50 protein-coding genes, 2 tRNA genes and 1 pseudogene (2 of these 53 running past the window's edge) are annotated in these 57,181 nt (G+C 71.7%); 43 read left to right on the top strand and 10 right to left on the bottom strand.

What is annotated here, in order from left to right; all coding sequences use genetic code 11:
• From rsfS to ACIBVL_RS04910, 3 genes are all read left to right on the top strand, one after another.
• Positions 1 to 418, top strand: partial view of a ribosome silencing factor gene (rsfS, locus tag ACIBVL_RS04920; RefSeq protein WP_399091771.1) — the 3' portion only. 29 nt of this gene lie to the left of the window's left edge; the window shows 418 of its 447 coding nt (coding positions 30-447); the start codon falls outside the window, past its left edge; its stop codon occupies positions 416 to 418.
• On the top strand, positions 415 to 1,086 hold the full coding sequence (locus ACIBVL_RS04915; protein ID WP_399091768.1) for a histidine phosphatase family protein: 672 nt from the start codon (positions 415 to 417) through the stop codon (positions 1,084 to 1,086). The genes rsfS and ACIBVL_RS04915 overlap by 4 nt, the downstream gene beginning before the upstream one ends.
• A gap of 101 nt (positions 1,087 to 1,187) precedes the next feature.
• Positions 1,188 to 1,260, top strand: a tRNA-Ala gene (locus tag ACIBVL_RS04910).
• A 90-nt stretch (positions 1,261 to 1,350) separates the two neighbouring features.
• Here ACIBVL_RS04910 and ACIBVL_RS04905 read toward each other — a convergent pair.
• The gene (locus ACIBVL_RS04905; RefSeq protein WP_399092070.1) at positions 1,351 to 2,184 is read right to left on the bottom strand and encodes a helix-turn-helix transcriptional regulator; all 834 of its coding nucleotides are present in this window, start codon (positions 2,182 to 2,184) and stop codon (positions 1,351 to 1,353) included.
• A 214-nt stretch (positions 2,185 to 2,398) separates the two neighbouring features.
• On the opposite strand from ACIBVL_RS04905, the gene ACIBVL_RS04900 reads away from it, so the two are divergent.
• The 4 genes from ACIBVL_RS04900 (at position 2,399) to ACIBVL_RS04885 (ending at position 4,497) form a co-directional block, all read left to right on the top strand.
• Positions 2,399 to 3,823: an MFS transporter gene (locus tag ACIBVL_RS04900; protein ID WP_399091765.1), complete on the top strand. Its 1,425-nt coding sequence runs from the start codon at positions 2,399 to 2,401 to the stop codon at positions 3,821 to 3,823.
• Positions 3,824 to 3,892: 69 nt separating this feature from the next.
• Entirely contained in the window at positions 3,893 to 4,066 is a 174-nt protein-coding gene (locus ACIBVL_RS04895; protein WP_399091762.1) for a hypothetical protein, read from the top strand.
• Between the two features lie 3 nt (positions 4,067 to 4,069).
• A complete protein-coding gene (locus tag ACIBVL_RS04890; protein ID WP_003976229.1) occupies positions 4,070 to 4,303 on the top strand; it encodes a hypothetical protein in 234 nt (77 codons plus the stop codon).
• Between the two features lie 121 nt (positions 4,304 to 4,424).
• Positions 4,425 to 4,497, top strand: a tRNA-Ala gene (locus ACIBVL_RS04885).
• A gap of 128 nt (positions 4,498 to 4,625) precedes the next feature.
• Here ACIBVL_RS04885 and ACIBVL_RS04880 read toward each other — a convergent pair.
• Together ACIBVL_RS04880 and ACIBVL_RS04875 are read right to left on the bottom strand one after the other, a co-directional pair.
• Positions 4,626 to 6,236 carry an NADH-ubiquinone oxidoreductase-F iron-sulfur binding region domain-containing protein gene (locus ACIBVL_RS04880; RefSeq protein WP_399091759.1) on the bottom strand — a complete coding sequence of 537 codons (1,611 nt, stop codon included), beginning with the start codon at positions 6,234 to 6,236 and terminating at the stop codon, positions 4,626 to 4,628.
• Positions 6,233 to 7,537: a cytochrome b/b6 domain-containing protein gene (locus tag ACIBVL_RS04875; protein WP_399091757.1), complete on the bottom strand. Its 1,305-nt coding sequence runs from the start codon at positions 7,535 to 7,537 to the stop codon at positions 6,233 to 6,235. The genes ACIBVL_RS04880 and ACIBVL_RS04875 overlap by 4 nt, the downstream gene beginning before the upstream one ends.
• 418 nt (positions 7,538 to 7,955) lie before the next feature.
• On the opposite strand from ACIBVL_RS04875, the gene leuS reads away from it, so the two are divergent.
• From leuS to ACIBVL_RS04825, 10 genes are all read left to right on the top strand, one after another.
• On the top strand, positions 7,956 to 10,829 hold the full coding sequence (leuS, locus tag ACIBVL_RS04870) for a leucine--tRNA ligase (protein ID WP_399091754.1): 2,874 nt from the start codon (positions 7,956 to 7,958) through the stop codon (positions 10,827 to 10,829).
• A 179-nt stretch (positions 10,830 to 11,008) separates the two neighbouring features.
• The gene (locus ACIBVL_RS04865; RefSeq protein WP_399091752.1) at positions 11,009 to 11,689 is read left to right on the top strand and encodes a hypothetical protein; all 681 of its coding nucleotides are present in this window, start codon (positions 11,009 to 11,011) and stop codon (positions 11,687 to 11,689) included.
• Positions 11,690 to 11,772: 83 nt separating this feature from the next.
• Positions 11,773 to 12,618, top strand: coding sequence for a DegV family protein (locus ACIBVL_RS04860; RefSeq protein ID WP_399091749.1), 846 nt, complete (start codon positions 11,773 to 11,775; stop codon positions 12,616 to 12,618).
• A gap of 124 nt (positions 12,619 to 12,742) precedes the next feature.
• On the top strand, positions 12,743 to 13,801 hold the full coding sequence (locus ACIBVL_RS04855) for a helix-hairpin-helix domain-containing protein (RefSeq protein ID WP_399091746.1): 1,059 nt from the start codon (positions 12,743 to 12,745) through the stop codon (positions 13,799 to 13,801).
• A gap of 74 nt (positions 13,802 to 13,875) precedes the next feature.
• Positions 13,876 to 16,407, top strand: coding sequence for a ComEC/Rec2 family competence protein (locus ACIBVL_RS04850; protein ID WP_399091743.1), 2,532 nt, complete (start codon positions 13,876 to 13,878; stop codon positions 16,405 to 16,407).
• A 4-nt stretch (positions 16,408 to 16,411) separates the two neighbouring features.
• Complete coding sequence (locus ACIBVL_RS04845) at positions 16,412 to 17,266, top strand: arylamine N-acetyltransferase (protein ID WP_399091740.1); 855 nt, start codon at positions 16,412 to 16,414, stop codon at positions 17,264 to 17,266.
• Between the two features lie 145 nt (positions 17,267 to 17,411).
• Positions 17,412 to 18,293, top strand: coding sequence for a YceI family protein (locus ACIBVL_RS04840; RefSeq protein ID WP_399091737.1), 882 nt, complete (start codon positions 17,412 to 17,414; stop codon positions 18,291 to 18,293).
• 57 nt (positions 18,294 to 18,350) lie between these two features.
• Complete coding sequence (locus ACIBVL_RS04835) at positions 18,351 to 18,596, top strand: hypothetical protein (protein ID WP_399091734.1); 246 nt, start codon at positions 18,351 to 18,353, stop codon at positions 18,594 to 18,596.
• A 185-nt stretch (positions 18,597 to 18,781) separates the two neighbouring features.
• Complete coding sequence (gene holA / locus ACIBVL_RS04830) at positions 18,782 to 19,768, top strand: DNA polymerase III subunit delta (RefSeq protein WP_399091731.1); 987 nt, start codon at positions 18,782 to 18,784, stop codon at positions 19,766 to 19,768.
• A gap of 77 nt (positions 19,769 to 19,845) precedes the next feature.
• A complete protein-coding gene (locus ACIBVL_RS04825) occupies positions 19,846 to 20,244 on the top strand; it encodes a nuclear transport factor 2 family protein (protein WP_399091728.1) in 399 nt (132 codons plus the stop codon).
• A 239-nt stretch (positions 20,245 to 20,483) separates the two neighbouring features.
• Here ACIBVL_RS04825 and rpsT read toward each other — a convergent pair whose 3' ends face one another.
• Positions 20,484 to 20,750 (bottom strand): 30S ribosomal protein S20, encoded by a 267-nt coding sequence (gene rpsT / locus ACIBVL_RS04820; RefSeq protein ID WP_399091725.1) that lies wholly within the window; start codon positions 20,748 to 20,750, stop codon positions 20,484 to 20,486.
• 188 nt (positions 20,751 to 20,938) lie between these two features.
• Between rpsT and lepA the strand changes: the two genes are divergently transcribed.
• From lepA to hemW, 4 genes are all read left to right on the top strand, one after another.
• Entirely contained in the window at positions 20,939 to 22,807 is a 1,869-nt protein-coding gene (gene lepA / locus ACIBVL_RS04815; RefSeq protein WP_399091722.1) for a translation elongation factor 4, read from the top strand.
• A gap of 235 nt (positions 22,808 to 23,042) precedes the next feature.
• The gene (locus ACIBVL_RS04810) at positions 23,043 to 24,920 is read left to right on the top strand and encodes an AMP-dependent synthetase/ligase (RefSeq protein ID WP_399091719.1); all 1,878 of its coding nucleotides are present in this window, start codon (positions 23,043 to 23,045) and stop codon (positions 24,918 to 24,920) included.
• A gap of 267 nt (positions 24,921 to 25,187) precedes the next feature.
• The gene (locus ACIBVL_RS04805; RefSeq protein ID WP_399091716.1) at positions 25,188 to 27,089 is read left to right on the top strand and encodes a SpoIIE family protein phosphatase; all 1,902 of its coding nucleotides are present in this window, start codon (positions 25,188 to 25,190) and stop codon (positions 27,087 to 27,089) included.
• A gap of 31 nt (positions 27,090 to 27,120) precedes the next feature.
• Positions 27,121 to 28,353, top strand: a complete 1,233-nt coding sequence (gene hemW / locus ACIBVL_RS04800; RefSeq protein WP_399091713.1) for a radical SAM family heme chaperone HemW — start codon at positions 27,121 to 27,123, stop codon at positions 28,351 to 28,353.
• Between the two features lie 157 nt (positions 28,354 to 28,510).
• Here hemW and ACIBVL_RS04795 read toward each other — a convergent pair whose 3' ends face one another.
• Together ACIBVL_RS04795 and ACIBVL_RS04790 are read right to left on the bottom strand one after the other, a co-directional pair.
• On the bottom strand, positions 28,511 to 29,326 hold the full coding sequence (locus ACIBVL_RS04795; protein ID WP_399091710.1) for a DUF3097 domain-containing protein: 816 nt from the start codon (positions 29,324 to 29,326) through the stop codon (positions 28,511 to 28,513).
• Positions 29,327 to 29,357: 31 nt separating this feature from the next.
• Positions 29,358 to 30,083: an MBL fold metallo-hydrolase gene (locus tag ACIBVL_RS04790; RefSeq protein WP_399091707.1), complete on the bottom strand. Its 726-nt coding sequence runs from the start codon at positions 30,081 to 30,083 to the stop codon at positions 29,358 to 29,360.
• A 158-nt stretch (positions 30,084 to 30,241) separates the two neighbouring features.
• Between ACIBVL_RS04790 and hrcA the strand changes: the two genes are divergently transcribed.
• The 9 genes from hrcA to ACIBVL_RS04745 all read left to right on the top strand — a co-directional run bounded on the left by hrcA (position 30,242) and on the right by ACIBVL_RS04745 (position 40,466).
• Positions 30,242 to 31,258: a heat-inducible transcriptional repressor HrcA gene (gene hrcA / locus ACIBVL_RS04785; RefSeq protein WP_399091704.1), complete on the top strand. Its 1,017-nt coding sequence runs from the start codon at positions 30,242 to 30,244 to the stop codon at positions 31,256 to 31,258.
• Positions 31,259 to 32,392, top strand: coding sequence for a molecular chaperone DnaJ (dnaJ, locus tag ACIBVL_RS04780; RefSeq protein ID WP_399091701.1), 1,134 nt, complete (start codon positions 31,259 to 31,261; stop codon positions 32,390 to 32,392).
• Between the two features lie 56 nt (positions 32,393 to 32,448).
• Positions 32,449 to 33,585, top strand: coding sequence for a nitronate monooxygenase (locus ACIBVL_RS04775; RefSeq protein WP_399091698.1), 1,137 nt, complete (start codon positions 32,449 to 32,451; stop codon positions 33,583 to 33,585).
• Complete coding sequence (locus ACIBVL_RS04770; RefSeq protein WP_399091695.1) at positions 33,582 to 34,328, top strand: 16S rRNA (uracil(1498)-N(3))-methyltransferase; 747 nt, start codon at positions 33,582 to 33,584, stop codon at positions 34,326 to 34,328. The genes ACIBVL_RS04775 and ACIBVL_RS04770 overlap by 4 nt, the downstream gene beginning before the upstream one ends.
• A gap of 70 nt (positions 34,329 to 34,398) precedes the next feature.
• Entirely contained in the window at positions 34,399 to 34,884 is a 486-nt protein-coding gene (locus ACIBVL_RS04765; RefSeq protein WP_399091692.1) for a hypothetical protein, read from the top strand.
• Between the two features lie 45 nt (positions 34,885 to 34,929).
• Positions 34,930 to 38,133, top strand: coding sequence for a S41 family peptidase (locus ACIBVL_RS04760; RefSeq protein ID WP_399091689.1), 3,204 nt, complete (start codon positions 34,930 to 34,932; stop codon positions 38,131 to 38,133).
• A 57-nt stretch (positions 38,134 to 38,190) separates the two neighbouring features.
• Positions 38,191 to 38,544, top strand: coding sequence for a histidine triad nucleotide-binding protein (locus ACIBVL_RS04755; protein WP_399091687.1), 354 nt, complete (start codon positions 38,191 to 38,193; stop codon positions 38,542 to 38,544).
• Between the two features lie 6 nt (positions 38,545 to 38,550).
• Positions 38,551 to 39,456 carry a ribonuclease Z gene (locus ACIBVL_RS04750; RefSeq protein WP_399091684.1) on the top strand — a complete coding sequence of 302 codons (906 nt, stop codon included), beginning with the start codon at positions 38,551 to 38,553 and terminating at the stop codon, positions 39,454 to 39,456.
• 20 nt (positions 39,457 to 39,476) lie between these two features.
• Positions 39,477 to 40,466 (top strand): adenosine deaminase, encoded by a 990-nt coding sequence (locus ACIBVL_RS04745; RefSeq protein WP_399091681.1) that lies wholly within the window; start codon positions 39,477 to 39,479, stop codon positions 40,464 to 40,466.
• Here the strand turns inward: ACIBVL_RS04745 and ACIBVL_RS04740 are convergent.
• The 3 genes and pseudogenes from ACIBVL_RS04740 to ACIBVL_RS04730 form a co-directional block, all read right to left on the bottom strand.
• Positions 40,467 to 40,922 (bottom strand): annotated as a pseudogene (locus ACIBVL_RS04740) (ABC transporter substrate-binding protein); the annotation flags it as partial.
• Between the two features lie 107 nt (positions 40,923 to 41,029).
• Positions 41,030 to 42,316 carry an MFS transporter gene (locus tag ACIBVL_RS04735; protein ID WP_399091678.1) on the bottom strand — a complete coding sequence of 429 codons (1,287 nt, stop codon included), beginning with the start codon at positions 42,314 to 42,316 and terminating at the stop codon, positions 41,030 to 41,032.
• 173 nt (positions 42,317 to 42,489) lie between these two features.
• Positions 42,490 to 43,293: an IclR family transcriptional regulator gene (locus ACIBVL_RS04730; protein WP_399091675.1), complete on the bottom strand. Its 804-nt coding sequence runs from the start codon at positions 43,291 to 43,293 to the stop codon at positions 42,490 to 42,492.
• A 102-nt stretch (positions 43,294 to 43,395) separates the two neighbouring features.
• Between ACIBVL_RS04730 and ACIBVL_RS04725 the strand changes: the two genes are divergently transcribed.
• From ACIBVL_RS04725 to ACIBVL_RS04690, 8 genes are all read left to right on the top strand, one after another.
• Positions 43,396 to 44,370, top strand: coding sequence for a 5-dehydro-4-deoxyglucarate dehydratase (locus ACIBVL_RS04725; protein WP_399091672.1), 975 nt, complete (start codon positions 43,396 to 43,398; stop codon positions 44,368 to 44,370).
• Complete coding sequence (locus ACIBVL_RS04720; protein ID WP_399091670.1) at positions 44,367 to 45,656, top strand: glucarate dehydratase family protein; 1,290 nt, start codon at positions 44,367 to 44,369, stop codon at positions 45,654 to 45,656. Before ACIBVL_RS04725 ends, ACIBVL_RS04720 begins: the two co-directional genes overlap by 4 nt.
• A gap of 174 nt (positions 45,657 to 45,830) precedes the next feature.
• Entirely contained in the window at positions 45,831 to 46,964 is a 1,134-nt protein-coding gene (locus ACIBVL_RS04715; protein WP_399091667.1) for a carbohydrate kinase family protein, read from the top strand.
• A gap of 125 nt (positions 46,965 to 47,089) precedes the next feature.
• Positions 47,090 to 48,163: a PhoH family protein gene (locus ACIBVL_RS04710; RefSeq protein ID WP_399091664.1), complete on the top strand. Its 1,074-nt coding sequence runs from the start codon at positions 47,090 to 47,092 to the stop codon at positions 48,161 to 48,163.
• A gap of 13 nt (positions 48,164 to 48,176) precedes the next feature.
• Positions 48,177 to 48,674 (top strand): rRNA maturation RNase YbeY, encoded by a 498-nt coding sequence (gene ybeY, locus ACIBVL_RS04705; protein ID WP_399091661.1) that lies wholly within the window; start codon positions 48,177 to 48,179, stop codon positions 48,672 to 48,674.
• Entirely contained in the window at positions 48,671 to 49,978 is a 1,308-nt protein-coding gene (locus tag ACIBVL_RS04700; protein WP_399091658.1) for a hemolysin family protein, read from the top strand. The genes ybeY and ACIBVL_RS04700 overlap by 4 nt, the downstream gene beginning before the upstream one ends.
• The gene (locus tag ACIBVL_RS04695) at positions 49,975 to 50,334 is read left to right on the top strand and encodes an MmcQ/YjbR family DNA-binding protein (protein WP_399091655.1); all 360 of its coding nucleotides are present in this window, start codon (positions 49,975 to 49,977) and stop codon (positions 50,332 to 50,334) included. Before ACIBVL_RS04700 ends, ACIBVL_RS04695 begins: the two co-directional genes overlap by 4 nt.
• Before the next feature lie 105 nt (positions 50,335 to 50,439).
• On the top strand, positions 50,440 to 51,822 hold the full coding sequence (locus ACIBVL_RS04690) for an SMI1/KNR4 family protein (protein ID WP_399091652.1): 1,383 nt from the start codon (positions 50,440 to 50,442) through the stop codon (positions 51,820 to 51,822).
• A 4-nt stretch (positions 51,823 to 51,826) separates the two neighbouring features.
• Here ACIBVL_RS04690 and ACIBVL_RS04685 read toward each other — a convergent pair whose 3' ends face one another.
• Entirely contained in the window at positions 51,827 to 53,248 is a 1,422-nt protein-coding gene (locus ACIBVL_RS04685; RefSeq protein WP_399091649.1) for an MFS transporter, read from the bottom strand.
• Between the two features lie 156 nt (positions 53,249 to 53,404).
• Between ACIBVL_RS04685 and ACIBVL_RS04680 the strand changes: the two genes are divergently transcribed.
• From ACIBVL_RS04680 to ACIBVL_RS04660, 5 genes are all read left to right on the top strand, one after another.
• A complete protein-coding gene (locus ACIBVL_RS04680) occupies positions 53,405 to 54,223 on the top strand; it encodes a helix-turn-helix transcriptional regulator (protein ID WP_399092067.1) in 819 nt (272 codons plus the stop codon).
• Between the two features lie 49 nt (positions 54,224 to 54,272).
• Positions 54,273 to 54,626: a cytidine deaminase gene (locus ACIBVL_RS04675; RefSeq protein WP_399091646.1), complete on the top strand. Its 354-nt coding sequence runs from the start codon at positions 54,273 to 54,275 to the stop codon at positions 54,624 to 54,626.
• A 198-nt stretch (positions 54,627 to 54,824) separates the two neighbouring features.
• Positions 54,825 to 55,301, top strand: coding sequence for a hypothetical protein (locus ACIBVL_RS04670; RefSeq protein WP_399091643.1), 477 nt, complete (start codon positions 54,825 to 54,827; stop codon positions 55,299 to 55,301).
• A gap of 172 nt (positions 55,302 to 55,473) precedes the next feature.
• Positions 55,474 to 56,814 (top strand): beta-xylosidase, encoded by a 1,341-nt coding sequence (locus ACIBVL_RS04665; protein ID WP_399091640.1) that lies wholly within the window; start codon positions 55,474 to 55,476, stop codon positions 56,812 to 56,814.
• Positions 56,815 to 56,912: 98 nt separating this feature from the next.
• Positions 56,913 to 57,181, top strand: partial view of a WxL protein peptidoglycan domain-containing protein gene (locus ACIBVL_RS04660; protein WP_399091637.1) — the 5' end (the start) only. It continues 730 nt past the right edge of the window; the window shows 269 of its 999 coding nt (coding positions 1-269); the start codon lies at positions 56,913 to 56,915; the stop codon falls past the right edge of the window.

Genomic DNA, 57,181 nt, shown 5'->3' with positions numbered 1-57,181 from the left:
CATCCACACCGCCGCCCAGGCGGCAGCCGACAAGCTCGCGCACGACATCATCGCCTACGACGTCAGCGATGTGCTGTCGATCACGGACGCCTTCCTGCTGGCCTCCGCGCCCAACGACCGCCAGGTCAAGTCGATCGTCGACGAGATCGAGGAGCGCCTCCACGAGAAACTCGGCGCCAAGCCGGTGCGCCGCGAGGGCGACCGCGACGCCCGCTGGATCCTGCTCGACTACGTCGACATCGTCGTCCACGTCCAGCACAGCGAGGAGCGCGTCTTCTACGCCCTTGAGCGGCTGTGGAAGGACTGCCCCGAGCTCGACCTGCCCGAGGACGCCCAGGCGACCCGCGGCAAGGCCGCGGAGTACGCCAAGCTGCGGGCCGAGGAGGACGAGACCGCCGGCTTCGGGGAGCTGCGGTGAGCGCCCCCGCGCAGGCCGTCGACCGCCGGCCGGGCCGGGGCCGCCGCGTCATCCTCTGGCGGCACGGCCAGACCGCCTGGAACGTGGAGCGCCGCTTCCAGGGCACCACGGACGTCGAGCTGACCGAGACCGGCGTGGCCCAGGCCCGCCGCGCCGCCCGGCTGCTCGCCTCCCTCCAGCCCGACGCAATCGTCGCCTCGGACCTCTCGCGCGCCGTGAACACCGCCGCCGAGCTGGCCGTGCTCACCGGCCTGGAGGTCACCCTCGACGAGGCTCTGCGGGAGACCTACGCGGGCGTGTGGCAGGGGCTGACCCACGAGGAGATCATCGCCCGGCACGGCGAGGAGTACTCGGCGTGGAAGCGCGGTGAACCGGTCCGCCGCGGCGGCGGCGAACTGGAGACCGAGGTCGCCGACCGCGCCGCTCCCGTCGTGCTGCGGCACGCCGAGAAGATCCCCGAGGACGGCACGCTCGTCGTCGTCAGCCACGGCGGCACCATCCGCACCACCATCGGCCGCCTCCTCGGCCTGGAGGCGCACAACTGGGAGAGCCTCGGCGGCCTCTCCAACTGCTGCTGGTCCGTCCTCGGCGAGGGCGCCCGCGGCTGGCGCCTCCTCGAGCACAACGCCGGCACCCTGCCGGAACCGGTGCTCGGCGACGACGACTGAGCGGTCCGAGGCGGGCCCACGACCCGGATTTCACTTTCCGGCAGGTCGCAGGCTAAAGTTCTTCTTGTTCGCCCCGCCGAGCGGGGCAACGAAGAACACCAGGGGCTATAGCTCAGTTGGTAGAGCGCCTGCATGGCATGCAGGAGGTCAGGAGTTCAATTCTCCTTAGCTCCACTGGTCGACACTCTGTTGAGTTGTCAAAGATCGGTTCGGAAGATCCCGTCCCCCAGGGGGCGGGATTTTTCATAGCCCTCCTGTCGGGTGTCAGGGCTCCTCCGGCGTGTAGACCACGATCCGGCACTCCGGCATCCCGTCGATCGACAACGACGTGGACGTCATCCGCAGCTCGCCCCCGGCCGGATTCCGGAAGATCTTCACCCGCCGCCCCGGCTCCGCCACGTCACCCGTCCTCCACAGCCGCGCGAAGAGGGGGCTCGCCGCGGACAGCTTGCGTATGAACCCCTCCCACGACGGCTCCCCGGCATGCAGCCCGTACGCCGCCCGCAGGGTCGCCACCATCACGGGAAGCTCCAACTCGCGGTGCAGCAGCGGGCAGTTTTCCTCCCGGGCCGTGAACAGCCGCCAGAGCGCGTTCAGCGGTGCCCGCGAGGCGATGTCCGCCGAGGTGAAGAACAGGTCCCGGTAGACGGCGTTGGCGGCGAGGATGTCGTACCGCGAGTTGTAGACGACCGCCGGGCGGGGCGCGAGGGCATCGATGATGCCCTGGATCTCCGCACCCACGTTCTGGATCAGGGCCTCCGGCGTCGCCGCGTAGGGCACCTCGGCCAGGTGGTACAGATGCTCCCGCTCCGGCGGGTCCAGCCGCAGCGTGCGCGCCACGGCGTCCAGGACCTGCGCCGACGCGTTGATCGGCCGGCCCTGCTCCAGCCAGGTGTACCAGGTCACCCCCACCCCCGAGAGCTGCGCGACCTCCTCGCGCCGCAGCCCCGGTGTACGGCGGCGCAACCCCGGGGGCATCCCGACGTCGGCCGGTGTCACCCGAGCCCGCCTGCTGCGCAGAAAAGCGGCCAGCTCGGGCCGGCGCCGGTGTGCCGCCCCCGTCGTACTCCCCGTCTCCGGCCTCGTCTGTGTTCCCATCGTCACGTCCCCCATGGTCGATGTCCCGACCGTCCCCTGACAGGTGCTGTCAGTACCAGCATCGGCAGGCACTCGGCACCCGTACCGGAGCGTCGTCAGGCTCAACGGCATGACGACGACATCCCGGACGAGCCCGGGTCCCGCCCCTGTTTCACGTCCTGCCCCCAGTAAAGCGCCCGGCACTGACAAACGGCCTCGGCGGCTGCTGGCGGTCGTGCTCGCGGCCCAGTTCATGGCCCTGCTCGACGTCTTCATCGTGAACGTCGCGGCCCCCACCATCGGTTCCGACCTGCACGCGTCCGGCGCCGACCTCCAACTGGTCGTGGCCGGCTACGCCATCACCTACTCCGTGCTGCTGATCACCGGCGCCCGGCTCGGCGACCGGTTCGGCCACGGCCGGGTCCACCTCGTCGGTCTTGCCCTCTTCACGTCCGCCTCGCTGGCCTGCGGGCTGGCCCGGGGCAGCACCGAGCTGATCGTCTTCCGGCTGGTGCAGGGGGCCGGGGCGGCGGTGATGATTCCGCAGGTGCTCAGCCTGATCCAGCGCGCCTTCACCGGCGAGGCCCGGGTGCGGGCGCTCGGCGCCTACTCGGCGGTCCTCGCCGTCGGCGCGGCGGCCGGGCAGGTGCTGGGCGGTGTCCTGGTCGACGCCGACCTGCTGGGCACCGGCTGGCGCCCGGTGTTCCTGGTGAACGTGCCGGTGGGTCTCGTCCTGCTGGCAGCCGGACGGCGCGTCCTGCCGCGCGACGGCGGATGGGTGCGGGATGGGGCGGGCGAAGGCGGTTGGGCGCGGGAAGAGGCGCGGGAGGGCGGAGAGGCGCGTGAAAGGGAGCGCGCTCTGGACGGGCCCGGACTGGTGCTGCTCGGCGCGGCCGTGTCCCTGGTCACGGTGCCGCTCGTGCTCGGGCAGGAGGAGGAATGGCCGCTGTGGTCCTGGCTGTCCCTGGCCGCCGGCGCGCTTCTCTTCGCCCTGTTCGGCGGTTACGAGTCCCGGCTGGCCCGGCGCGGCGGCGCTCCGCTGATCGCTCCCCGCGTGCTGCGCCACCCGGGCATGGGCCTCGCCGTCCTGCGCATCGCGGCCGTCATGGCGGTCAACGGCGGCTTCCTGTTCGTACTCACCCTGCATGTGCAGGGCGGCCTCGGCTACAGCGCGCTGCGGGCCGGTCTGACCTTCGCGCCGACCGCGGTCGTCTTCGGCGTGGTCGGCCTGACGTGGCGCCGGTGGCCCGTTTCCTGGCAACGGGCCCTGGTCCCGGCGGGGTTCACCCTCACCGCGGTGTCCGTGGCAGGCGTGGGGCTGGCCTTCGAGGGCGGCGACGGCGGAGGCGCATGGGTGTACGGGGCGTATCCTGGCGTGGGCGCCGGGCTCGCGCTCGCCTTCAGCCCCACGCTCACCCGGGCGCTGGCCGCCGTGCGGCCCGAGGACGCGGCGGACGCCAGCGGTCTGCTCGCCACGGTGACCCAGCTCGGCCAGCTGATCGGGGTGGCGGCCTTCGGCACACTGTTCCTCAACCGGCTTGAGTCACTTGGGGCCCCAGAGGCGTATACCTCTTCGAAAGCGCTTCTCACATGCATGTTCGCGCTCGCTGCGACAGCCGCGCTGGGTGCCGTGTCCGGACTGGTACTGAGGCGTCGCTGACCGTATCGGTCCGGTCGTGGCAGAATCAAACGGCCGGAAGGGGGCGCGGCCCGACGGGAGGGAGTAGCGATGCCTGCGAGCATCCTCGGAGAGGTCGGCCACCTCTTCGAAGCAGCGTTGACACGGAACAAGGCCACCCGGCTCAGCTGCCCCTCCTGTGGTTCCGCCTTCGTGGCCCAAGTCCTCGGGGACAACGGCGGAATTTCCTACGTGTGCACGGCCTGCGGCCACAGCTGGAGCTGATCGATGGGTGCACACAGGCGGAAGTGCGACTGGTGCGGCAGTGGCACCCCGATCGTCCGCGACATGGAACCGGTGAATCCCGACTACCAGTACTGGTGCGAGGAATGCGCGCGGGCGCTGATCATAAAGGGCGACCCGATCGAGACGTACCGCGAGCTGGAGGGCGAGCCGATCTACGGCCGGCTCCTCGAGGAGCACTGCACGCTCAAGCGGTTCTATTCGTTCGTCACCGCTTGACCTGAGACCTTTGCCGGGCACTCCGGGCAAATCGGGCAGGGGTGAAATCGATTTGGTTCTCCTGCGGGAGGACCGGTAATGTTGGCGTCGCCGCCGGGGAAACCCGGAAGCAACGCCGCAAGGGGCTATAGCTCAGTTGGTAGAGCGCCTGCATGGCATGCAGGAGGTCAGGAGTTCAATTCTCCTTAGCTCCACAGAAGTCGAGGGCGGACCATCCGGTTGGATGGTCCGCCCTCGATGCATGTCCGCGCGGATTCCCGAGGCCCGGGAAAGGCGACGGCGGGTCACCGACTTCGGTGGCCCGCCGTTGGCGCGTTCAGGTTCAGCGGCCGAGGGCGCGGCGGCCGCGGCCCTGGGAGAGGACCGGCAGATTGCGGGAGGGCGCCTGCGAGCGGGTGTCCTCCTCGAGGCGCAGGGCGAGGGCCGGGCAGCGGCGAACCGCGCGCAGCGCCTTCGCCTCGGCGTAGCGCGGCACCTTTGCCTGCGCCACCGTGGGGAAGCCGTCGGCGCCCAGCTGGAAGACCTCGGGGAGGATGTCCGCGCACAGACCGTGGCCGCGGCACAGCGTCCAGTCCACGAAGATCTTCTGACGGCTGTCGCCGGTCTCCTGGGGCGCTCCGCCGCTGGAGATGCCCGCCGGGAGCATGCCGTCCTCGAAGAGCGGGAGAACGCCCTCCACGGGCCGTCCGCAGCCGTTTCCGAGGACGTGCGCCGCGAGGTCGTCGGTGAAGGCCTTGATGGTGGACTCGAGGAACATCGCGGAGCCGTCGGGGTGCGAGCACGCGCCGCGCCGCTTGACGTTCTTGGCGACCTGCTTGAGGGCCTCCAGGGCGGCCGGGCCGCCGCCGTTGAGGATGTCCTCCATGCCGCGCGCGGCGGCCGGCAGGCCGAGGTAGCAGGGACCGCACTGTCCCGCGCTCTCCTCCGCCAGCCACTGCGCCACCCGCAGCGACTCGCCCAGCGGACAGGTCTCCTGACTGATCGGCAGGATCGCGCCGGCGCCGAGGGCGCCGCCCACCGCGTCCAGTGAGTTGCGGGAGACGATCGCCTCGTTGACCGTCGCCGCGTCGATCCACTTGCCGTGGTAGCCGCCGGTCAGCACGCCCTGGGGGACCGGCGGGGCGCCGGCGAGCTGAAGGACGTAGCGCAGCGGGACGCCGGTGGGGACCTCGATCACCATGGGGCGGGCGACCGCGCCGGAGACGGTCAGCATGACGGTGCCGGGCTCGTCGTAGAGGCCGGTGTTGCCGTAGCGCTCGGGGCCGATGCGGGCGGCGATCGCCAACTGGGCGAACGTCTCGGCGTTGGACAGCAGGGTCGGTGCACCGCCGACTCCGCTCTGGGAGGCGCTGGTCTTGCGGCCGGGCGGAATCGCCGGGCCGCCGTCGATGGAGCGGATCAGCGACGCGGCCGCGCCGGTGACCATGCGGATCGGGTTGCGCTGGACGAACGCCTTCAGCGCCGAGCGGCGGCCGTTGCTCAGACCGCGCTCGGCCAGCGCCGCCTCCATGGAGCGCTCCGTCGACTCCCGGGTGACCCCCACCACGAGCGTGCGGGCACCCAGCGCCTCCGCGACCAGCAGCGCGCCGTCCAGGATGAGGTGCGGGGCACGGTTGATCAGCACCGTGTCCTTGCGACAGGCGGGTTCGTCCTCGCTGCCGTTGACGACGACGACCGGCCGTACGCCCCGCTTGATCGCCGCGTCGGCGACCGAACGCAGCTTCTTGTGGAACGGGAAGCCGGCGCCCCCGCGGCCCTTGAGGTTGATGCGCTCGGAGAGCTGCGCCAGCTTCTCTCCGCCCATGGGTTCAAGCGGCCCATGCACCTTCAGGTGCATGGGCAGATCGAGTCTCTCGACAAGGTCGAAGCCCGACGTGAGCTGCGGAAGGCCGACCACGCGGACTTCTGGGACGTCGGGCAGGGCCTCGTTCACCTATAGCCTCCGGAAGGCGTGTTCCAAGGTTCGCCCGAACCCGGATTGTCGAAGGACGCTCCGGGGGATGGTTCACTGGCGGGACCGCTGTTGTACGTGTCATTCGAGTTGTACGTGCCGTACTGGGTGTTCGTCTCACCGGTGTCGTACACATCACGTCCGCCGTAGCCGCCGGTGCCCGAATTGCCATAGACCGGGATGTTGAATCCGGTGTCCTGGAGCGGGTCGTAGGCCGACGGGGGTGCCTCGCCGACGGGCGGCGGGGACGGGATCGGCCAGCTGCCCGAGGTGCTGCCGCCGCTGTCCATGCGCGGGATCGCCTCCGTGGCCTGCATGTCGAACGGCATGTTCATCCGCGCGGTCTGGTCGGCTGCGGCGTAAGACTGCTGCTGGCTCGGCGTGTTGACGGTGCGGTAGGCGGCCGCGAAGCCGTTCGCGGTCTCCGCGGGGGCCGGAGTGCCGAACAGCGGGGAGCCCGTCGTGTCGGGCCCGGACGACCGGGACGGCCGGCCCTCGTAGCCGGGCAGCGACCCGGTGTCACCGCCCCGCGGGCGCGGCCCGGACTCCGCCACCCGCGAGCGGGAGGCCTCCAGGCCGTCCATGCCGTAGCGGTCCTGGGTGCCCATCAGCATGGCGACCTGGTCGGCGACCCTGCGCTTGAACTGGCGCGGGGCGGCACGCAGAGCGAGCGCGGCCATGACGCCGACCAGGCACAGCTGGTAGGAGATCAGGAAGAACGGCTTCGCCGCGCGTCCCGCGTACAGGCCGTGGATCAGGGCCGCGCACAGCGCCGGGTAGGCCAGCATGTGCATGGCACGCCAGCGGGCGGCGACCTCGGCCGGGGCCGCGAACCGGTTCCGCAGCGCGCCGGTGATGCCCACGAAGATCATGAGCAGGCCGGCCGTGGAACCGAGGCCGATCAGACCGCCGATCCCGGTGACGCCCTGGGAGAACGGGATGATCGCGGCGAGCAGGACGGTGTGCTGCAGGGCGATCTTGACGGTGATGTGCACCAGCAGGAAGGCGATCGAGGCGACGGCGGTCACCCGGTGGATGGCCTGCGCGACGATCCTCTGGCGGGTGTTGAGGATCAGCCGGTCCTGGGCGACCAGGCCCCAGATGACCGAACAGGTGAGGCACACCAGCGAGAGCACACCCGCACCGAAGTTGAGGAACGCCTGGACTTGGTCACCGCCCGCGAGCACGACCACGGGTATGAGGACCAGGACGACAGCCGAGGCCACCCCATAGGCCGACCGGCCGGGCTTGGGGATCGAGCTGTTACTGAGAAGAGGGTTCATGGGGGCAACTCCGAGCAGTTTCGGGAAAGCGGTCCCGCTGCCGAACTCTAAGCGGCTCCATACCGATGGGTACGCGGTTTGAGTTATTGCGTTGTTATCAAGTGACAAGCTGGGCGGGACGATGTCCCCTTAGTGGCTGTTACGCGAAGTAATCCTTGACCTTTGTTCAACTTCGGCCGGGTGTGCCCGGTGTCCGTAGGTCATACGTAAGTCCGTCGCAGCTTGCTCAAGGCCTGCGGTACCCTAGCGCCATGCGTGCCGTACGCCTTCTGCTTAGCGAGCCGCGCTGATCAGTCCCGAACGCCGGTGGACCGGACGGTTCGGAATCGGCGCGGCGTCCCCTCCTGTGCGAGGGGATTTTTCGTTTCCAGGGAAGTCACAGCCGCTGGCAGAGACGATCGATGGAGCTTTGAGGATCATGAGCGAGACGAACCCCGCTGCCGCCGCCGAGGTGGCCGCGCCGCACCGCTACACGGCGGCCATGGCCGCCGAGATCGAGGCACGCTGGCAGGACTTCTGGGACGCCGAGGGCACGTACGCCGCTCCCAACCCCACGGGCGACCTGGCGGGCGACCCCGCTGTCGTCGGCCGGCCCAAGAAGTTCATCATGGACATGTTCCCGTACCCGTCCGGTGCGGGCCTGCACGTCGGCCACCCCCTGGGCTACATCGCGACCGACGTCTTCGCGCGCTTCCAGCGCATGACCGGCCACAACGTCCTGCACACCCTGGGCTTCGACGCCTTCGGCCTGCCCGCCGAGCAGTACGCCGTGCAGACCGGCACGCACCCGCGCGTGTCCACCGAGGCCAACATCGAGAACATGAAGGCCCAGCTGCGCCGGCTGGGGCTGGGCCACGACAAGCGCCGGTCCGTCGCCACGATCGACCCGGACTACTACAAGTGGACCCAGTGGATCTTCCTGCAGATCTTCAACTCCTGGTACGACGACGAGGCGAAGAAGGCCCGCCCGATCTCCGAGCTGATCGAGAGGTTCGAGTCCGGTGAGCGCGCGGTACCGGGGCACACGCGCGCGTGGAGCGAACTGACCGCCACCGAGCGCGCAGACGTCCTGGGCGGGTTCCGGCTGGCCTACGCCTCCGACGCGCCGGTCAACTGGTGCCCCGGCCTGGGTACCGTGCTGGCCAACGAGGAGGTCACCGCCGACGGCCGCTCCGAGCGCGGCAACTTCCCGGTCTTCAAGGCCAAGCTGCGCCAGTGGAACATGCGGATCACCGCCTACGCCGACCGGCTGCTGGAGGACCTGGACGCGCTGGACTGGCCCGAGGCCATCAAGCTGCAGCAGCGCAACTGGATCGGCCGCTCCGAGGGCGCCCGTGTCGACTTCCCCGTCGACGGCGAGCACATCACGGTCTTCACCACCCGCCCGGACACCCTGTTCGGCGCGACCTACATGGTCCTGGCGCCCGAGCACCCGCTGGTCGACAAGTTCGTCCCGGACGCCTGGCCCGAGGGCACCCACGAGGTGTGGACCGGCGGTCACGCGACTCCGGCCGAGGCCGTCGCCGCCTACCGCGCGCAGGCCGCCTCCAAGTCCGACGTCGAGCGGCAGGCCGAGGCCAAGGACAAGACCGGCGTCTTCACCGGCGCGTACGCCACCAACCCGGTCAACGGCGAGCGGGTCCCGGTCTTCATCGCCGACTATGTCCTGATGGGCTACGGCACCGGCGCGATCATGGCGGTACCGGCGGGCGACCAGCGCGACTTCGAGTTCGCCCGCGCCTTCGAGCTGCCGATCGTCTGCATCGTCGAGCCGACCGACGGCCGGGGCACCGACCCCGCCACGTGGGAGAACGCCTTCGCCTCGTACGACGCGAAGATCATCAACTCCTCGAACGACGCCGTCTCGCTGGACGGCCTGGGCGTCGTCGAGGCCAAGGCCCGCATCACCGAGTGGCTGGAGCGCGAGGGCATCGGCGAGGGCACCGTCAACTTCCGGCTGCGCGACTGGCTGTTCAGCCGTCAGCGCTACTGGGGCGAGCCCTTCCCGATCGTCTACGACGAGGACGGCATCGCCCACCCGCTGCCCGAGTCGATGCTGCCCCTGGAACTGCCGGAGGTCGAGGACTACTCGCCGCGCACCTTCGACCCGAACGACGCGAACACCTCGCCGGAGACCCCGCTGTCCCGCAACGAGGACTGGGTCGACGTCACCCTGGACCTGGGCGACGGGCCCAAGCGGTACCGCCGCGAGACCAACACCATGCCCAACTGGGCCGGTTCCTGCTGGTACGAGCTGCGCTACCTGGACCCGCACAACAGCGAGCGGCTGGTCGACCCGGAGATCGAGCAGTACTGGATGAGCCCGCGCGAGGGACGGCCGCACGGCGGTGTCGACCTGTACGTCGGCGGCGCCGAGCACGCCGTGCTGCACCTGCTGTACGCGCGCTTCTGGTCGAAGGTCCTGTTCGACCTGGGGCACGTCTCCTCCGCGGAGCCGTTCCACAAGCTGTTCAACCAGGGCATGATCCAGGCGTACGCCTACACCGACTCCCGCGGTGTGTACGTCCCGGCGGCCGAGGTCGAGGAGCGGGACGGGAAGTTCTTCTACCGGGACCAGCCCGTCAGGCGCGAGTACGGCAAGATGGGCAAGTCCCTGAAGAACGCCGTGACTCCCGACGAGATCTGCGACGAGTACGGTGCCGACACCCTGCGCCTGTACGAGATGGCGATGGGCCCGCTGGACGTCTCCCGCCCTTGGGACACGCGTGCCGTGGTGGGCCAGTACCGCCTGCTGCAGCGGCTGTGGCGCAACATCGTGGACGAGGCCACCGGTGAGGTGACCGTCGTCGACGCCGAGCCCGACGAGAACACCCTGCGGGCGCTGCACAAGGCGATCGACGGCGTGCGCCAGGACCTGGAGGGCCTGCGCTTCAACACGGCGATCGCCAAGATCACCGAGCTGAACAACCACCTGACCAAGGCGGGCGGCGCGCTGCCCCGCACGGTCGCCGAGGACCTGGTGCTGCTGGTCGCCCCGCTGGCCCCGCACATCGCCGAGGAGCTGTGGGCCCGGCTGGGCCACACCGACTCGGTCGTCCACCAGGACCTGCCGGTCGCCGACCCGGCGTACGTCGTGGACGAGAGCGTGACCTGTGTCGTGCAGATCAAGGGCAAGGTCAGGGCGCGTCTGGAGGTGTCCCCGGCCATCTCCGACGAGGAGCTGGAGAAGGTGGCCCTGGCCGACGAGAACGTGGTCAAGGCGCTGGACGGCGCGGGGATCCGCAAGGTGATCGTGCGGGCACCGAAGCTGGTGAACATCGTTCCGGCGTGAGGCACTGAGGCCTGAAGTCTGAGGCCTGAAGTCTGAGGCCTGAGGTCTGAGGCGTGAGGTCTGAGGCGTGCGGCCGTCCCCTAGGGGTTCGGTACGGGCAGGTTCGGGGTTCTCCTGGAACTCCGGGCCTGCCCGTCTCGTTTACGGTTTGAAGAGGGACGCAGACCGAGGAGGAGCTCGTGGAAGCAGTGATCGCAGTCGTGGCCCTGCTGTTCGTGCTTCTCGCCGTGCTCGGTGTCTACGCGACGGTGAAGGCCGTCGGCGCCGCCAAGCGCGGCGTGGACCGCACCATTCACCAGGCCCGCCGCACGGTCGAGGACCACACCCTGCGCGCCAGGTCCTTCGCCCAGCCCGGACCGGCCGGCGAGATCGCCCAGCTCCGGCTCAGGCTGCGCACATCGATGCGGGCCACCCAGGACGCGCTGCAGGCGGGCGTGACGGAGGACGAGTCGCTCCGGGAGTCCCTCGGTCTGTTCCAGCGGCTCAGCGCACACGGTCACGAACTGGACGGCGAGCTCAAGCGCCTCGAGGTCGAGCCGGACCGGGCGAAGCTCGCCGAGCGGCTGCCATCGCTGCGCGAGCGCACCGAGCGCATCACGGAATCGGCGGACTCCCTGCGCTGGGCGGCCCAGGACCGAGCCGGCCGCTTCGCCGAGGACGACCTGGACACCCTCAGCGCCCAGATCGACGTCGAAGCCGGTGCCCTGCGGCACTGGACCAGCTCGGACCCCGAGCAGACACCGGAGACACCTCGGTCGCATCCGGCACAGGAGCCGACCCGGCCCTCCATCACCCCGCCCGGGCCGCGTCCCACTTATCCCTGGCAGAAGAAGCCCCGCCACGAAGCGACCGGTACCTGAGCCCTATGTGATTCGGTCAAGGGCTGCCCAGGCCAGAGGGCCCGGGCTGCCGTCCGGGCGCTACGCCAGGTAACCTCCAGCTCATGTCCCGCCATGTCGCGATCGTCACGGATTCAACGGCCTACCTGCCGCAGCGGACGATGGAGCGCCACGGCATCACCGCGGTGCCCCTGACCGTCGTCCTCGGCGACCAGGCTCTGGAAGAGGGCACCGAGATCTCGACCCGCTCCCTGGCCCAGGCGCTGCAGAAGCGACGCCCCGTCACCACCTCGCGCCCCAGCCCCCGGGTCTTCGCCGAGACCTACCGCAGGGTCGCCGAGGCCGGCGCGACCGGGATCGTCTCCCTGCACCTGTCCGCCGAGTTGTCCGGCACGTACGACGCCGCGGTCCTCGCGGCACGGGAAGCGCCGGTGCCGGTGCGGGTGGTGGACACCGGGATGGTCGCGATGGCCCTCGGTTTCTGCGCGGTCTCCGCCGCCGAGGCGGCGGAGACCGGTGGAAGCATCGACGACGCGGTCACCGCCGCGGAGAAACGGGCCGACAGCACCTCCGCCTTCTTCTACGTCGACACCCTCGACTATCTGCGCCGTGGCGGCCGGATCGGCGCAGCCCAGGCCTTGTTGGGCTCGGCGCTCGCGGTGAAGCCGCTGCTCCAGCTGCATGAGGGGCGCATCGACCTCCTGGAGAAGGTGCGGACGGCGTCGAGGGCCATCGCCCGCCTGGAGGAACTGGTGGCCGACCGTGCGGGCAGTGCGCCGGTCGACATCGCCGTTCACCATCTCGCGGCTCCCGAGCGGGCGTCCGCGCTGGCGGACCGTCTCCGGGGGCGGGTCCCCGGGCTCGCGGATCTGCATGTGAGTGAGGTCGGCGCGGTGATCGGGGCCCACACGGGGCCGGGACTGCTGGGAGTTGTGGTGTCGCCGAGGTGAGGGGCGCCGTTGCCTCATGAGTTCCCTCACTCGTACGGGTGGTGGAGTTATCCACAACTGGGTGGTATTCCCCGGGAATTGAGCAAGATCATCGCGATTCGGTGAAGTGTCCCATCCTCGTGGCATGGCACTTCGATCACTCTCACGCACCCCGAACGCGACCAGCGGCCCCGGGCGGGGTCCTGGCTCCGACGGCCGCGTCCGCCCCCGCAGTTCACCCCGCGGAGGCCGCGCCGGACACCGCCACGCCTCTGCCCAGGAGCTCCGCCGGCGCGCGGAGTCGCTGTTCGCCGCCCGCGGCGGAGACCGGGGCGGGGAGAGCCCACAGGGCGCGGACGCTGTTCTTGCCGATGCGCGAGAGGGGCCGGAGGGGCCGGAGGGGCTTCCCGCCGGTGTGGTCGCGGAGGTGGGGTCCTCGGACTTCGACGAGGGGCGCGGCGGTGGCGGCCGGATGGCGGGGAACTGGCGGGAGCGGGCCGGGATGGCCCTGCGGGAGCGGATGCCGGTCTGGGTGCAGGCGCGCTGTGGGATGGAACGCAGAAGCGTGCTCGCTCTCACGGCGGTGCTGGTCGCCGCCGCTGTCTTCGCCGTGCAGCACTTCTGGACCGGCCGGACCCAGCCCGTGCGGCCGCCGGAGGTGGTGCGGGCGGCGGCTCCCTACGAGGCGGGAGCGGGGAAGGAAGCCGCCGAGCCGGCCGCCACGGCAGCCTCGGCCGGTACACGGGGTGCCGTGGGCACGGCCGGGACCGAGATCGTGGTGGACGTCAGCGGCAAGGTCCGCAAGCCCGGGATCCATCGGCTTCCGGCCGGTTCACGCGTGGTCGACGCGCTGAGCGCGGCCGGCGGGGTGCGGCCCGGCACGAACACCGACGGTCTCAACCGCGCCCGGTTCCTCGTGGACGGCGAACAGGTCGTCGTCGGAGGTCCCGCGCCCCCGGCGGCTGCGGGAGCGGCGGGGCAGGGCGGCGCCGGAGCGGCTGCCGGACCGTCGGCTCCCGTCTCCCTCAACACGGCCACCGTCGACCAACTCGACACCCTGCCCGGCGTCGGTCCCGTGCTCGCGCAGCACATCGTCGACTACCGCACAGCCCAGGGCGGTTTCCGTTCGGTGGACGAGCTGCGGGAGGTCAACGGCATCGGTGAGCGGCGTTATGCCGATCTGCGGAATCTCGTGCGGCCATGAGGGGCGGGGACGGAGGAGAGAGCGTCGCGGTCAGGGACGAGCAGGCCGGCCCGGGCTCTCATGACCGCCGCGCCGTGCATGCCGCTTCCGGCAAGCGGCTGGGTGAGGCCCATCCCCGGCAGGAAGGGCCGGTGGACCTGCGTCTGGTCCCGCCCGCACTCGCGGCCTGGGCCACGGCTGCGCTGACCTTGGACGCGGCGCCCGGGCTGGTCGGGGGTCTCGCGCTGGTCTGCCTGATCACGGGGATCGCACTGGTGGCGCGGTGGCGCGGGTGGCGCCCTCGGGGCTCGCGGCGCACCTGGCCACGGATCCCCGTGGCCGCCACGCTGCTCTGTGTCGCCGCGGCCGCGACCTCGGCCGGGCTGCACGGGGCCGATCTGAGGCGCGGGCCGGTTCCGGTGCTGGCGCGGGAGTACACGACCGTCACCGCCGAGGTCGAGATCACCTCCGATCCACGGTTCACCCGGCCCCGGGTCCGTGGGGACCACGTGACCCCGGACTCCGTCCTGATCGACGCGGAGGTGCGCAGGGTCGAGGAACCGGGAGGGGCGGCGGTCGCGACGCGGGCGCCGGTGCTGATGCTCGTGGACGTCCGCGGAGGTACCGGCATACGGCGTACGGCCGCGCGTGGGGCGGCCGAGTCGTGGCCGTCGGTCCTCCCCGCTCCGCCCACCGCCTCGTGGCCGGCGCTGCTGCCGTCCACGCGGGTACGGGTGACCGGGCGGCTGGTCCCCGCTCTGACGGGCGGGGACCGGATCGCGGCGGTGCTGCGGGTGAAGGGCCGTGGGGTGCCGGCGGTTGTACGGGAGCCGTCGGCGGCGCAGCGGCTGGCCGGTCGGCTGCGGGCGGGCTTGCGGGAGGCCACCGACGGGCTGCCGGCGGACGCCCGGGCGCTGTTGCCGGGGCTGGTCGTCGGGGACACCGCGCGGATCACACCCGAACTGGACGAGGCCTTCAAGGAGACGGATCTCGCCCACACGCTCGCGGTCTCCGGCAGCAACCTCACGATCATCCTGGCCCTGCTGCTCGGGCCGCCCGGTTTGGCCCAGTACGTCGAGCGTCGTGGCCTGGCGCCCCGCCTCGGCATCTCCCTGCGGACGACCGCGCTGCTCGGCGGAGCGCTCACGCTCGCCTTCGTCGTGGTGTGCCGGCCCGACCCGAGTGTGCTGCGGGCCGCGGCCTGCGGGGCCGTGGTGCTGCTGGCCCTCGCCACCGGCCGCCGCAGGTCGCTCGTCCCCGCGCTGGCGTCGGCGGTGCTGCTGCTGGTGCTGTACGACCCGTGGCTGGCCCGGAGTTACGGGTTCCTGCTGTCGGTGCTCGCCACGGGGGCCCTGCTGACGGTGGCGCCGCGCTGGAGTGCCGCGTTGCGCGGGCGCGGGGTGCCGCCGCGGCCGGCGGAGGCGTTGGCGGCCGCGGCGGCCGCGCAGGCGCTGTGCGCGCCGGTCGTCGCGGTGCTGTCGGCGCGGGTGAGTCTGGTGGCGGTGCCGTGCAACCTGCTGGTGGAGTTCGCGGTGGCGCCCGCCACGGTGCTGGGCTTCGCGGCGCTGGCGACGGCGCCCGTGGCGATGCCGGTGGCCAAGGCGCTTGCCTGGGGCGCGAGTTGGCCGGCCGGATGGATCGCGGAGGTCGCGCGGGCGGGGGCGGCGCTGCCCGGCGGGGGAGTGGACTGGCCCGGCAGTTGGGGCGGGGCGCTGCTGCTCGCCCTCGTCACGGCGGTGCTGGTGCTGCTCGGACGACGGCTGCTGAGCCGCCCGTGGCTGTGCGCGGTCGGCGGGGTGGTCTTCCTGCTGGCCGTGGTGCAGCCGCCGCCGCTGACCCGGGTGCTCACGGGCTGGCCGCCGCCGGGCTGGCGGCTGGCGATGTGCGACGTGGGGCAGGGCGATGCGATGGTCCTCGCGGCCGGCGAGGGAACCGGCGTGGTGGTGGACGCCGGGCCGGATCCGGAGCCGGTCGACCGGTGTCTGCGCACGCTCGGCATCACCAGGGTGCCGCTGGTCCTGCTCACCCACTTCCACGCCGATCATGTGGCGGGACTGCCGGGTGTGCTGCGGGGGCGGGCGGTGGGCGCGATCGAGACGACGGGGCTGGAGGAGCCCCTGGACCAGGTGGAGTTCGTACGGAGGGAGGCGCGGGCACGGCGTGTGCCGGTGCTCCGGGCGGTGGCGGGGGAGCGGCGGCGGGTAGGTGGCCTCGACTGGGAGGTGCTCTGGCCGCCACCGGGTCCGGCGCCGGAAGCGGACGGGCCGAACGACGCGAGTGTGACGTTGCTCGTGCGGTCTGCCGGGCTGCGGATGCTGCTGCTGGGTGACCTCGAGCCCCCGGCCCAGCAGGCACTCTTGCGGTCGCCTGCGGCCGCGTCGGTGAGCGGGGTGGATGTGCTCAAGGTGGCCCACCACGGCTCGGCCTACCAGGATCCGGACCTCATACGAGCGGTGGCGCCCCGGCTGGCGTTGATCTCGTGCGGCGCGGACAACCCGTACGGACACCCCGCGCCCAGCACGGTCGCGGCGCTGCGGGCAGGCGGCGCGACGGTGCTGCGCACCGACCGGGACGGGGCGCTGGCGGTCATCGGTGGGGGCGGGGCGCTGCGGGTGGCGCGAGACTGAGGGCATGGATTCCGCGCAGATCGATGCCCGTCAGGTCGCCGCCTATCTGGATCGCCTGGGGGTCGAGCCCCGGGCCCGGCCCACCGCACCCACCGTCGAGGCCCTGCGCGACCTGCATCTGCGACATCTGCGGGCCGTGCCCTTCGAGAACCTCTCGGTCCACCTCGGGGAGGCGATCGTGATGGAGGAGGGGCGCCTGGTGGCGAAGGTGGTCGAGGGGCGGAGGGGAGGCTTCTGTTACGAGCTGAACGGCGCGTTCGGGGCACTGCTGGCGGCGCTGGGGTTCGAGGTGACGCTGCTGGCGGCCCGGGTGTACGGGGAGGAGGGACGGCTCGGGATCCCGTACGACCACATGGCGCTGCTGGTCGGCACGGCGGAGGAGGAGGAATGGCTGGCCGACGTGGGCTTCGGGACGCACAGCCACTACCCGCTGAGGTGGTACGACCGGGGTGAGCAACGGGATCCCGGTGGGGTGTTCCGGATCGTGGAGGCCGGTCCGGACGCGGCCGGGGCGGCGGGGTTCCCCACAGACCTGGACGTCGTGCGGAACGGGGTGCCGCAGTACCGGCTGGAGGTGCGGCCGAGGGCGCTGGGGGACTTCGTGGCGGGGGCCTGGTGGCACAGCACCTCGCCGGAGTCGCACTTCACGCGGTCGCTGGTCTGTTCACGGGTGACGCAGGACGGCGGGAGGATCACGCTCAGCGGGCGCCGCTGGAAGGCGACGGATCCCGAAGGGAGGAGCACGGAGCGGGAGTTGGCGACGGACCAGGAGGTGCTGGAGGTGTACAGGGAGCGGTTCGGGATCGAGCTGGCGCGGGTGCCGGAGGCGAGAGGCGGAGGTGCCGACGAGAGAGAGTAAATCAGGCCAGACAGCGCTACTCGTGCGTAGTACCAGCACATCTGCTGGTTTCCTGTGATGTGGGCTTGTCTTGCCTCGAAAGCCGCATCGGTGATCGAATGCGTCTTCGGCAGTAGGTGAGTCAAGTCGCGCAGGGGTGGCGTAGATGTTCGACCGTTGGCTGGGAAAACGTATGAACCGGGTGCAACGGACGAGTCCCCTCGCGGCGGTCCAGACCCCGGAGCACGCCGGGGTGCTGAGCTGCCGGGTGCTGGATCCGGTCCAGGAGCCGGTGCGCAACGCGGAGTTCGCGCTGAGCGACGCGATGGGGCGCAAGATCGTGAGCGGCGGGACGGATCCTTTCGGGGCGTTCGTGACGACCGTGCCTGCGGGGGAGTACCGGCTCGCGGTGTCCGCCGAGGGGTACACGCCGTACCGGGCGACCGCGACGGTCGGGGAGAACGCGCTGGCCTCGCTCGGTGATGTGACGCTCCAGGTGGCGCGGCCGCCGGAGCTGCCGGCGCCGGGCGACTGGGAGATCGAGCCGACGCACTCCTCGATCGGGTTCACCGCACGGCACATCGGGCTCGCGCGGATCCACGGGCGGTTCAACTCGTTCGCGGGGGTGGTGCGGATCGCGGAGCGGATGGAGCAGTCGGCGATGCACGTGGTGATCGACGCGGCCTCCATCGACACCAACGTCAGGATGCGGGACGACCATCTGCGGTCGGCGGACTTCCTGGACGTGGAGCGGTATCCGACGCTGGAGTTCTACAGCGAGCGGTTCGTGCACAAGGGCGGGAGCCGGTGGGCCGTCACGGGGGCGCTGTCGTTGCACGGTGTGACGCGGACGGTGACGCTGGACACGGAGTATCTCGGGCTCGGCCACGGCATGGGTGGCGAGATGCGGGCGGCCTGCCGGGCGCGGACCGAGTTGCACCGGGACGACTTCACCGTGAGCTGGCAGACGATGTTGGCGCGGGGCATCGCGGTGGTCGGGCCCAGTATCCGGATCGAGCTGGACGTGCAGATCGTGCCGAAGGGCTGAGCCGCGCTCCGCTCGACGGCGGAGGGCGGGGGTGCCGGCGTGCCGGAAAATGGCTCCGTGAGTGATGTGCGACATGTGCTGGTGCTGCCCGATCGAGATGCCGCGGAGGAGGTGGTGGAGGCTCTTGCCGAGCGGTTCGGGGTGAGGGAGGAGCCGCTGGTCGTCCGGGATGCGTTGGCGGGGGAGGACGATGCGGAGGATGCGCAGTGGTTGGTGGTGTTGCGGGATGAGGAAGGGCGGTTGGAGGCAGGGGTGCTGGACGAGTTCGTGGGCGCCTGGGAGGGGTGGCGGGAGGAGCCGTAGCTTGTAAGGGTGCTGGTGCTGGTGCTGGTGCTGGGCGGGCCCCATCGCCCGCTTGCGGTGCTCGGCGAGAGCCCCATCGCCCGCCCGCGGTGCTGCGGCGACGCCCGCCCGAGCCGCCGCAGCGGCACGACTGCCCGCAGTCCGACGGACATCCGTTGTCGGTGGGACGTGCCATGCTGTGAGCGATGGCCAGGAAAACCGCGAATGACGACCCTCTCGCCCCGCTGACCCTTGCCGTGGGCCAGGAGGAGCTTCTCCTCGACCGCGCCGTGCGGGAGGTCGTGGCCGCTGCCAGGGCCTCCGACGCCGACACGGACGTACGTGACCTGACACCGGACCAGTTGCAGCCCGGCACGCTCGCCGAGTTGACCAGCCCGTCGCTCTTCGCGGAGCGGAAGGTCGTCGTCGTCCGCAATGCGCAGGATCTGTCGGCCGACACCGTGAAGGACGTCAAGGCCTATCTGTCGGCGCCCGCCGAGGAGATCACCCTTGTGCTGCTGCACGCGGGCCAGGCCAAGGGCAAGGCGCTGCTGGACGCCGCGCGCAAGGCGGGGGCGCGTGAGGTGGCCTGCCCGAAGATGACCAAGCCGGCCGATCGGCTGGCGTTCGTGCGGCAGGAGTTCCGGGCCACCGGGCGGTCCGCGACGCCGGAGGCCTGCCAGGCCCTCGTCGATGCCATCGGCAGTGATCTGCGGGAGCTGGCCTCGGCCGTGTCCCAGCTGGTCGCCGATGTGGAGGGGACCGTCGACGAGGCCGTGGTCGGCCGGTACTACACCGGGCGGGCCGAGGCGTCGAGCTTCACGGTCGCGGACCGGGCCGTGGAGGGACGGGCGGCCGAGGCGCTGGAGGCGCTGCGGTGGTCGCTGGCCACCGGAGTCGCGCCCGTGATGATCACCAGTGCGCTGGCGCAGGGCGTCCGGGCGATCGGAAAGCTGTCCTCCGCGCGTGGCGGCCGCCCCGCCGATCTCGCGCGGGAGCTGGGCATGCCGCCCTGGAAGATCGACCGGGTGCGGCAGCAGATGCGGGGGTGGACGCCGGACGGGGTGGCGTTCGCGCTGCGGGCCGTGGCCGAGGCGGATGCCGGGGTGAAGGGCGGCGGGGACGATCCCGAGTACGCCCTGGAGAAGGCCGTGGTGGCCATCGCGCGGGCCGCCCGCTCCAGAGGACGATAGGCGGGTCCCGGAGGAGAATCGTGCGTATCAGCCGTCCATCGCCGGACCAGGACCGGACCAGAAAGGTGGCGATCACCATGGCTGAGCACCCGCACGCCAAGATCGTCCGCGAAGGCTACGAGGCCTTCCAGCGCGGAGACATGGACACCCTGCGCGGGATGATGACCGGGGACTGTACGCACCACGTTCCCGGCTCCCACCCGCTCTCCGGGGACTACAAGGGGCTCGACAACATCATCGACGGGTACTACAACCGGCTCTACTCGGAGACGGGCGGATCGTTCCGCGTCGAGCTGCGCAACATATTCGTCGACGGCCGTGGCCACGCCATGACCATGCACCACTTCACCGCCGACCGGGGCAGCAAGCACATCGACGAGATGGGAGGCATCATCTTCCGGATCGTCGGAGACAAGATCACCGACCTCGACGAGTGCCTCGCGGACATGGACAAGGCCAACGACTTCTGGTCGTGAGCGCCGCCGGACCGTCGTGAGCGCCGCCAGACCTTGGCGTGAACGCCGGCAGAGTCCCGTACACGCCGAAGGCCCCGGCACCCGCCCTGGGGAAGGGCGAGGTGCCGGGGCCTTCGCTACAAGCTCTTGAGCCCATACCCGCGTGGCGAACGCAGGCCGCGTATGAGCTCGGGGCGCCGGTCGGGAGCGGATGAGAGAGGGCCCGCCCTGGGTCCTTCCGGCGGTCAGATCAGAAGGGTTCAGCCCTTGAGGGACGTGACCTTGGAAGCCAGCGCCGACTTCTTGTTGGCGGCCTGGTTCTTGTGGATGACGCCCTTCGAGACGGCCTTGTCGAGCTGACGCGCGGCAGCGCGCTGCAGCTCGGTGGCCTTCTCGACGTCACCCGAGGCAGCGGCCTCGCGGGCCTTGCGGATCGCGGTCTTCAGGGAGGACTTGACGGCCTTGTTGCGCAGCCGAGCCTTCTCGTTGGTCTTGATCCGCTTGATCTGGGACTTGATGTTCGCCACGAATAAGCCTCTTCTATTTCCTGGTTTCCTGGGTGCCTCGCGCTGAGAGGGCATGAGACACAGCTGCCCAGGCTACCAGTGGGCCGGAGAATGGCCCAAACCGGCCCCCGGTCGCCGCCCGTGGGACCATGGAGCCTACGTAACGATCCGACCCGAGGCATAAGGCGCCTCAAGAGACAGGACCCTGCGTGCCCGCGACCCCTAACAATGTGCCCGAGCCGAGCCGTACCGACCCGGCTCTGATCCGCAATTTCTGCATCATCGCGCACATCGACCACGGCAAGTCCACGCTCGCCGACCGGATGCTCCAGCTGACCGGCGTGGTCGAGCAGCGGCAGATGCGTGCTCAGTACCTCGACCGGATGGACATCGAGCGCGAGCGCGGCATCACGATCAAGTCCCAGGCCGTGCGCCTGCCCTGGGCCCCGACCCAGGACCCGGGCAACACGCACATCCTCAACATGATCGACACCCCGGGGCACGTCGACTTCACCTACGAGGTCTCGCGATCGCTCGCGGCCTGCGAGGGGACCATCCTCCTCGTCGACGCCGCCCAGGGCATCGAGGCCCAGACCCTCGCCAACCTCTACCTGGCGATGGAGAACGACCTCACGATCATCCCCGTACTGAACAAGATCGACCTGCCGGCCGCGCAGCCCGAGAAGTTCGCGGAGGAGCTCGCCAACCTGGTCGGCTGCGATCCCGACGACGTGCTGCGGGTGTCGGCGAAGACCGGGGTCGGCGTGGACGCGCTGCTCGACAGGACCGTCCGGGACATCCCGGCACCGGTCGGGGTCAAGGACGCGCCCGCCCGCGCGATGATCTTCGACTCGGTGTACGACTCCTACCGGGGTGTCGTGACGTACGTCCGTGTCATCGACGGGCAGCTCAACAAGCGCGAGCGCATCAAGATGATGTCGACGGGCGCCACGCACGAACTGCTGGAGATCGGCACCAACTCGCCGGAGATGCTCTCGGCCGACGGCCTCGGCGTCGGCGAGGTGGGGTACCTGATCACCGGTGTGAAGGACGTCCGCCAGTCCAAGGTCGGTGACACCGTCACCAGCCAGCAGAAGGGGGCCACGGAGGCGCTCGGTGGGTACAAGGACCCCAAGCCGATGGTCTTCTCCGGTCTGTATCCGCTGGACGGCTCCGACTACCCGGAGCTGCGCGAGGCCCTGGACAAGCTGCAGCTCAACGACGCCGCGCTGGTCTACGAGCCGGAGACCTCCGCAGCCCTCGGCTTCGGCTTCCGCGTCGGCTTCCTCGGCCTGCTCCACCTCGACGTGATCCGCGAGCGCCTGGAGCGCGAGTTCGGCCTCGACCTGATCGCGACCGCGCCCAACGTGGTCTACCGGGTGGTGATGGAGGACGGCACCGAGCACACCGTCACCAACCCGAGCGAGTTCCCCGAGGGGAAGATCAACGAGGTGTACGAGCCCGTCGTACGCGCCACGATCCTCGCGCCGACCGAGTTCATCGGCTCGATCATGGAGCTGTGCCAGACCCGGCGCGGCACCCTGCTCGGCATGGACTACCTCTCCGAGGACCGGGTCGAGATCCGCTACACCCTTCCGCTCGCGGAGATCGTCTTCGACTTCTTCGACCAGCTGAAGTCGAAGACCCGCGGTTACGCCTCGCTGGACTACGAGCCCACCGGCGAGCAGACCTCCAGCCTGGTCAAGGTCGACATCCTGCTGCACGGCGACAAGGTGGACGCGTTCTCGGCGATCACCCACAAGGACGCCGCGTACGCGTACGGGGTGCGGCTCGTCGCCAAGCTCCGCGAGCTGATCCCGCGGCAGGCCTTCGAGGTGCCCATCCAGGCCGCCATCGGCTCCCGCGTCATCGCCCGCGAGACCATCCGCGCCATCCGCAAGGACGTCCTCGCCAAGTGCTACGGCGGTGACATCTCCCGTAAGCGGAAGCTGCTGGAGAAGCAGAAGGAGGGCAAGAAGCGAATGAAGATGGTGGGTTCCGTGGAGGTTCCGCAGGAGGCCTTCATCGCCGTCCTCAGCAGTGACGACGGCTCCAGCACCGCCAAGGGCAAGAAGTAGCCACCTCACTGCCACGGCCGACGCCGGTCTCCGGGGCCCGTCACGCGACAGCGCGGCGGGCCCCGGGGCTCTTTCCAGGGGAATCCGTGCCGCTTCTCGGGTGAAATCCACGGTTCAAGGCCCCTTACGCACCGACCGGTCGCCCTTTACTCTGATCCCCTGCTCGATAGTTACTCGCGAGTTAAACAACAGCCGCATTGAGCCAGCCGCGCCGTCGTGGGCCCCGGAGGATGTCGTGAGCGACACACAGACTTTGATCGAGAACCGTCCACCGTCCGTCGCGGGCCTCTTCCTGGAGCGCGTGGCGGCCACGCCCGACGCCGAGGCATACCGCCACCCGGTCCCCGCCGCGTCCGGTGAGGGCCCCGACGACTGGAAGTCGCTGAGCTGGGCGCAGACCGCGGAGCGGGTGTACGCGATCGCGGCCGGGCTCATCGAACTGGGCGTCCAGCCCGAGCAGCGCGTCGCGCTCGCGTCCTCCACCCGCATCGAGTGGATCCTCACCGACCTCGCCATCATGTGCGCCGGCGCCGCGACCACCACCGTCTACCCGCAGACCAACGCCGAGGAATCCGCGTTCATCCTCTCCGACTCCGACAGCCGGGTGCTGATCGCCGAGGACGCGACCCAGCTCGCCAAGGCGGTCGAGAAGCGCGCCGAGCTGCCCGACCTCACCCATGTCGTCGTCGTCGACGGGACCGGCGTCGACACCGGAGAAGACTGGATCCTCACCCTCGACGAGCTGGAGAAGCGCGGCGCGGCCCGGCTGGAGAAGGACCCCGAGCTGGTCAAGGAGCGGGTCGGCGCGATCACCAGAAACCAGCTCGCCACCCTCATCTACACCTCCGGCACCACCGGCCGCCCCAAGGGTGTCCGCCTTCCGCACGACAACTGGTCGTACATGGCGAAGGCGATCGCCGCGACCGGGCTGATCAGCGCGGAGGACGTGCAGTACCTGTGGCTGCCGCTCGCGCACGTCTTCGGCAAGGTCCTCACCTCCGGTCAGATCGAGGTCGGGCACGTCACCGCCGTCGACGGCCGTGTCGACAAGATCATCGAGAATCTGCCGGTCGTCCAGCCGACGTACATGGCGGCCGTGCCGCGGATCTTCGAGAAGGTCTACAACGGCATCGCCAACAAGGCCCGGGCCGGCGGCCCCGCCAAGTACAAGATCTTCCGGTGGGCCGCCGAGGTCGCCCGCGAGTACGCCAAGGTCAGCCAGGACAACTTCCGCCGTACCGGCACCGCCAGTGCCCCCTTCGGCCTGTCCGCCAAGCACAAGGTCGCCGACGCGCTGGTGTACGCCAAGATCCGTGAGGCGTTCGGCGGCAAGCTGCGTGCCTGTGTCTCCGGCTCCGTGGCGCTCGCCCCCGAGATCGGCTTCTTCTTCTCCGGCGCCGGCATCCACATCCTGGAGGGCTACGGCCTCACCGAGTCCTCCGCCGCCTCCTTCGTCAACCCGGGCGAGGCCTACCGCACCGGCACGGTCGGCAAGCCGCTGCCCGGCACCGAGGTGCGCATCGCCGAGGACGGCGAGATCCTGCTGCGCGGCCCCGGCATCATGGAGGGCTACCACGGGCTGCCGGACAAGACGGCCGAGGTGCTGGAGGCCGACGGCTGGTTCCACACCGGCGACATCGGCGAGCTGTCGCCCGACGGCTATCTGCGGATCACCGACCGCAAGAAGGACCTTTTCAAGACATCCGGCGGCAAGTACATCGCGCCCACCGAGGTCGAGGGACAGTTCAAGTCGGTGTGCCCGTACGTCTCCAACATCCTCGTGCACGGCGCCGACCGGAACTTCTGCACCGCGCTGATCGCCCTGGACGAGGTGGCCATCCTGGACTGGGCCAAGGAGAACGGGCTGGCGGGCAAGTCGTACGCGGAGGTCGTCGCCGCGCCCGCGACGGTCGCCCTCGTCGAGGGGTACATCGCGGAGCTCAACGCGGGGCTGCAGAAGTGGCAGACCATCAAGAAGTTCCGCCTGCTGCCCCGGGATCTCGACGTGGAGCACGGTGAGATCACGCCGAGCCTGAAGCTGAAGCGGCCGGTCGTGGAGCGGGAGTACAAGCACCTCATCGAGGAGATGTACGCCGGTACGCGGGAGGCGTAGGGGCGCAAGGGGGCGCGGGCGGCCACGGGTGCGCTGTGGTCGCTCGCGCCCACGCGGCGAAGCCGCAAGTCGGCACCGTCCCGCGCCCCTTTCAGGCCAACTGCAGCGCCGGTGCTCAGAAGTCGACCTGATTCCGCCCCTCATCCATCACTTGCGTTCACACGCGCAGCCTCTTCCCCTCCAAGCCGATCCCCTTCGGTCACCCCCCGCTTATGGCTGGGATCCTTCTGTCACCCTGGGAGCATCCGAACTGCCCGGGGAGCGTGCATGGGGGCCATTCCGACCCAGCGGGAGATCGTCTCCTTCGCCACCGACGCGCCCGCGCTCCCGGGTACGCTCCCGCACGCCCGAGCCACCCTGGCCGGCAGTTCCCTCGCCCCCGGCGCCGCCCGTGACCTGGTGCGGGCCGCGCTCTCGGAGTGGAACGTTCCGGCGCGCCTCGCCGAGGACGCCATACTCGCCGTCAGCGAACTCGTCACCAACGCCGTCGTCCACGCCGGCACCGATGTCGAGCTGCTGTGCAGGCTGGAGGAGTGTCCGGAACACGGCCGCGCGGTCGTCGTGGAGATCTCCGACCACCACCCCTCCCGCGCCCCGCGCGACAACCCGCCCGAACCGCCGTACAGGACGCACGAGTCGTACGAGTCGTACGAGACCCAGGAGTACGGCCGCGGCCTGCGCCTGGTCGCCACGCTCGCGGACGCCTGGGGAGTGACGTACCGCAGGGGCACCAAGACGGTCTGGGCGCGGCTGCTGCCGGCGCAGGCCGAGCTGCCGTACGACGACGCCGACGAGCTGGCGGCCACCGAGCCCGCCGGCTCCTTCGACCTCCTCGAAGCCCTCGCCCCCGAACCGCAGTCCGCCGACCGGGGCCGCGACTGGCTGAACCGCGGTGCGCTGTCCTTCCTCGCCGAGGCCTCCGACCTGCTCGCCGGGCAGCTCGACGAGGATCTCGTCGCCGCGCTCACCAGTCAGCTGCTGGTGCCCCGGCTCGCCGACTGGTGCGCGGTGTGGCTGGAGGACGAGGTCAGCGGCCGGGGCGGCGGATGGGGCGAGTGGGCCGGCGGGCCGGGGCCGCGGCTGGCCCGGGTCTGGCACGGTGACGAGGGCCATATCGAGGAGTTGCGCCGGGCCCTGGAGAAGGACCCGCCGCGCCCGTCCGGCGCCCCGCGCTCGGGCCCCGAGCCCTTTCCCTGGCCCGGCGCGGCACTCGGCCCGCGCGGCACGGCCCTCGCCTACCGGCTGATCGCCGGCGGCCGCCCGCTGGGCACCCTGGTCATCGGGCGGTCCGGGCCGAGCGCCTTCGCCGACGAGGTCACCGGGCTCGTCGAGGACCTCGGCCGCCGGGTGGCGCTGGCGATCGGCGCGGCCCGCCAGTACGCCCGCCAGGTCACCATCAGCGCCGTCCTGCAGCGCGGTCTGCTGCCCGGCGCCGTCGCCGACATCCCCGGGGTGCGCAGCGCCCTCGTCTACGAACCGCGCGAGCAGGGCGGGCCGAGCGGCGACTTCTACGACCTGTTCCCGGCGGGCGACGGCCGCTGGTGCTTCGCCATCGGCGACGTACAGGGCAAGGGCCCGGAGGCGGCCGTCGTCATCGGCCTGGCCCGCCCCTGGCTGCGGCTGCTGGCCCGCGAGGGCTACGGCGTCGCCGACGTCCTGGACCGCCTCAACCAGCTCCTTCTCGACGACGCGACCGAGGCCGCCGACGCCTCCGCCCGTGCCTTCGTCGGCCCCGTCGGCCCCGCCGACGGCCCGCAGACCCGATTCCTCTCCCTCCTCTACGGCGAACTGGCCCCCTTCGAGGGCGGGGTCCGCTGCACCCTCGCCTCCGCCGGACACCCGCTGCCGCTGGTGCTCGGCCCCGACGGCTCCGTCGCCACGGCCGCCCGCCCGCAGACCCTCATCGGCGTCATCGAGGACGCCACGTACACCTGTGACGTCTTCGTACTGCGGCCCGGGGACAGCCTGCTGTGCGTCACCGACGGGGTGACGGAACGGCGCTCGGGCTCCCGCCAGTTCGACGACGGCGACGGACTGGCCGCCGCGCTCGCCGGATGCGTGGGCCTGCACGCGGAACTGATCGCCGAACGCGTCCGCCGCCTGGTGCACGAGTTCGGCGAGCAGCCGCCGGAGGACGACCTGGCGCTGCTGGTGCTGCAGGCGGAGTAGGCAACGGCGGGAGTGCTGGACAATGGAAGGCATGCCTTCCGCACTCCCCGACGGCGAGCCGGTCCCCGACGACGGCGCGCTCCCGGCGCACGCGCTCACCGGCGCCGCCGACCGCCCTCTCGGGTTCTATCTGCACGTCCCCTACTGCGCGACCCGTTGCGGCTACTGCGACTTCAACACCTACACCGCCACCGAGCTGCGCGGCACCGGTGGTGTCCTCGCCTCCCGCGAGAACTACGCCGACACGCTGATCGACGAGATCCGCCTGGCCCGCAAGGTCCTGGGCGACGACCCCCGCGAGGTCCGCACGGTCTTCGTCGGCGGCGGCACGCCCACCCTGCTGGCCGCGGGCGACCTGGTCCGGATGCTGGGCGCGATCCGCGACGAGTTCGGCCTCGCGGCCGACGCGGAGGTCACGACGGAGGCGAACCCGGAGTCCGTGGATCCGGCGTATCTGACGACCCTGCGCGCGGGCGGCTTCAACCGCGTCTCCTTCGGCATGCAGAGCGCCAGGCAGCACGTCCTCAAGATCCTCGACCGCACGCACACACCGGGACGGCCCGAGGCGTGTGTCGCGGAGGCGCGGGCGGCCGGCTTCGAGCACGTGAACCTCGACCTGATCTACGGCACCCCGGGCGAGTCGGACGACGACTGGCGGGCGTCCTTGGACGCGGCCTTGGGGGCGGGACCGGATCACGTTTCGGCGTATGCCCTGATCGTCGAGGAGGGGACGCAGCTGGCCCGCCGGATTCGGCGGGGCGAGGTCCCGATGACGGACGACGACGTGCATGCGGACCGGTATCTGATCGCCGAGGAGATGCTGTCGGCGGCGGGCTACGACTGGTACGAGGTCTCCAACTGGGCCACCTCGGAGGCGGGGCGCTGCCTGCACAACGAGCTGTACTGGCGAGGGGCCGACTGGTGGGGCGCGGGCCCCGGGGCGCACTCGCACGTGGGCGGGGTGCGGTGGTGGAACGTGAAGCATCCGGGGGCGTACGCGGCGGCGCTGGCCTCCGGCCGTTCGCCGGGAGCCGGGCGCGAGCTGCTGTCGGAGGAGGACCGCAGGGTCGAGCGGATCCTGCTGGAGCTGCGGCTGCGGGAGGGGATGCCGCTGGATCTCCTGAAGGAAGAGGGGCTTACGGCTTCCCGTCGGGCGCTGACGGACGGGCTGCTCCAGGAAGCGCCGTACGACCGGGGGCGTGCGGTGCTGACCCTGCGGGGTCGGCTGCTGGCGGACGCGGTGGTGCGGGATCTTGTGGACTGATCACTCAGGCGGCCGAATCTCCGCTGACCGACCCCAGCGGGCGAGGAGAGCAAGCCGACTGCCGTGGGCAGTGGATCACGAAGTCCGGCGACCCCGAGCTGCATGAAGTGCGTCGCGTGGAACCGGACACAGAGCGCATTCGGGACCTTCACCGGAGTCAGGAGTCACCGGCTGCCGTGACGAAGTCGATCAGCTCCTCCACCCGCCCCAGCAGCTCCGGTTCCAGGTCCTTGTAGGACGTCACCCGCGCCAGGATCGCCTGCCACACCGCACCCGTGTTCTCCGACGGCCACCCCAGCGCCCGGCACACCCCCGTTTTCCAGTCCTGCCCGTGCGGCACCCGCGGCCATCCCGGGATCCCCAGCGACGACGGCTTCACCGCCTCCCAGATGTCGATGTACGGGTGGCCGACCACCAGGGCGTGTTCGCTGGTCACCGACTGGGCGATACGCCACTCCTTCGTGCCCGGGACCAGGTGGTCCACCAGGACGCCGAGGCGTGCGTCCGGGCCCGGGGCGAAGCCCGCGACGATCGACGGCAGGTCGTCCACGCCCTCCAGGTACTCCACGACCACGCCCTCGACGCGCAGGTCGTCGCCCCAGACCTTCTCGATCAGCTCGGCGTCGTGCCGGCCCTCGACGTAGATGCGGCCGGCGCGGGCGACCCGGGCGCGGGCGCCGGGGACGGCGACCGAGCCGGAGGCGGTGCGGGTGGGGCGTACCGGACCACCGGACGACGGCCGTACGAGCGTCACTGGCCGGCCCTCCAGCAGGAACCCCCGTGGCTCCAGCGGGAACACCCGGTGCTTGCCGAAGCGGTCCTCGAGGGTCACCGTGCCCGCCTCGCAGCGGATCACCGCGCCGCAGAAGCCGGTACCGGGCTCCTCCACCACCAGGCCGGGCTCCGCCGGGACCTCGGGGACGGGCTTCGGCTTCTTCCACGGAGGGGTCAGGTCGGCGGAGTACTGGCGCATTCGGATGACGATAGGAGAAGCCCGGACGTCACTACGGCGACACGCCGAAACGGGCCGCCAGCGCGTCCCGCTGCGCGCGCACGTACGCCGCGTTCACCACCGCCCCGTGACCGGGCACGTACAGCGCGTCCTCGCCCCCCAGGTCCAGCAGGCGGTCGAGTGCGGCGGGCCAGTGGGTGGGGACGGCGTCGGGGCCGGCCTGGGGCTCGCCGGACTCCTCGACGAGGTCGCCGCAGAAGACCACCTCCGGTGAGCCGGGGGCCTCGGGGACCAGGACCACCAGGTCGTGGGCGGTGTGGGCGGGCCCGACGTTGGCGAGGAGGACCTGGCGGCCGCCGCCCAGATCGAGGGTCCACTCGCCGGAGACGAGGTGGCGGGGGCGGACCAGGGTGTCCGCGGCCTCGGTCGCCGTCGTCTCGTCCAGGCCGTGGCGCACCGCGTCCGAGCGGAGTTCCTCCGCCGGGACCGTGTCCATCCCCACCGCCCCGAAGACCTCGGCGCCCGCGAACGCCGCCGCGCCGAACACGTGGTCGAAGTGCGGATGGGTGAGCGCGAGATGGGTCACACGCGCGCCGGTCAGTTCCTCGGCCTGCGCCCGCAGCAGTGCCCCCTCCGCGAGGCTCGAGCCGGCGTCCACCACCAGCACCGCGCCCGCCCCGACGACCAGCCCGGCCGTGCAGTCCCAGCCCGGCAGCCGCACCCGCCCGACCCCGGCCGCGACCCGCTCCCATCCCAGCTCTTCCCAAGTCACCGTCATACCGGGACGCTAACGGTACGGGCCCCCGCCATGACCGACCTTGCCCCCGGTGTACCCCACAGCCGTACACTGGGCCGGGGAACGCTGGCACTCATAAGCGAAGAGTGCCAGGGCAGACGCCCAGGGGACTGGGGGACGACTTCTGGAGGTGTGCGCGGATGCTGAGTGAACGCAGGCTGCAAGTGCTGCGCGCCATCGTCCAGGACTACGTCGGCACCGAGGAGCCCGTGGGCTCCAAGGCGCTCACCGAGCGGCACAACCTCGGCGTCTCCCCGGCGACGGTCCGCAACGACATGGCCGCCCTGGAGGACGAGGGGTACATCGCCCAGCCGCACACCAGCGCCGGGCGCATCCCGACCGACAAGGGCTACCGGCTGTTCGTCGACAAACTGGCCGGCGTCAAGCCGATGAGCGCGCCCGAGCGGCGGGCCATCCAGAACTTCCTCGACGGTGCCGTCGATCTCGACGACGTCGTGGCGCGGACGGTGCGGCTGCTCGCACAGCTGACGCGGCAGGTCGCGGTCGTGCAGTACCCGTCGCTGACCCGGTCCACCGTGCGGCACGTCGAGCTGCTGTCGCTCGCGCCCGCCCGGCTGATGCTCGTGCTGATCACGGACACCGGACGGGTCGAGCAGCGGATGGTGGACTGCCCGGCGCCCTTCGGGGAGGCCTCGCTGGCGGATCTACGCGCGCGGCTCAACAGCCGGGTCGCGGGCCGCCGGTTCTCGGACGTGCCGCGTCTGGTGGAGGACCTGCCGGACGCCTTCGAGGCCGACGACCGCGGCACGGTCTCGACGGTGCTCTCCACCCTGCTGGAGACGCTCGTCGAGGAGAACGAGGAGCGGCTGATGATCGGCGGCACCGCCAATCTCACCCGCTTCGGACATGACTTCCCTCTCACCATCCGGCCCGTCCTGGAGGCCCTGGAGGAACACGTTGTTCTCCTCAAACTCCTGGGCGAGGCGGGGGATTCGGGCATGACCGTACGCATCGGTCACGAGAACGCCTACGAGGGACTCAACTCCACTTCCGTGGTGTCGGTCGGCTACGGTTCGGGCGGCGAGGCAGTCGCCAAACTCGGCGTGGTCGGACCGACCCGCATGGATTACCCGGGAACGATGGGAGCGGTACGAGCGGTGGCACGGTACGTCGGACAGATCCTGGCGGAGTCGTAAGTGGCCACGGACTACTACGCCGTCCTCGGCGTGCGCCGCGACGCGTCGCAGGAAGAGATCAAGAAGGCCTTCCGTCGGCTCGCCCGCGAGCTGCACCCGGACGTCAATCCGGATCCGAAGACCCAGGAGCGGTTCAAGGAGATCAACGCCGCCTACGAGGTGCTGTCGGACCCGCAGAAGAAGCAGGTCTACGACCTCGGCGGCGATCCCCTCTCCCAGTCGGGCGGCGGCGCGGGCGGCTTCGGAGCCGGTGGCTTCGGCAACTTCTCCGACATCATGGACGCGTTCTTCGGTACGGCGTCCCAGCGCGGCCCGCGCTCGCGCACCCGGCGCGGCCAGGACGCGATGATCCGGCTGGAGGTGGACCTCGAGGAGGCCGCCTTCGGTACGACCAAGGACATCCAGGTCGACACCGCGATCGTCTGCGCCACCTGCAGCGGTGAGGGCGCCGCCCCCGGCACCACCGCCCAGACGTGTGACATGTGCCGCGGCCGCGGTGAGGTGTCCCAGGTGACCCGGTCCTTCCTCGGCCAGGTCATGACTTCCCGGCCCTGCCCGCAGTGCCAGGGCTTCGGCACCGTCGTGCCGACGCCGTGCCCGGAGTGCGCGGGCGACGGGCGCGTGCGCTCGCGCCGGACGCTCACGGTGAAGATCCCCGCCGGTGTCGACAACGGCACCCGGATCCAGCTCGCGGGCGAGGGCGAGGTCGGGCCCGGTGGCGGTCCCGCCGGTGACCTGTACGTCGAGATCCACGAGCTGCCGCACGCGATGTTCCAGCGGCGCGGCGACGACCTGCACTGCACGGTGACGCTCCCGATGACCGCGGCGTCCCTCGGCACGAAGGTGCCGCTGGAGACGCTGGACGGCCTGGAGGAGGTCGACATCCGGCCCGGCACCCAGTCCGGGCAGTCGATCCCGCTGCACGGCCGGGGTGTCACGCATCTGCGTGGCGGCGGACGCGGCGATCTCATCGTGCACGTCGAGGTCCAGACGCCGACCAAGCTCGATCCCGAGCAGGAGCGGTTGCTGCGCGAGCTGGCCAAGCTGCGGGGTGAGGAGCGTCCGCAGGGGCAGTTCCAGCCGGGGCAGCAGGGCCTGTTCTCGCGGCTGAAGGACGCGTTCAACGGTCGCTGACCGGTAGGGACGCGACCGGATTCGGACTTGTTCGGAGGACGTGACAACATGCCGTCATGTCCTCCGCGCTGACCGATCTCTTCCCCCACCCGATCGTGCAGGCCCCCATGGCGGGCGGGGTCTCCGTCCCGCAGCTGGCAGCCGCCGTGTCCGAGGCCGGCGGGCTCGGGTTCCTCGCCGCCGGGTACAAGACGGCCGACGGCATGTACCAGGAGATCAAGCAGCTCCGGGGGCTCACCGGACGACCCTTCGGCGTGAACCTCTTCATGCCGCAGCCCGAACACCCCGGTACGAGCACCGGCTCCACCGGAGCGGCCGGCGCCGCGCCCCTCGATGCCGGCGCCGTCCAGCTGTACGCCGAGCAGCTCGCCGGCGAGGTCACCTGGTACGAGACCGAGCTCGGCGACCCCGACAGCGGCCGCGACGACGGCTACGACGCCAAGATCGCCGTACTGCTGGACAACCCGGTGCCGGTGGCGTCCTTCCACTTCGGTGTCCCGAGCGGTGACACGCTGGAGTCGCTGCGCCGCGCGGGAACGTTCACCCTGGTCACCGTGACCTCCACCGAGGAGGCCGTGGCCGTGGAGCAGGCCGGGGCGGACGCGGTGATCGTGCAGGGCATGGAGGCCGGCGGCCACCAGGGCACCCACAAGGACATCCCCGAGAACGACGGCTCCGGCATCGGACTGCTCTCCCTGGTCGCCCAGGTCCGCGAGGCCGTGGGGCTGCCCGTCGTCGCCGCCGGCGGCATCATGCGCGGCAGCCAGATCGCCGCGGTGCTCGCGGCCGGCGCGAGCGCGGCCCAGCTGGGCACCGCGTTCCTCGCCACACCCGAGTCGGGGGCGCACGCCGTGCACAAGGAGGCGCTGACCAACCCCCTGTTCGTGCGCACCGAGCTGACCCGCGCCTTCTCCGGCCGCCCGGCCCGCGGCCTGGTCAATCGCTTCCTGCGCGAGCACGGCCCGTACGCCCCCGCCGCCTACCCCGAGGTCCACCACCTCACCTCGCCGCTGCGCAAGGCGGCCGCCAAGGCGGGCGACGCGCAGGGGATGGCGCTGTGGGCGGGGCAGGGCCACCGGATGGCCCGGGAGCTGCCCGCCGGGCGGCTGGTGGAGGTCCTGGTGGAGGAGCTCGAAGCGGCGCGGGCGGCGTTGGCCGAGTGCCCGGCCGGTCAGGGTGGTGCCGCCTCGTGACCGCGCCCGTGTTCGTCGTCGACGCACTTCCCGGGGGGCGTTCCGAGTTCGTCCTGGACGGGCCGGAGGGGCGGCACGCCGTCTCCGTGAAGCGGCTGCGGACCGGGGAGGCGGTCGTGCTCACCGACGGCGCCGGTCGCTGGGCGGAGGGCGAGGTCGTCGCCGCCGAGGGCAAGGACCGGTTGGTGGTGAGCCTGAAGGACGTCGTCGAGGAGCCCGTCGAGTCGCCCCGCATCACCGTCGTACAGGCCCTGCCCAAGGGGGACCGGGGCGAGCTGGCCGTGGAGACGATGACCGAGACCGGGGTGGACGCGATCGTCCCCTGGGCCGCGTCCCGCTGCATCACGCAGTGGAAGGGCGAGCGCGGGCTGAAGGCGCTCGCGAAGTGGCGGGCCACCGCCCGCGAGGCCGGCAAGCAGTCCCGCCGGGTCCGCTTCCCCGAGGTCGCCGACGCCGCCACGACCAGGCAGGTGGGCGAACTCCTGGCGGGGGCCGACTTCGCCGCCGTCCTGCACGAGGACCGCGACTACGGCAGCGAGCCCCTCGCCGCCGCGCACCTTCCCGCCGAGGGCGAGATCGTGCTCGTCGTCGGCCCCGAAGGGGGTGTCTCCCCGGAGGAGCTGGCCCTGTTCGAGGAGGCGGGCGCGAAGGCGTACCGGCTGGGGCGCAGCGTCCTGCGCACCTCGACGGCCGGGACCGCCGCCACGGCCCTGCTCCTGGGCAGAACCGGCCGCTGGTCCTGAACCCCGCCGGGCCCGATCGTGGCTGCATACAGGCTGTCGTGCCGGGTGGGGGAGTGGCAGGCTGCCCTCCATGTGGGGCTTGAGGCGGATGCGGCTTCTCGGTGTGGTGGCCGTGGTCGTGGGTGGTGCCGTGGCCTGTGAGCCGGGGGGCGGGGTGAGCGGCGTGTCCGTGGCGTACACGACCGATCAGACCGCCACGGCCGAGATCGAGCGCCGGGACGTGGACGTGCGCTGGCTGACCTGCACCGCCGGCAACGAGGAGACGGTCGTCTCCGTCGACTGCCAGGGGGAGACCGACGACGGGCAGGACATCGCCGTCGACGGCAAGGTCGCCCGGGCGGTCGACGGGAAGTGCGTGCGCGGGGATCTGCGCGCGGATGTCGGCAAGAAGGAGCTGTTCCGGGTCGGCGGGCTCGGGGACTGCGGGTCCGCGACGCCCTCGGCGGTCGAGCCGTCCCCGTCCGCTCCCGCTTCCGCACAGCCCGGCGGACGGCCGACCGTCACGGTCACCGTGACCGTCACCAAGACCGTGGACGGGAACGGCCAGGAGAAGTGAGGGAAACCCCTGACCTGCGGTCCCGTACCTGAATACAGTGATCGGGTGACACAGTCCGCGACACTTGCCGCATACCTCCGCTTCCCGCATCCGCACGGCGAGTTGGTGGCCTTCGCCGCCGAGGACGACGTGTGGCTCGCGCCCCTCGACGGTGGGCGGGCCTGGCGGGTCAGCGCCGACAACGTACCCGTCTCGACACCCCGGATCTCGCCCGACGGCACCACCGTCGCCTGGGCCTCCACCCGCGACGGCGCCCCCGAGGTGCACATCGCCCCCGTCGACGGCGGACCGGCCACCCGCCTGACGCACTGGGGCAGTTGGCAGACCCGGGTGCGCGGCTGGACCCCGGACGGCCAGGTCCTCGCCGTCAGCACCTACGACCAGGCCACCCTGCGCCGCAGCTGGGCCCGCGCCGTCCCGGTCGACGGCGGACCGGCCACCACCCTGCCGTACGGCCCGGTCGGCGCCGTCGCCTACGGCCCGCACACCGTGCTGCTGTCCGCGCCGATGGGCCGCGAGGCCGCCCACTGGAAGCGCTACCGGGGCGGTACGGCGGGCAAGTTGTGGATCGACCGGGAGGGCGGTGGGGAGTTCGTCCGGCTGCACGAGGAGCTGGACGGGAACATCGAGCACCCGGTGTGGGCGGGGGAGCGGATCGCGTTCCTGTCCGACCACGAGGGGACCGGGGCTCTCTATTCGTCGCTCGCCGACGGGTCCGACCTGCGGCGCCACACCCCCCTCGACGGCTTCTACGCCCGGCAGGCGGCCGGGGACGGCAGCCGGATCGTGTACATGTCGGCGGGTGAGCTGTGGCTGCTCGACGACCTGGACGGGGCCGAGCCGCGCCGGCTCGACATCCGGCTCGGCGGGCAGCGCACCGACCGCCGCCCCTACCCGGTGACCGCCGCACGCTGGCTGGGCGGGGCCGCGCCGGACCACACCGCGCGCGGGAGCGCCGTGGAAGTGCGCGGGGCCGTGCACTGGGTGACCCACCGCTCCGGGCCCGCCCGCGCCCTCGCCGCCCAGCCCGGCGTCCGTGCCCGGCTGCCGCGCACCTTCCGCACGGAGGGCGAGGAGTGGGTGGTGTGGGTGACGGACGCCGAGGGCGAGGACGCCCTGGAGTTCGCCCCCGCCACCGGACCGGCCCCGGGCGCCACGCCGCGCCGGCTCGCGGCCGGACGGCTCGGACGGGTCCTGGAGCTCGCCATGGCGCCCGACGGCAGCCGGGCCGCCGTCGCCGCGCACGACGGACGGCTGCTGCTCGTCGAGCGGGAGAGCGGCGAGGTCCGCGAGGTCGACCGCAGCGCCGACGGAGACGTCTGCGACCTGGTCTTCTCGCCCGACTCGGCGTGGCTGGCCTGGTCGCATCCCGGCCCGCGCCCCCTCGCCCAGCTCAAGCTCGCCAACGTCACCGACCTCTCGGTCACCGAGGCCACCCCGCTGCGCTTCCGCGACTACGCGCCCGCCTTCACCCTCGACGGCAAGCACCTGGCGTTCCTGTCCACGCGTGCCTTCGACCCGGTCTACGACGAACACGCATTCGACCTCTCCTTCCCGGCCGGCGCCCGCCCGCATCTCATCACCCTGGCGGCGACGACCCCGTCCCCCTTCGGCCCGCAGCGGCACGGCCGCCCCTTCGACGCGCCCGACAAGGACGAGACACCCGACAGCGAGGGCACCCCGGCCACCCGCATCGACCTCGAAGGCCTCGCCGACCGGATAGTGCCGTTCCCGGTCGAGGCCGGCCGCTACTCCGGGCTCGCGGCGGCCAAGGACGGTGTGCTGTGGCTGCGCCACCCCGTGCGCGGAGTCCTCGGCGCCTCCCGCGCCACCCCCGACGACCCCGACCCCAAAACCGAGCTGGAGCGCTACGACCTCGTCCAGCAGCGCATCGAGCACCTCGCCGCCGACGCCGACGGCTTCGACGTCAGCGGCGACGGCAAGCGGCTGCTGCTGTGGAGCGACGGCAAGCTCAAGGTCGTACCCAGCGACCGGCGTGCCTCCGGCGACGAGGACAGCGACACCAACATCACCGTCGACCTCGGCCGGATCCGGCAGATCGTCGACCCGGCCGCCGAGTGGCGGCAGATGTACGACGAGACCGGCCGGGTCATGCGGGACAACTTCTGGCTGGCCGATCTGGGCGGAGTGGACTGGGACGGGGTCCTGGACCGCTACCGGCCCCTGCTGGAGCGGGTCGCCACCCGTGACGACCTGGTCGACGTGCTGTGGGAGGTGCACGGCGAGCTGGGCACCTCGCACGCCTACGTCTCACCGCCCGGAGGCTACGGCCGGGGCGCCCGCCAGGGTCTGCTCGGCGCCGACATCTCCCGCCACGAGGACGGCAGCTGGCGCATCGACCGGGTGCTGCCCTCGGAGACCTCCGATCCCGACGCCCGCTCCCCGCTCGCCGCGCCCGGCGTCGCGGTGCGCGCCGGCGACGCGATCGTGGCCGTCGCCGGGCATCCGGTGGACCCGGTGACGGGCCCGGCACCCCTGCTCGTCGGTACGGCCGGCAAGGTGGTCGAGCTGACGATCTCGCCCGCCGGCGGGGGCGAGCCACGGCACGCGGTCGTCGTCCCCGTCGACGACGAGGAGGCGCTGCGCTACCACGCGTGGGTCGCGGACCGGCGGGCGTACGTCCACGAGGTCTCCGGCGGCCGGCTCGGCTATCTCCACGTCCCCGACATGCAGGCGCCCGGCTGGGCCCAGATCCACCGTGACCTGCGGGTCGAGGTGGCCAGGGAGGGGCTCGTCGTCGACGTCCGCGAGAACCGGGGCGGGCACACCTCCCAGCTGGTCGTGGAGAAGCTGGCGCGGCGGATCGTCGGCTGGGACGTGCCGCGCGGGATGCGGGCGTCCAGCTACCCGGAGGACGCGCCGCGCGGTCCCGTCGTGGCGGTCGCCAACGAGTTCTCGGGGTCCGACGGGGACATCGTCAACGCGGCGATCAAGGCGCTCGGGATCGGCCCCGTGGTCGGCACCCGCACCTGGGGCGGCACGATCGGCATCGACAGCCGCTATCACCTCGTCGACGGCACCCTCGTCACCCAGCCCAAGTACGCGTTCTGGCTGGAGGGTTACGGCTGGGACGTGGAGAACCACGGTGTCGACCCCGACGTCGAGGTCATCTGCCGCCCCCAGGACTACGCGGCGGGGAGGGACGTACAACTGGACGAGGCGGTACGGCTGGCGCTGGAGGCGCTGGAGACCACCCCCGCGAAGGTGGCTCCGCCGTTGCCCTCCTGACAAAACACCGCTCGCTACGATGCCCCGTAAGAGATCACTCGCCGCAAAGGAGACCCCATGGCAGGGGAAGCGCAGGACGACTGCCTGTTCTGCAAGATCGTCGAAGGGCACATCCCGGCGACGATCGTCCGCGAGACGGAGACCACCGTCGCGTTCCGGGACATCAACCCGCAGGCACCCACCCACGTCCTGGTGATCCCGAAGGCGCACTACGAGAACGCCGCCGTCCTCGCCGCCGAGGCCCCGCAGCTCGCCGCCGACGTACTGCGCGAGACGCAGGCCATCGCCGACGAGGACAAGCTGGAGAGCTACCGCATCGTCTTCAACACCGGCAGCGGCGCCGGGCAGACCGTCTGGCACGCCCACGCCCATGTCATCGGCGGCCGCGGCCTGCAGTGGCCTCCCGGGTGATCCACCATGTCGGTACGTGAACTGGTCGTCCTCGGCACCGCCAGCCAGGTCCCCACCCGGCACCGCAACCACAACGGTTACCTGCTGAGATGGGACGGGGAGGGGATTCTCTTCGACCCGGGCGAGGGCACCCAGCGCCAGATGCTGCGGGCCGGGGTCGCGGCCCACGACCTCGACCGGATCTGCGTGACGCACTTCCACGGCGACCACTCGCTCGGCCTCGCCGGGGTCGTCCAGCGCATCAATCTCGACCAGGTCCCGCACCCCGTCACCGCCCACTACCCGCTCTCCGGGCAACGGTTCTTCGACCGGCTTCGGTACGCCACCGCCTACCGCGAGACCGTCCGGATCACCGAAGCCCCGGTCGACCGGGACGGTCCCCTGGCGGCCACTCCCTCCTACACGCTCGACGCCCGCAGGCTCTCCCACCCCGTCGAGTCCTACGGCTACCGGCTGATCGAACCCGACGGCCGCCGCATGCTGCCCGACCGCCTCGCCGCGCACGGCATCAAGGGGCCGGACGTCGGGCGGCTGCAGAGGGAGGGGGAGATCCGGGGTGTCTCGCTCGACGACGTCAGCGAGGTACGCCGCGGGCAGCGGTTCGCGTTCGTCATGGACACCCGGCTGTGCGACGGCGTGCACGCGCTCGCGGAGGGCGCCGACCTGCTCGTCATCGAGTCGACATTCCTCGACGAGGACGAGCAGCTCGCCGTCCAACACGGGCATCTGACGGCCGGTCAGGCTGCCCGCGCCGCCCGGGACGCCGGCGTACGGCATCTCGTTCTCACCCACTTCAGCCAGCGGTACTCCGAACCGGACGAATTCGAACGGCAGGCACGGGCCGCCGGCTTCGAGGGCGAGCTGACCGTGGCTCAGGACCTGATGCGGGTGCCGGTACCGAAACGGCGGTAAAGCGGCCGTACGATGCTTTGATGCCCCTCCCGAAAGCTGAACTGCACCTGCACATCGAAGGCACCCTGGAGCCGGAGCTGGCCTTCGAGCTGGCCGCCCGCAACGGGGTCACGCTGCCCTACGCCGACACGGACGAGCTGCGCAAGGCATACCGGTTCGAGGACCTCCAGTCCTTCCTGAACCTGTACTACGAGCTCATGGCCGTCCTGCGCACCGAGCGGGACTTCGAGGACCTCGCGGGCGCCTATCTCGCCCGGGCCGCGGCCCAGGGCGTGCGGCACGCGGAGATCTTCTTCGATCCGCAGGCCCACCTCGCCCGGGGCGTCGGCATGGGGACGGTGGTGGAGGGCTTGTGGCGGGCGCTGGGGAGCAGCGAGGCCCGCTACGGCGTCTCCACCCGGCTCATCCTCTGCTTCCTGCGCGACGAATCCGCCGAGTCGGCCCTCGAGACCCTTCGGGCCGCCGAACCCTACCTCGACCGGATCATCGGCATCGGGCTGGACTCCGCCGAGGTGGGGCACCCGCCGGTGAAGTTCCGGGAGGTGTACGAGGCCGCCGCCGCGCTGGGGCTGCGGCGCGTGGCGCACGCGGGGGAGGAGGGGCCGCCGGAGTACATCACCGAGGCCCTCGACGTCCTCGGTGTCGAGCGCGTCGACCACGGGCTGCGGTGCATGGAGGACCCGGCGCTCGTCGAGCGGCTGGTGCGTGAGCGGATCCCGCTCACGCTGTGCCCGCTGTCCAACGTCCGGCTGCGCGCCGTCGGCACCCTCGCCGACCACCCGCTGCCCGCGATGCTCGACGCGGGGCTCGTGTGCACGGTCAACTCCGACGACCCCGCCTACTTCGGCGGCTACGCGGGCGACAACTTCGACGCCGTACGCACCACGCTCGGCCTGAGTGAGGAGCGGCTGCGCGAACTGGCCCGCAACTCCTTCATCGCCTCCTTCCTGGAGGACGACGAGGAGCGGCGGGCACGGTGTCTCGCCGAGGTGGACGAGTACACGTTCTGATCAGCTGCGGTGAACGCGGTCCACCAAGATGTCGATGACGAGCGGCGTGCGCGGGCCGAAGCTCAGCAGCACGCCGTCCTCCAGGTCGACGACCCTGCGGTTCATGCCCGCCGGGGTCTGGGCGATGCCGGGGATCCGGAGGAGTCCGTCGAGGCCGCCGACCGAGTCCAGTCCCTTGGTCATCATGAGGATGACGTCGGGCCGGGCCTGGGCCAGGGCCTCGGTGGTGATGGGCGTGAACGGCTTGTCGAGGCCCGCCGCCGTCCCCGCGTCCACCGCGCCCGCCGCCCGCAGCAGTGAGTCCGCGCCCGAGCCCTTGCCGCCGATCAGATAGACGGCCGCGCTGCCCCGCATGTAGAGGAACGCGACCTTCGGCCTGCTGCCCCGGGGGACGGCGGCGCGGGCCGCGGCGAGTTCACCGCGCATCCGCCGGTCGAGCGCTGGCGCCGCCTCCGGTGGCGGCCTCGCCGCCACCGGCGTCACGGTCGGCACGGTCGCGGGCCTGGCGCTCCTGCTCACGGCGACGGGCTGGTACGTCCGCCGACGGGCGAGGGCCCAGTAGGTCAGTTCCCGGACCCCGGTGCGGCACCCGCCTGCCGGGGTCCGGCCGTGTCGTAGTCGGAGGGTGCGGACACGGCCGGAGCGTCCAACGGGATCTCCACGACCGGCTGCTCCGCGACGGCCCCGCCCCGCCGCCGTACCGCGTTCGCGAACAGCGGCCGCCCGCCCGTGTGCAGGGCGACGGCGGTCATCGGTACGGCGATGACGAGCAGCCCCGCCCCGAGCACCAGCCCCATCACCGGGAACCCGGCCTGCGCCGACAGCACGCTCCCGGTCAGCGGTCCGGCCGCCGTGCCCAGCGAGCCCGCCGATCCGACGAGCACCGCCCAGCGGCCGCGCGGGTCCAGCGAGGCGGCCAGAGAGATGAGGTACGACAGGACGACCGGGTAGAGCACGTTCCAGGCGATCTCCCCGGCCGCGAAGCTCACCGGCCCGGTCGCGGAGGCACTCACGACGACACAGCCCGCGATGAGGACGGTCCCGGCGCCGATGGGCACCGCCCGCCCGAGGCGCGGTCCCAGGGCGCCCGCGCCGAGCACGCCCATGAGCCCGGCGCCCAGCGCCACCGCGAAGACGGCACCGACGGCCGCCTCGCTGAGGTGGGCCTGCGTCAGCCCGATCCGGCCGCTCACTCCCCAGAGCGAGTTCTGCACCAGCGACCAGCAGGGCATGGCGGCGGCGAGGACGAGCCCGGAGCGCGGCTCGGGGAGACGGGCGCGTTCCGCGCGCCGGACCGGTGCCACGGGTGCCGTCCGGCCGGGCAGCCGACCGGTCAGGGGCCATACGGCGGCCGCCGTGAGCGCTATGGCGGCCAGCGGCTGACCGTGTCCCGCCCCCAGATGCGGCACCGTCAGATACACGACACCGGCGAGCGCGGAGACGGCGAGCAGGCCCAGCGTGGAGGCGCGGTGCGGGTCGGGCTGGGCGGCGATCCGGGTCGCGGCGACCGCCGTGGCCGTACCGGAGCCGAAGCCGCCGAGCACCGCGCCCGCGACCACGCTCGGTACGTCACCGGCGAGGGCGGCCCCGCCGTAACCGAGCACGGCCAGCGCGAGCCCGACGCGGGCCAGTGTCCGGGCGCCGATCCGCTCCACCCGCGAGGCCAGCAGGAACCCCGCCGCCGCCGAACTCAGCAGCAGCCCGCTGCCGACGGCACCCGCCTCGGTGGCGGTCAGCGGAAGTCCGGAATCCAGTCGGCCGACGACGGTCGGCAGCAGATACGGGGCGAGATACCCGGCCGTGAAGAGGGCGACGAGGGGCCAGGGCGTGGGGGTGCGGCGGGCGAACACGGGCGTTCCAGGGCATGCGAAAAGAAGCGGCTCAGGGGGAGTGGCGCAGGCCGTCGACGGACAGGAACGCGCGGCCAATTTGTATCAAGCCGGGGAAGGGGGCAGAAGCGCGGGGTGGGTGATGTGGATCACTTTGTGTTTGGGGTGGGGGTGAACGGGTAAACGCACGCGTTTCAACGCCAGTTCACGGCCCCGCCCGGCCCGTTTCCCGCCCCCGGCGCCGACGCCGTCGTCTCGATCCGCGCCCGGATCTCGCACATCACCGCGACGATCCGCTCCTCGTGCTCCGCCGTCAGCCGGGCCACCGGCACCGAGCAGCTGATGGCGTCCTGTGCGGGACGGTCGTAGCGCAGGGCGAAACCGAAGCCGACGATGCCCGTCACGCCCTCCTCGCGGTCGACGGAGTAGCCGCGCGCCCGGACCCCGGCCAGGTCGGCGAGCAGCGACTCGCGGCTCGTGTGCGACTTCGGGGTCAGTGCCTCGTAGGGCCCCTCGGGCAGCTCGTCGTCCGGGCGTTCGGCCAGCAGGGCCTTGCCGAGGGCGCCGACGTGCGCGGGGAGCCGGCGGCCCACCCGGCTGATCGTGCGCAGGTATTCGTGCGACTCGCGCGTCGCCAGATAGGCCACGCCCCGCCCGTCCAGCCGCCCCAGGTGGATGGTCTCGCCCAGTGCCTCGGACGCCTCGTCGAGATGGGGGCGGACGAGACGGACACGCGGGTCGGAGTCGAGGTAGCTGGTGCCGGTCAGCAGGGCGTGGATGCCGATGCCGTACAGGGAGCCGGTGACGTCGGTGCGCACCCAGCCTCTGCCGATCAGGGTCTGCAGCAGCGCGTACATCGAACTGCGCGGCACGCCCAGCTCGTCGGCCAGCTCCTGCAGTCGCGCCGGGCGGTCGGCGCGCGCGGCGAGCAGTTCCAGCAGCTCGACCGTGCGGGCGGCCGACTTCACCTCGCGGACTCCGCTCCCTGTCTCCGGCATGCGGCGATCGTAATCGGCGGGGTGCGGGTCATTGACGGGCGCCGTTCGCATATCTAACCTCCATCTTCATACATGGATACCGTCTACATAGGGAGATGCCGGTTGAGCCTCGAGACGGACACGGCCCGGAGACTGCGGGAGGGCATGGCAAGAGGAGTGCTGTCGTTCCCGCTCACGAGCTTCCGCGAGGACGGCTCACTCGACCCCGAGGGCTTCCGCGCCCACATCGCCGCCCAGCTCGCCACCGCACCCGGCGCCGTCTTCCCGGCCTGCGGCACCGGCGAGTTCTTCTCCCTGGACGAGGACGAATACCGGCAGGTCGTCTCGATCGCCGTGACGGAGGCGGCCAAGGGGGTCCCTCCACGCGAGGGTGTTCCCGCGTGGGGGAAGGTGCCCGTGGTCGCCGGCATCGGTTACGGCTGGGCCCAGGCCGTCCGGTTCGCCCGCATCGCCGAGGAGGCCGGCGCCGACGCCCTCCTCGTCCTCCCGCACTACCTCGTCGCCGCCCCGCAGGACGGCCTCGTCGCCCAGCTGGAGCAGATCGCCGCCCGCACCCGGCTCCCGCTCATCGCCTACCAGCGCGGCCAAGTCGCCTTCACCGCCGAGTCGTTGAAGCGCATCGCGCGCATCCCGACCGTCATCGGCCTCAAGGACGGCCACAGCGACCTCGACCGCCTCCAGCGCCTCACCCTCGCCGCCCCGGAGGGCTTCCTCTTCTTCAACGGCGCCGCCACCGCCGAGATCCAGGCCCGCGCCTACGCCGCCGTCGGCGTCCCCGCCTACTCCTCCGCCGTCCACGCCTTCGCCCCCGAGATCGCGAACGCCTTCTTCACCGCGCTGCGGGACGGCGACGGCGGCACGGTCGACAAGCTGCTGCGCGACTTCTACGTCCCGCTCGTCGAACTCCGCGACCGGGTGCCCGGATACGCCGTGTCCCTGGTGAAGGCGGCGGCCCGGCTGCGGGGCCGCCCGGTGGGAGGCGTCCGCGCCCCGCTCACCGACCCGGGGGCCGCGGACCTGGCCGACCTCACCACCCTGCTCGCCACCGGACTCGACCTCGTTGGAGCCACCCTGTGAACCTCGCCGTCACGGACGTACGGCTGACGCCGATCCTGGTCGCCGACCCGCCCCTGCTCAACACCCAGGGCGTGCACCAGCCGTACACCCCCCGGCTGATCGTGGAGGTGGAGACCGCCGACGGGACCACGGGCGTCGGCGAGACGTACGGCGACACCAAGTACCTGGAGCTGGCACGGCCCTTCGCGCGGAAGCTGATCGGCCGTCACGTCAGCGACCTCAACGGGCTGTTCCTCGTCGCCGACGAGGTGGCCGTCGACAGCTCCCGGGTCTCCGGCCAGGTCGACGTCGGCGGGCTGCGCGGCGTCCAGACCGCCGACAAGCTGCGGCTGTCCGTCGTCTCCGCCTTCGAGGTCGCCTGCCTCGACGCCCTCGGCAAGACGCTCGGGCTGCCCGTGCACGCGCTGCTCGGCGGCAAGGTACGCGACGCGGTCGAGTACAGCGCCTACCTCTTCTACAGGTGGGCCGGCCACCCCGAGGGCGTGGCCGGCGAGAGGGACGACTGGGGCGCCGCCGTCGACCCGGCCGGGATCGTCGAGCAGGCGCGGCGCTTCAAGGAGCGGTACGGCTTCACCTCCTTCAAGCTCAAGGGCGGTGTCTTCCCGCCGGAGGAGGAGATCGCCGCCGTACGGGCGCTCGCGCAGGCCTTTCCCGGGCACCCCCTGCGCCTGGACCCCAACGGGGCCTGGAGTGTGGAGACTTCGCTGAACGTGGCGAAGGAACTCGGGGACGTCCTCGAATACCTGGAGGACCCCGCGCTCGGCACCCCGGCCATGGCCGAGGTGGCCGCCGGCACCGACGTGCCGCTCGCCACCAACATGTGCGTGACGACGTTCGCCGAGATCAAGGAGGCGTTCACGCGCGGGGCCGTACAGGTCGTCCTCTCCGATCACCACTACTGGGGCGGACTGCGCAACACCCAGCAACTCGCCGCCATCTGCCGGACCTTCGGCGTCGCGGTGTCCATGCACTCCAACACCCACCTGGGCGTCTCACTGGCCGCGATGACCCACGTCGCCTCGACCGTCCCCGACCTCCACCACGCCTGCGACTCGCACTACCCCTGGCAGTCGGAGGACGTCCTCACCGAACGCCTCACCTTCGACGACGGCAAGGTCGCCGTCCCGGACGCGCCGGGTCTCGGCGTCGAGCTCGACCGCGACAAGCTGGCGTTCCTGCACCGCCGCTGGCTCGACGACGACGGTGCGCTGAAGGACCGCGACGACGCGGCCGCGATGCGCGTCACCGACCCCGACTGGGTCACCCCGGCCGTCCCCCGCTGGTAGTCAGGGGTCCTGCCGGCCGGGCCCGGTGCCCGCGGCAGAGTTCTTCGGGGGGCCCGCGCCGGTCAGGACCGGCGCGGGCCCCGCCGCGCGCTCCTGTTTCCGAAGTGACGAGCGGCGGGGTGTCCGTGGCGTGGTGCACACTGGCCAGATCAGCACCACGTCAGGGAGCGCACCGTGACCCCGTCCACCCCGTCCACCGGAGAGGGACACCACCGTCGGACCGGCCAGGCCGCCCTGGTCGACCCCTTGGGCGCTCGGCGGGCCCCCGGCGACCCGCCCTGGGACGTCTATCTCACCGGCACCGTCTTCCTCGACATCATCTTCACCGGGCTCGACTCCGCCCCGGTGCGCGGCACCGAGTCCTGGGCGCGCGGCATGGGGTCCAGCCCCGGCGGTGTCGCCAACATGGCCACCGCCCTGGCCCGCCTGGGCCTGAGGACCTCCCTGGCCGCGGCCTTCGGCGACGACCACTACGGCGAGTACTGCTGGGACGCCCTGGAGCAGGGCGAGGGCATCGATCTGGCCGCCTCCCGCACGGTCCCCGGCTGGCACTCGCCCGTCACCGTCTCCATGGCCTACGAGGGCGAGCGGACCATGGTCTCCCACGGCCACGAACCGCCACCGGAGGAACCGGCCCCCCAACACGCGCCGTACGCCCGCGCCGCCGTCGCCTCCCTCACCCCCGGCCGGCGCGCCCCCTGGATCGCCCAGGCCGCGAGCCGTGGCACCCGTATCTTCGCCGACGTCGGCTGGGACGACACCGGCGCCTGGGACCTGGCCGGCCTCGCCGACCTGGAGCACTGCGAGGCTTTCCTGCCGAACGCGGAGGAGGCCATGCGCTACACCCGCGCCGACTGCCCCCGCGCCGCGGCCCAGGCCCTCACCGAGCACGTACCGCTCGCGGTCGTGACCCTCGGGGCGGAGGGCGCGTACGCGGTGGACCGGCGGACCGGCGAGAGCGCCGAGGTGCCGGCGATCGCGGTCGAGGCACTCGACCCGACCGGCGCCGGTGACGTCTTCGTGGCCGGCTTCGTCACCGGCACCCTCGCCGGCTGGCCGCTCGCCGACCGCCTCGCCTTCGCCGGCCTCACGGCGGCGCTGTCGGTCCAGGAGTTCGGCGGTTCCCTCTCCGCCCCCGGCTGGTGCGAGATCGCGGCCTGGTGGCGCAGGGTGCAGTCGGTCGACGGCCAGGACCCGGAGGCACTGCGCCGGTACGCGTTCCTTCAGGCCCTGCTCCCACCCGAGGAGACCACGCCCTGGCCGCTGCGCCGCGCGGTCCCGACGATCGGTTTCGGCCGCTCGGCGTGACCGTGCCGGTATGAGGAAAAGTCCTACGGCGTTGTCAGTGCCCTGGCGTACTCTTGAAATCGCCAGGCCGCCCTTGTGGCAGGCGAGACGCATCCGGGAGGACGTAGAGGCCTTCGGGCCGGCCTATGACTGAGACACCCACAGCTCAGACCCCCGCGCAGGGGGAGGCGAGAGCACAGTTCACTGTCCCCGCCCAGCACCCCATGGTGACCGTGCTGGGGTCCGGCGACTCCCTCCTGCGCGTGATCGAGACGGCCTTCCCGGCGGCCGACATCCACGTCCGGGGCAATGAGATCAGCGCGGTCGGCGACGCACGGGAAGTCGCCCTCATCCAGCGCCTGTTCGACGAGATGATGCTGGTGCTCCGCACCGGGCAGCCGATGACGGAGGACGCAGTGGAACGCTCGATCGCCATGCTGCGGGCGAGTGAGAACGGGACGAGTGACGGCCAGGAGACCCCGGCCGAGGTACTGACGCAGAACATCCTGTCCTCGCGCGGCCGCACCATCAGACCGAAGACCCTCAACCAGAAGCGGTACGTCGACGCGATCGACAAGCACACGATCGTCTTCGGCATCGGCCCCGCGGGCACCGGCAAGACCTACCTCGCCATGGCGAAGGCCGTTCAGGCCCTCCAGTCCAAGCAGGTCAACCGCATCATCCTCACCCGCCCGGCGGTCGAGGCCGGCGAGCGCCTCGGCTTCCTTCCCGGCACCCTCTACGAGAAGATCGACCCCTACCTGCGTCCGCTCTACGACGCCCTGCACGACATGCTCGACCCCGACTCGATCCCGAGGCTCATGGCCGCGGGCACGATCGAGGTCGCGCCCCTGGCGTACATGAGGGGGCGTACGCTCAACGACGCCTTCATCATTCTGGACGAGGCCCAGAACACCAGCCCCGAGCAGATGAAGATGTTCCTCACCCGCCTCGGCTTCGACTCGAAGATCGTGATCACGGGTGACGTGACCCAGGTCGACCTGCCGAACGGCACGAAGTCGGGTCTGCGTCAGGTCCAGGACATCCTGGAGGGCCTCGACGACGTCCACTTCTCCCGCCTGTCGTCCCAGGACGTCGTACGTCACAAGCTGGTCGGCCGTATCGTCGACGCGTACGAGGAGTACGACAACAAGCACGGCACCGAGAACGGCACCCACAAGGGCGGCCGGGGCAGGCAGTCCGGGCACAAGGGGAAGTAGACAGAGCAGCACCATGTCGATCGACGTCAACAACGAGTCCGGAACCGAGGTCGACGAGCAGGCGATCCTCGACATCGCCCGCTACGCGCTCGCACGGATGCGCATCCACCCCCTCTCCGAGCTCTCGGTGATCGTCGTGGACGCCGACGCCATGGAGCAGCTGCACATCCAGTGGATGGACCTGCCCGGGCCGACCGATGTCATGTCCTTCCCCATGGATGAGCTGCGGCCGCCCTCGAAGGACGACGACGAGCCCCCGCAGGGGCTGCTGGGCGACATCGTGCTCTGCCCGGAGGTCGCCGCCAAGCAGGGCGCGGACGCCCCGACGCAGCACTCCATGGACGAGGAACTGCAGCTCCTCACCGTCCACGGCGTGCTGCACCTGCTCGGCTACGACCACGAGGAGCCCGACGAGAAGGCCGAGATGTTCGGCCTGCAGGCGGCCATCGTGGACGGCTGGCGTGCGGAGAAGGGCCTGACCGGCCCGTCTCCGGCCCCAACCGTGTCATGAGCCCGACTCTCGTCACCGGCGCGATCGCCCTGGTCGTCGTCGCGTGGCTCGCCGCCTGCGCGGAGGCGGGCCTCGCGCGCGTCTCCAGCTTCCGCGCCGAGGAGGCCGTACGGTCCGGCAGGCGCGGCAGCGCCAAACTCGCGCAGATCGCCGCCGACCCGACCCGGTATCTGAATGTCGCCCTGCTGGTCCGCGTGGCGTGCGAGATGGCGGCCGCCGCGCTGGTCACCTACGCCTGCCTGCAGGAGATCGACGGCACGGCCCCGGCCCTGCTGGCCGCGATCGGCGTGATGGTCCTGGTCTCGTACGTCGCCGTAGGGGTCTCCCCGCGCACCATCGGCCGCCAGCACCCGCTGAACACCGCGACGGCGGCGGCGTACATCCTGCTGCCGCTGGCGCGGATCATGGGCCCGATCCCGTATCTGCTCATCCTCATCGGCAACGCGCTGACGCCGGGCAAGGGCTTCCGCCGCGGCCCCTTCGCCTCCGAGGCGGAGCTGCGGGCCCTGGTCGACCTCGCCGAGAAGGAATCGCTGATCGAGGACGAGGAGCGCCGTATGGTGCACTCGGTCTTCGAGCTGGGCGACACCCTGGTGCGGGAGGTCATGGTCCCGAGGACCGACCTGGTGGTGATCGAGCGGTACAAGACGATCCGCCAGGCCCTCACCCTCGCCCTGCGCTCCGGCTTCTCGCGGATACCCGTGACCGGGGAGAGCGAGGACGACATCGTCGGGATCGTGTACCTGAAGGACCTGGTCCGCAAGACGCACATCAGCCGCGACGCCGAGTCCGACCTGGTGTCGACGGCCATGCGGCCCGCCGCCTTCGTCCCCGACACCAAGAACGCCGGTGATCTGCTGCGCGAGATGCAGCAGGAGCGCAACCACGTCGCCGTCGTCATCGACGAGTACGGCGGCACGGCCGGCATCGTCACCATCGAGGACATCCTCGAGGAGATCGTCGGTGAGATCACCGACGAGTACGACCGTGAGCTCCCGCCGGTGGAGGAGCTGGGCGACGACCGCCACCGGGTCACCGCCCGCCTCGACATCACCGACCTCGGCGAGCTGTACGGCCTGGAGGAGTACGACGACGAGGACGTGGAGACCGTCGGCGGGCTGCTGGCCAAGGCCCTGGGGCGGGTCCCCATCGCCGGGGCGTCGTCCGTCGTCGACCTTCCCGACGGCCGGGCACTGCGGCTGACCGCCGAGGCCGCGGCCGGTCGCCGGAACAAGATCGTGACGGTGCTGGTGGAGCCGGTGGCGGAACCGGCGGACCCGACGGAGGAGGAGAAGCCCGAGTGACCCCTCAGGAGCTGCGCCACTTCTGTCTGTCCTTCAACGCGGCGACGGAGGACTTCCCGTTCCGTCCGGAGATCTCGGTCTTCAAGGTCCTGGGCAAGATGTTCGCCCTGACGACCCTGGACGCGAAGCCCCTGACGGTGAACCTCAAGTGCGACCCCGAGGACGCGGTCCGGCTGCGCGCCGACCACCCGGATCTGATCGCCCCCGGTTACCACATGAACAAGCGGCACTGGAACACGGTGACGGTCGACGGCGAGCTCCCCGACCGGCTGGTCCGGGAACTGATCGAGGACTCGTACGACCTGGTGGTGGCCGGTCTGCCGCGTGCGGAGCGGCTGCGGCTCGACCGGCCCTGAGACGGCCTGGCCGGGAGCGGCCGGAGTGACGGATCACCGGCCGCTCGCGCTGTCCATGATGATCACCTTTCGCCGGCGAGCGCCGGACCGACCTCGGAGGCCACCGTGTCCTCGCTCCACGACTTCGCGACCTGGGAGCCGCTGCTGAGGCTCGTGCGGGCGGGCAACGCGGAGACCTTCGCCGTGCCGGGCGGCCATGTCGTGGGGCGGATCGGCCGGCGCGCGTGGAGCGTGCCCGTGCGACGGATGCCCCCGCAGCCCGGACGGGCCCTCCGGGCCGAGGACATGCGGGCCGAGTTCGACGCGGTGAGCCGGGTGCAGCGCGCGCTCGCGGACAGTGGCGCCGACGGCGTCCCGTTCATGGTGGAGATCGCGCCGGCCGGGGCCGCCACGCTCCACCTCTTCGACCCCAACCCCGCCGTCGAGCCCGGCATCGGCGGTCCGCACCCGGGTGCGCTCGTCCTGGTGGAGGACGCCGTCCCCGAGCCCTGGCGCCGCCTGCCCGAGCCGATGCCCGGCGCGGCACCGGCGCCGACGGCGGATCCGGCCGTCCTGGAGCGGACGCTGCGCGAGCGCGTCCCCGACGCCATCGGCGCGACCGAGGAGGAGATCGCCGCCGCCGAGGCCCGTCTCGGTGTCGTGCTGCCCGACGAGCTCAAGGCGCTGTACCGGGTGACGCGGGCGCGGTGGGAGGACTGGGGCGACGACCACGAGGCCGCCGAGCGTGCCCGCACGGCGGTCGGTCTGGAGCTCTTCCCCCTGGACGAGGTGTACCTCGCCGATGTGGCGTCCCGCCCGTGCCCCTGGCGGTTCGGGGCGAAGGAGGCGGTCGTCACCCCGCCCGACGCGGCGGTGCAGGGGCTGGTCGGCTCGCCCGGCTGGATCGCCTTCGGCGACAACGGCGGCGGCGACCGGATCGCGGTCGACCTGACGCCGGGCCCGCGCGGGCACGTGGGGCAGATCATCATCCTCAGCCACGAGGAGAACATCGGCGCGGGCCTGGTCGCGGACTCCCTCACCGATCTGGTGCTGAGGGGGCGCGAGAAGGGGCGCGGCCGAGGTCGGGGGGCGCACTCGCCCGCGGTGGCCTGGGTCAACCGCGCGAGTCTGCAGAGCGTCGAGGCCGCCGCCCACCCCGGGCTGGAGGCCCTGTCCCTCGGCGTGTGGGAGGGGGAGCCGTTCAGCCTCGCCCCCGTCGTCGGGCTGCCCCGGCTGCGCACCCTTCAGGCCTGCCGCGGCACCCTCGCCGACCCGCTGGAGATCGCCGCGCTGACCGGCCTGGAGTACCTCGAACTCGCGCCCGAGGACTGGCGGGTCCTCCTCGACGCCGGGGCCGTTCCGCGCAGCCTGTCGGCGGCCGGCATCGAGGCACGCCACGACCGGCACCCCCTCCCGGTCGTGGCCCTCGCCAACGAACTCCTCGCCCTCTGGGACCGCCCGCCGATCACGCGGACGGTCCTCGAAGGCGACCTCGGGACCGAGGGATAGGTCCTCAGGCGGTACGGCGATCCCGCAGCCCCAGTCCCACCAGCACCGCCGCCGCCAGCACGATCCCCGAGTCCAGGGCCAGCACCGTGTGCACGCCGGACAGCAGGTCGTCCGAGGTCGTGGCCAGGACGCCGAGGAGCGGGATGCCCACGGTGAGGCCGATCTGCTGGGTCGAGGTGACCAGGCCGGTGGCCAGCCCCTGTTCGGCGTCGGGGACGCCGGAGGTGACCGTCAGGCCGTAGGAGACGATCGCGCCCAGGTGGCACATGCTGGCCAGCGAGACGGCGGCCGTGGCGAGCCAGACGGACCAGGTGTGGGCGTTCAGGCCCAGCAGGGCGGCGACCAGGGCTCCCTGGCCGGCGAGGGAGCCGACGAGGGTGCGGCGGGCGCCGTAGCGGCCGATGACTTTCGGGGCGAAGGTGCCCGCGACCGCCGACAGCACGCCCTGGACGCCGAAGACCAGGCCCGTCTCGAAGGCCGACAGGCGCAGCGTCTCCTGGAGGTAGAGGGTCAGGACGAAGACGACCGTCGACATCATCGAGAAAGTGATCAGACCGCCCAGGTTGCCCCAGGCCACCGTGCGGCGGCGGAGCATGGCGAGCGAGACCAGGGGTGCCCGGGTGCGGGACTCCACCGCGACGAAGGCGGTCAGCAGCAGCACGCCCGCGACCAGGGTCGCGATCACGTCCGTGCGGTGGAAGCCGTGGTCGGCGGCCGTCGACAGGGCGTAGATCAGGGAGAGCAGACCGCCGGTGACCGTCACCGCGCCGGGGACGTCCAGACGCGGGCGCTCGGGGGTACGGGACTCGGGCAGCAGGGCGGGGGCCAGGGGCAGCACGATCACGGCGAAGACGGTGAGCAGGCCCATCGTGGAGCGCCAGCCGAGGGTGTCGGTGAGGACGCCGCCGGCCACCATGCCGACCGTGAAGCCCAGGGAGAGCAGGGTGCCCGAGATGCCCAGGGCGCGGTCGCGGGCCCGGCCCTCCGGGAAGGTCGTGGTCAGCAGGGACATGCCGGCCGGTACGATCGCCGCCGCGCTCAGGCCCTGCAGGGCCCGTCCGGCGAGGAAGGAGGCCGGGTCCCAGGCGAAGGTGGCCAGGAGCGAGGCCGCCGCGAACAGGGCCAGACCGGTCAGGAACAGCTTGCGGCGTCCGTAGAGGTCGCCGACGCGGCCGAAGAGGAGCAGGAAGCCGCCGGAGGGGAGCGCGAAGGCGGTGACCGCCCACTGGAGGGCGGACTGGCTCATGCCGAGGTCGGCGCCGAGGACGGGCAGGGCCACGTTCAGGACGGAGAAGTCGAGCGCGACCATGAACTGGGCCGCGCACAGGACGAAGAGGACGAGTCGGTCGCGCGTCGACAGCCGGGGCGTGTCGGGCGTCTCTCGTGCCGGGGAGGCGGTGGTCCGGGTGGTGGTGTCGATCGCCATGGCAGGAGCTTCCGGCCGTCGGAATACCCGTGGGGAGTCGGAACTTATGGTGGTGGTGACACCACCAGATACGGCCAGGGGGAGCGGCACGTGCCGGAAGGCGGAACGAGGGACGCGCTGAAGAGCCGTCGGCTGAGCGAACTGCGCGAGTTCCTGATGAGCAGGCGGGCCCGGGTGAGTCCGGCCGAGGCAGGGCTGCCGGACGGCGGGGCGCGGCGGCGCACACCGGGGCTGCGGCGCGAGGAGGTCGCCGTGCTCGCCGGTGTGGGCGCCTCCTGGTACCAGTGGCTGGAGCAGGGGCGGGACATCTCCGTCTCCCCGCAGGTCCTGGACTCCGTCGCCCGGGTGCTACGGCTCAGCAACGCCGAGCGGCGCCACCTCTATGTCCTCGCCGGGCTGAACCCGCCCGCGCCCGAACCGGCGCCGGACCACGGCTGCGAGGGGCTGCGGCGGCTGATCGACGCGTGGATGCCGTTCCCGGCGCACATCATGGACCGGTACTACAACTGCGTGATCTACAACGAGGCCGCGGGCTGGGTGCTCGGCATGCGGCCGGGCACCACCCAGAACTGCCTCGTCGACTTCTTCACCGACCCGCTGTACCGGTCCCGTACGAAGAGCTGGGAGCAGAACGCCCGCACGGTCGTCGCGCAGTTCCGGGCCGCCTGCTCGGCCTGCCCCGACGACGAGGGGTTCCAGGCGGTGCTCGCGGAGCTGCGGGAGACGGCCGGCCCGGAGTTCGCCCGGCTGTGGGACGAGCGGGACATCCAGGACGCGGGGGTGGTCCGCAAGGAGCTCGACCATCCGCTGGTCGGGCTGTTGTGTGTGGAGAGTACGGCGATGAAGGTGCCGGCCCGGCCGGATCTGACGATCGTGCTGCACACGCCGTTGGACGAGGCGCACACCGCGGCGAAGCTGGAGTGGCTGGCCTCGCCGGAGGGGCGGCGGGGCGCGATGTACCCGGTGGCGGGGTGAGCGGGGACCCATGGCGGGACGAGCGGGCGGTTCTTCGTATGCTCGGGGCATGACCGACAGCAACGCGCTCGACCCCGAGGACCGCAAGATCGTCACCCTGGCCCGTTCCGCGCGGGCCCGCAACGGTGTGCCCGAGGGTGCCGCCGTACGGGACGAGACGGGACGTACGTATGTCGCCGGGACGGTCGACCTGCCCTCGCTGAAGCTGAGCGCGCTGCGCACGGCGGTGGCGATGGCGGTGGCGTCGGGGGCGAAGTCGCTGGAGGCGGCGGCGGTGGTCACCTCGTCGGAGGGAGCCGCCGAGGACGATCTGGCCGCCGTACGGGATCTCGGCGGACCGGGGACGCCGGTGCTGTTGGCCGCGCCGGACGGGACGGTTCGACTGACCGTTTCCGCGGGCTGAGGGATCTCGTCCGGACAAAAAGCCACCGGCTCCAACTAGGCCGGTTTTCAACCTTGCCGTCCCCCCACCCTCCCGCGTCAATGGGACCGTATCTTCCGACGGACCGTCAGATTCACTCCCCACCGGGCCTGGTGACCGCACCCACCGTCCCGTTGTGGCCGTCCGTCTCCCCACATCCGGGAAGGAGCCGGAACTCCCATGAGAGGCAAGCGAATCGGATCAGGTGCGGCACTGCTGGCGGGGGCCCTCGCGGTCACCGGGCTGGCACTCGCGCCCTCAGCCGCCGCCGTCACCCCGACGACGGCGACCATCACCGCCAACTGCGGTCTGTTCGGCGGCGGAGCCGCCACCCTCACGGCCACCCAGAGCGGGACCTCGGCCACCATCACGCTCAAGTCAAGCGCGATCACCACGCCACTCACCATCAACCAGAACTCCATCGCCTCCACGCTCACGATGGCGAACTCCACAGGACCCAACCGGGTCTTCAGCGGCTCGGTGAACCCCGCCATGCCCGCCGGCAGCTCGATCACCGTCGGCCCGCTCAACGGGACCGTGGCCTCCGGTGACAAGCTGGACTTCTACGGCGGCTCCCTGAAGATGGTCGTCTTCGGGATCACCGTCACCTGTACGGCGAGCGCCCCGCAGTCGCCCGGACCGTTCGTGTTCAACTGATAGCGGTTGGGAACAGCGCCAACGGGCCGTCAGTTTCTTTGCGGGACAGGGAAGCTGACGGTCCATCAGTTCATTTGGCCGTGTCCATTGACTTCTCGCGCGATCCGCACATCAATGCCCCCTGTCGGCGCAGAAGAGCCGCTGCGCCCGCACCCTGGAGGAGGGGGCAGTCATGGGTTCACCCCGAACTTCCCGAAAATCCCGAGGTTCCCGAAGACGGCGCTGGGCCTCGCTGCTCGGGGCGACCGCGCTCGCGGTCACCGCCGGCGGGGCGCTGGCCGCTCCGGCCGGCGCCGCGAGCAACGTGGACTTCGCGACGCACTGCATCCCGCCGGCGATCGCGGGTCTCCCGCCGATCGACGGCACCACCACCGCGAAGATCACGGTGGACAACACCAGCCCGAAGGTCGGCGACACCGTCACCGTGACCTACACGGTGGTCGCGGCCGCCGCCAGCAACCCCACCGCGATCGACCTGCCGGCCGACATCATGACGCCGACGGGCAAGGTCACCCTGGGCGGCGCGCAGACCGGCGACGTCACCGTCGCGGGCCCGCGCAAGAACGACCCGGTGCCGGGCCACGCCGCCTTCCCGTCGTTCTCGATGACCGGCACGTTCACGGTCACCTCGCCCGGCGCGATCACCCTCTCGCCCGGCGACTACAACATCCACACCAGCTACCTCCTGGAACTGGACACCGTCTGCACGGTGACCAACCCGCCCGCCCCGGTGTCGGAGACGGTCACCGCGGCCGCCAACCCGCCGGCCAACACCCGTTCCATCAGCCTGGGTTCGGCCTCCGGCAGCCCGGGTGACCCGGTCGCGTTCACCGGCAGCGGCTTCACCCCGGGCGCGACGGTCACCGTGGCCGGCCGGTCCGGATCCGACGAGACCGCGGACAGGACCACCGTCACCGCGGACTCCTCGGGCGGCATCTCCGGCTCGCTCGTCGTCAACGACCTCACCACGAGCGGGTTGGTGGCGTACGAGGGCGGCAGCTGGAGCTCGGACCTCGGGGCCGGACCCGTCGCGTACATCGTCATCGACGACACGCCCGTACCCGAGGGCAGTCAGAAGCTGACGACGACCGTGAAGGCGGGCACCCTGTCGATGTCCCAGGCCGGGGACGCCGTGGCGATGTCCGCGGTGGACTTCGGCTCCGGCGACGCCTCGACCGGGGACCTCAACGCGGTGACGGTCAAGGACTACCGCGGCGGACCCGCGGGCTGGTCCCTGACCGGCAAGGTCACCGACTTCAGCGGACCCGGCGCCAAGATCGACGCCGGCAAGCTGAGCTGGACGCCCGCGTGCACCACCAAGGCGGGCAGCCCGAGCACCTGTCAGGCCGGGTCGGCCGGAGTCGTGGGCAGCGCCGGGGCGACCCTGGCGTCCGCACCGGACGGCACGCTCACCGGCGGAGAGTTCACCGCGAACGCCGGACTCTCCCTCCACGTACCGGCGTTCACGACCCCGGGCAGCTACGCCGGCGTCCTGACGCTCACGCTCACCTGACCCACCGTCCGTTCTCCCGGTGGCCGGGCGCCCGCCCCACAGGTCCGCACCCGCCCGACCACCCCGCCCTTCACATCCGTTCGCGGGGGTCCGCACCCATGCGCAAGCCGTACGCCCTCCTCCTGCCGATCCTGCCGATGCTGCTGTCACTGCTGTGGGCGTCACCCGCCCGCGCCGCCGACAACGGCAGCTGGTCCGTCTACCCCGTTGCCTCGGCCGTCGCCGCACGGCCGTACTTCTACGTCTCCGCAGACCCCGGGCAGACGATCGAGGACAAGGTCGTCGTCGCCAACAAGACGGACAAGCCCCTCACCTTCCGGCTCTACGCCGCCGACGCCTACAACACCGCGCGCGACGGCGGCTTCGC

Origin of the sequence: Streptomyces sp. NPDC049687, assembly GCF_044465285.1 — a bacterium.
Lineage (GTDB): Bacteria > Actinomycetota > Actinomycetes > Streptomycetales > Streptomycetaceae > Streptomyces.
Note: the sequence above shows the minus strand (reverse complement) of the source record. Positions and strands in the feature narration are given on the sequence as shown.

What these genes read in the sequence shown, in the direction of transcription:
- ACIBVL_RS04905 (WP_399092070.1), bottom strand. Translation starts at nt 2,184, where the DNA reads ATGGGAACACAGACGAGGCCGGAGACGGGGAGTACGACGGGGGCGGCA.
- ACIBVL_RS04895 (WP_399091762.1), top strand. Translation starts at nt 3,893, where the DNA reads ATGCCTGCGAGCATCCTCGGAGAGGTCGGCCACCTCTTCGAAGCAGCG.
- ACIBVL_RS04890 (WP_003976229.1), top strand. Translation starts at nt 4,070, where the DNA reads ATGGGTGCACACAGGCGGAAGTGCGACTGGTGCGGCAGTGGCACCCCG.
- ACIBVL_RS04875 (WP_399091757.1), bottom strand. Translation starts at nt 7,537, where the DNA reads ATGAACCCTCTTCTCAGTAACAGCTCGATCCCCAAGCCCGGCCGGTCG.
- leuS (WP_399091754.1), top strand. Translation starts at nt 7,956, where the DNA reads ATGAGCGAGACGAACCCCGCTGCCGCCGCCGAGGTGGCCGCGCCGCAC.
- ACIBVL_RS04860 (WP_399091749.1), top strand. Translation starts at nt 11,773, where the DNA reads ATGTCCCGCCATGTCGCGATCGTCACGGATTCAACGGCCTACCTGCCG.
- ACIBVL_RS04855 (WP_399091746.1), top strand. Translation starts at nt 12,743, where the DNA reads ATGGCACTTCGATCACTCTCACGCACCCCGAACGCGACCAGCGGCCCC.
- ACIBVL_RS04845 (WP_399091740.1), top strand. Translation starts at nt 16,412, where the DNA reads ATGGATTCCGCGCAGATCGATGCCCGTCAGGTCGCCGCCTATCTGGAT.
- ACIBVL_RS04840 (WP_399091737.1), top strand. Translation starts at nt 17,412, where the DNA reads ATGTTCGACCGTTGGCTGGGAAAACGTATGAACCGGGTGCAACGGACG.
- holA (WP_399091731.1), top strand. Translation starts at nt 18,782, where the DNA reads ATGGCCAGGAAAACCGCGAATGACGACCCTCTCGCCCCGCTGACCCTT.
- ACIBVL_RS04825 (WP_399091728.1), top strand. Translation starts at nt 19,846, where the DNA reads ATGGCTGAGCACCCGCACGCCAAGATCGTCCGCGAAGGCTACGAGGCC.
- ACIBVL_RS04805 (WP_399091716.1), top strand. Translation starts at nt 25,188, where the DNA reads ATGGGGGCCATTCCGACCCAGCGGGAGATCGTCTCCTTCGCCACCGAC.
- hemW (WP_399091713.1), top strand. Translation starts at nt 27,121, where the DNA reads ATGCCTTCCGCACTCCCCGACGGCGAGCCGGTCCCCGACGACGGCGCG.
- ACIBVL_RS04795 (WP_399091710.1), bottom strand. Translation starts at nt 29,326, where the DNA reads ATGCGCCAGTACTCCGCCGACCTGACCCCTCCGTGGAAGAAGCCGAAG.
- ACIBVL_RS04790 (WP_399091707.1), bottom strand. Translation starts at nt 30,083, where the DNA reads ATGACGGTGACTTGGGAAGAGCTGGGATGGGAGCGGGTCGCGGCCGGG.
- hrcA (WP_399091704.1), top strand. Translation starts at nt 30,242, where the DNA reads ATGCTGAGTGAACGCAGGCTGCAAGTGCTGCGCGCCATCGTCCAGGAC.
- ACIBVL_RS04775 (WP_399091698.1), top strand. Translation starts at nt 32,449, where the DNA reads ATGTCCTCCGCGCTGACCGATCTCTTCCCCCACCCGATCGTGCAGGCC.
- ACIBVL_RS04765 (WP_399091692.1), top strand. Translation starts at nt 34,399, where the DNA reads ATGTGGGGCTTGAGGCGGATGCGGCTTCTCGGTGTGGTGGCCGTGGTC.
- ACIBVL_RS04755 (WP_399091687.1), top strand. Translation starts at nt 38,191, where the DNA reads ATGGCAGGGGAAGCGCAGGACGACTGCCTGTTCTGCAAGATCGTCGAA.
- ACIBVL_RS04750 (WP_399091684.1), top strand. Translation starts at nt 38,551, where the DNA reads ATGTCGGTACGTGAACTGGTCGTCCTCGGCACCGCCAGCCAGGTCCCC.
- ACIBVL_RS04745 (WP_399091681.1), top strand. Translation starts at nt 39,477, where the DNA reads ATGCCCCTCCCGAAAGCTGAACTGCACCTGCACATCGAAGGCACCCTG.
- ACIBVL_RS04730 (WP_399091675.1), bottom strand. Translation starts at nt 43,293, where the DNA reads ATGCCGGAGACAGGGAGCGGAGTCCGCGAGGTGAAGTCGGCCGCCCGC.
- ACIBVL_RS04710 (WP_399091664.1), top strand. Translation starts at nt 47,090, where the DNA reads ATGACTGAGACACCCACAGCTCAGACCCCCGCGCAGGGGGAGGCGAGA.
- ybeY (WP_399091661.1), top strand. Translation starts at nt 48,177, where the DNA reads ATGTCGATCGACGTCAACAACGAGTCCGGAACCGAGGTCGACGAGCAG.
- ACIBVL_RS04700 (WP_399091658.1), top strand. Translation starts at nt 48,671, where the DNA reads ATGAGCCCGACTCTCGTCACCGGCGCGATCGCCCTGGTCGTCGTCGCG.
- ACIBVL_RS04685 (WP_399091649.1), bottom strand. Translation starts at nt 53,248, where the DNA reads ATGGCGATCGACACCACCACCCGGACCACCGCCTCCCCGGCACGAGAG.
- ACIBVL_RS04680 (WP_399092067.1), top strand. Translation starts at nt 53,405, where the DNA reads ATGAGCAGGCGGGCCCGGGTGAGTCCGGCCGAGGCAGGGCTGCCGGAC.
- ACIBVL_RS04675 (WP_399091646.1), top strand. Translation starts at nt 54,273, where the DNA reads ATGACCGACAGCAACGCGCTCGACCCCGAGGACCGCAAGATCGTCACC.
- ACIBVL_RS04670 (WP_399091643.1), top strand. Translation starts at nt 54,825, where the DNA reads ATGAGAGGCAAGCGAATCGGATCAGGTGCGGCACTGCTGGCGGGGGCC.
- ACIBVL_RS04665 (WP_399091640.1), top strand. Translation starts at nt 55,474, where the DNA reads ATGGGTTCACCCCGAACTTCCCGAAAATCCCGAGGTTCCCGAAGACGG.